This window comes from Nonomuraea sp. IBHARD001 (assembly GCF_056106265.1).
The window spans coordinates 5,089,955-5,146,778 of the sequence record NZ_JBWBBW010000002.1; the positions used below are offsets into that span (position 1 = coordinate 5,089,955).

Here is a 56,824-nt window from a genome sequence, read left to right on the forward strand (position 1 = left end):
ACGCCTGCGGGGTGCCGGTGCTGCACAGGGAGTTCGCCGGGCAGGTGCACGGCTCGCACGCGCTCACCGCCCTGCTGCCCGCCGCCCGCGCCTGGCGCGAGTTGCTGCTGTCCTCGCTCAACGCCCATCTCGGCGTGCGGGCGCGTCGAACACCATGACCTGACGGCCCGCGCGCCAGGCGGGCCAGCCGGGGTCGCCCGCCTTCACGAAACGCACCCAGGCCGCGTGCATGCGCGCGGCCAGGTCGGCGGGCGCGTCCGGCCCGGCGATGGCGTCGGACTCGGGCGTGCGCAGGGTGTCGAAGACGAAGGCCAGGTCGACGGCGTGCGCCGCGCCGAGCCCGGCGACCGGCGAGCGCCAGCCGAACTCGTACAGCCAGGTCCCCGCGCCCGTCCTGGCCTCGGCCAGGGCTCGCATCGGCCGGCGCAGCATCGCCTCCAGCAGCAGTTCGCCGAGCACGTCGCCGTGGCTCATCGAGGGCCGTCGCAGCGCCGCCACCTCACGGCCGCGCATGCCGAGCCGCAGCCTGGCCGCCAGCACGTGCAGCCTCGTCGCGGAGTCGAGCATGCCGCCGGGCGCACTCCACAGCCGATGCTCCTGCGCCGTCCACCCCATCAGCAGCGGCAGGCCGGACCCGGCACCGGCCAGCAGTGCCGTACCCGGATCGACGGGCACCGGCTCGGCCCCCACGACCGGCCCGAAGCCGTGGCCGCGGGCGAGCACGGCGTGCTGGCAGGCGAGCAGGTCGGCGGGCGCGATCGCGGCGAAGGCCGCACGGGTGGGCGGCACGCCGAGCCGGCGGGCCATCAGCCTCGTCACCCGCCCGGCCCTGGCCTTGGCGGCGGGGGCGACGGGACCGCTCTGCACGACGGCCGCCCGGAACAGATCGGCCGCCTCCGGGTGGGCGAGCATCGCGGCCACCGCGCCGCCGCCCGCCGAGTGGCCCGCCACCGTCACCCTGGCGGGGTCGCCGCCGAAGGCCGCGATGTTGGCCCGCACCCAGCGCAGGGCGGCCATCTGGTCGGCCAGGCCGAGGTTGGGCGGGGCGTCGTCGAGCACGGAGAAGCCTTCGGCGCCCAGCCGGTAGTTGATCGAGACGAGCACGACGCCGTCCGCGGCGAAGCCGTGCCCGTCGTAGAGGGCCGGCGCGTTACCTCCCCTGGTGAGGGCGCCGCCCGGCACCCAGACCAGGACGGGGTGCGGGCCGCCTTCCGCCGGGGCCCAGATGTTCAGGTTGAGCACCTCCTCGCCCGCCACGACCACACTCGGCAGGATCGCCGCCAACGCCCCCGGGTACGGCAGTTGCGGCGGCGTCGGCCCCATCGCCGTGGCCTCGCGCACCTCACGCCAGGCCCGCGGCGGCATCGGCGGGGCGAACCTGGCCTCGCCGTACGGCGGGGCGGCGTAGGGGATGCCGAGGAAGACGGCCACGCCGTCGTGCGTGCGCCCGCGCACCGGGCCGTGGGCGGTCTGGACGATCATGCGTGCTCCAGTGCGCCCGTACGACGCCGCTCCAGCTCCCGTGCGGCCTGGGCGGCCACCGGCGCGCTGATCGGATAGGCGAGGAAGATCAGCAGGCCGACCAGCCCGATGCCCGCCGGGATGAGGCTCTGGGCGAGCAGGATGCCCTGCACCGCATCGGGACTCTGCGCCACTCCCCCGCTGCGGTAGCCGGTCAGCGCCAGTGTGTAGGCCAGCAGCCCGCCGCCGATGCCCCCGCCCGCCTTGGCCGCGAACGAGGTCATCGCGGCCAGCGAGGCCTCGGTCCTGAAGCCGTGCCTCCACTCGGTGTAGTCGGTGAGCTCGGCCAGCAGCACCAGCCCCAGCGCCACGGCCCCGCCGAACCCGGCCCCCGTGATCGCGAAACACACCAGCACCGGCACCGGGTCGCCTGGCACCACCATGAGCAGCGCGAGCCCGGACACCGACGCGCCGAGGCTCGCGGCGTACATCGGCTTGGCCCCGGCCCTGCGCGCCAGGACCGGCACCACGATCGCACCCGCGACCATCGGCACGACCATCACCAGCGCCGCCGCCGACAGGTACCCCTGGTCGCCGACGTAGTGCAGGAAGAAGAACGGCATCGCCGCCGTGAGCGCCCCGCTGGCCGCCTGGACCGACACCTTCGACAGCAGCAGGATCGGCACCGCCCTGCCGGAGAAGAACACCCTGCGCACGTCGGCGAGCCGGTAGCGCTCGGGCGAGATCGGCACGACCCGCTCGCGCACCCTGGCCACCATGACCGCCACCAGCACCAGCCCCAGCACCGCCGTACCTGCCACATAGGTCAGCCAGCCCCGCGTCCCGCCGCCGAGCAGGCCGACGATCGGCAGGGTGAGCCCGGTCGCGAGCGCCGCGGCGAACAGGCCGGTGACGCCCACGATGGCGGCGAGCTGGCCCCGGGTGCCGGGATCGTCGCTGATCGCGGGGACCAGCGACGTCATCGGGATCTGGAACAGATCGAGCAGCACCCCCCACACCAGGTACGCGATCCACACGGCCACCAGGGCGTCGGCTGCCAGCGCTGGCGCGAGGAAGAGCGCGACGGCGCATAAGGCACACAGCACGGCCCCGACCAGGACGTAGGGCCTGAATCTGCCCCACCGGGTGGGCGGCAGGTGGTCGACGAGATAGCCCATGATCGGATCTGTGGCCCCGTCGGCGATCCTGGCCACCAGCATCAGCGTCCCGACGGAGGCGGCGCCGAGCCCGACGACGTCGGTGAGATAGAGCAGCAGGAACCCGGTTCCCGCGCCCATCGTCACGCCGCCCGCGACCCCCGAGAAGAAGGCGAGTTTCTCCCCCAAGCCTGGCTTGTCGTGCATTCCGCTCCTCGTGCCTCAGAAACCTACCAACTGATTGGTAGTTGAGGCTAGGCTCGGGGAACGCACACCGTCAATGCACCCGGACGATTGCCGAATCGGCCGCCACTCCTTTTGGGCGGCGATATCGCTCCGTATGACGTCACGGCCGCCCAGCCGCGAGAGCCAGGAGCAGTGCCGTGCTCGAACTCCCCCTCCACCTCGGCCACGCCCTCCACACCGCCGGGGCACTGCGCCAGCAGCAGGGCGCAACGAACCCCTGGCAACCCGCCCACCTGGCCGCGGCCATCTCGATCAGAGTGTGTGCTGTCCGCGGGCGTCGATGATGTGGCCGAGCCCGTCGATGAGCATGCCGAGCCCGAAGCGGAACGCCCCTTCCGGGTCGGTTGCCAAGCCGGTGGTCTCGCCGAGGCTGGCGGCCACTCGTCTCGCGATGGGGTAGGAGGCGCCGGCCATCGCGGCGCCCAGGCTCGGCCCGACGCTCTCCCACCATTGGGTGTCCGTCAGGGAGCTCTCCCGCCTGATGCGTCGCAGCGAGATGGTCTCCCGTGCCGCATTGGAGACCAGGCCGAGGACGGCGGTCAGGGCCTGGTCCATTTCGATGTCGTTCAGGCCCAGTTCGTCGAGGGCGGCGAGTTCGGTCTCGTACTTGCCGGAGATGCCGGGACCGGGGACGGGGCGGCCCGCGGTGATGTCGACGGTCCACGGATGGGCCATGTGGTGGTTCCAGTTGGCCTGGGCGATGTGCTCGATTCTGGTCTGCCAATCGCCGGCTTGCGCCGGTGGCGTGGTGTGGGCGTACACCTGGGCGGCCACGGCGTCGAGCATGAGTTCGAGGAGTTCGGATCGTCCGGCGATGTGGGGATACAGGGCCATGGTGCTGACGCCGAGGTCGCCTGCCACGCGGCGGATGGTGAGGGCGTCGAGCCCTTCGTCGTCGGCCAGCGTGATCGCCGCCTGGGTGATGATTTTCGGCGTGAGCCCTGATCGGCTCACGGCCTCGGTGGGCTGCCAGAGCAGCCCGATCAGCTTGGCCGGATCGCCCGGACGCTCCGCTCTCTTGGCCATCAATGGCTCCTCTCGCGTTTCGTACAATGTATTGTACGACGTAATCTGGATGGCGGAAGCAGGAGGACAAGCTCCGTGACCTCGAAATCGACGCAAGACAGCACGACGGCCCCGATCGTCGCTCGCGGCATCCGCAAACACTTCCCCGGCAACGCGCGCCCGACGCTCGACGGCGTGGACCTCACGGTCGGGGCCGGGCGGGTCTGCGCGCTGCTCGGCGGCAACGGCGCCGGCAAGACCACGATGATCAGGATATTGACGACACTGACCCGCCCGGATGAGGGCAGTGCCCGCGTCGCGGGCCACGATGTCGTACGTGAGGCGACGCGGGTGCGGGCCTCCATCGGGCTGGTGGGCCAGTACGCCGCACTGGACGAACTGCTGAGCGCGCGCGAGAACCTTGAGCTGTTCGGCAGGTTGTCGGGCCTGACCCGGCGCGGCGCTCGTGACCGGGCAGGGGAACTGCTCGAAACGTCGGGGCTGGCCGATGTGGGCAGGCGGCCGGTGGGCGCGTTCTCCGGCGGGATGCGCCGGCGTCTGGATCTGGCGACCTCGCTGATCACCACGCCCGGTGTGCTGTTCATCGACGAGCCGACCACTGGACTCGATCCCGGCGCACGGCACGACCTGTGGGACTCGGTGCGCGCCCTGGTCGACGCCGGGACCACTGTCCTGCTGACCACCCAGTACCTGGAGGAGGCCGACACCCTCGCCGACGACGTGGTGATCCTGCGCGAGGGGGCCGTCATCGCCCAGGGGACGCCGCAGGACCTCAAGAGACTCGTGGGGGAGCCTCAGATGGTGCTGCGCGAACCCACCCTCGAAGACGTCTACTTCCGCCTGCACGCGACCGAGTCAGGAGCGCCCGCCGCATGACCACCTCGACCCTGTCCGGCCAGGTACGTACGCATCTGTGGAGAGACGCGGCGATCATCACCGGGCGCACCGTACGGCACTGGCGGGCCCGGCCCTGGACCTTCGCGGTCCAGTTGCTGTTCCCCGTCCTCATCATCCTCATGATGGGCGGCCTGCTCGGAGGCGCGATAGCCGGGAGCGCGGGAGACTACATCCTGTTCGTCATCCCGGGCGTCTTGGCGTTCACGATGCTGTTCGGCGTGGAGACGACCATGATGGCGGTCACCACCGACGCGTCGAAGACGGTCACCGACCGGTTCCGCTCGCTGCCGATCGCACCCGGGTCGGTGCTCCTCGGCCGCGTGCTGGCCGACATGCTGACCTCGGTCCTGGAGATCATCATGATCACGCTGGCCGGTCTGGCCCTGGGCTGGCGGTGGGAGAACGGACCGGCTGCGGCATTGTCGGCCTACGGTCTGCTGCTGTGGCTGCGGTTCGGGCTGTTGTGGTTCGGTGTCTGGGCGGGCCTGAAGGCAGGCTCGCCCGAGGCCGTGACCGCCGCCCAACTCCTGGCCTGGCCGATCGGATTCCTGTCGACCGTGTTCATCGACCCGGCCACCATGCCGCGCTGGCTCGGCGTGATCGCCGAGTGGAACCCGCTCTCGGCGACGGCGACCGCCATCCGGCAGCTGTTCACCGGCGTCCACTCCGGCGGGCTGACCTGGGCCGCGCAGTACGCGCTCACCACCGCCGTGATCGCGCCGCTCCTGCTCATCCTGGTCTTCGCTCCCCTGGCGATCCGTACCTTCCAAGGACTCAACCGATGACCGATGTGATCCGGATCCGCGGCGCACGAGAGAACTCCCTCAAGAACGTCGATCTCGACATCCCCAAGCGTCAGTTGACCGTCGTGACCGGGGTGTCGGGCTCGGGCAAGTCCTCCCTGGTCTTCGACACGCTCGCGGCGGAGTCGGGGCGGCAGCTCAACGAGACGTTCTCGGCCTTCGCGCAGGGACGCCTGCCCAGCTACGGGCAGCCCGACGTCGATCACCTGGAGAACCTGTCGGCGGTGATCATCGTGGACCAGAAGCGCCTGTCCGGCGGCCCCCGTTCCACTGTGGGCACCACGACGGACATCGGGGCGCGCCTGCGGCTGCTGTTCTCGCGCATCGGCACGCCGTCGGCCGGCTACTCCAACGCCTACAGCTTCAACGACCCGGCCGGGATGTGCCAGGAATGCCAGGGCCTGGGGGTCGCCGCCACGGTCGACGTGGCCGAGCTCCTCGACGAGGACAGGACCTTGGCCGAGGGCGCGATCACCTTCCCCCCTTTCGCGCCGGGTCAGTGGATGTGGAAGGCATACGCGCGGTCGGGGTTCTTCGACGTCGACAAGAAGATCCGCGACTACACCCCCGAAGAGCGTGACATCCTCCTGCGCACACCTGCCGACACCCTCAGACCGCCCGCCGGCATGGACGCGGTCGGCACCGCCTACGAGGGCCTGCTCCCCCGTTTCACCCGTATCTACCTGCAGCGGGAACCGGAGTCGTTCAAGGGCAGGCAGCGTGAGGCGTTCGAGCGGATCGTCGCCCGGCGCCGCTGCCCCGTGTGCGGCGGCTCGCGACTGGCCGCACCCGCGCGCGAAAGCCTCATCGCCGGGAACTCGATCGCCGACTGCAACGCGATGCAGGTGGACGAACTCCTCACCTTCATCCGCAGCCTCGACCGCGCGGAGGTCGCACCACTGCTGTCCGTCCTCCGCCGGCACCTGCGGCGCCTGGTCACCCTCGGCCTGGGCTACCTGAGCCTCCACCGCGCGACCTCCACCCTGTCCGGCGGGGAGTCCCAGCGCATCAAGATGGTACGCCACCTCGGCAGCGCCCTCACCGACATGCTCTACGTCTTCGACGAACCCACAGTCGGCCTGCACCCGCGAGACGTCCACACGCTCGGGCAGATGCTGCTCGCCCTGCGCGACCGCGGCAACACGGTCATCGTGGTCGAACACGACCCCGAGATCATGGCCATCGCCGACCACTGCATCGACATGGGGCCCGGAGCCGGAACGGCCGGCGGGCACGTCATCTTCCAAGGCAGCTACGCCGAACTGCAGCGGGCCGACACCCCGACGGGCACCGGCCTGCGAGCGCGGCGAACCGGGCGCGCGAATCCGAGATCCGCGGGCGGGTGGATGCTGATCGAGCATGCCGGCACCCACAACCTGCACGACGTCACGGTGCGCGTTCCACGCGACGTCATGACGGTGGTGACCGGTGTCGCCGGATCGGGTAAGAGCAGCCTCGTGCTCGGCCATCTGCCGGCCGTCGAGCCCGGGGCCGTCGTGATCGACCAGCGGCCCATCCGCGGCTCAAGAAGGTCCAGCCCCGCGACCTTCACCGGCCTCCTGGACCTCATCCGGCAGATCTTCGCCCGGGCGGCCCGGCAGCCTGCCGGGCTGTTCACCCCCAACTCCTCCGGCGGCTGCCCCACGTGTGAGGGCACCGGCCTCATCTACACCGACCTGGCGTTCATGGAGGGCGTCACCACCCGTTGCGAGTCGTGCAAGGGCAGGCGCTTCACCGCCGAGGCCCAGCGGTACGAAGTCAACGGGCGCACCATCGCCGACGTCTTCGAGATGAGTGTCGACGACGCCCGGCATTTCTTCCCCCAGAAGCCGGTCCTGGCCATCCTCGGACGCCTCTTCGACGTCGGCCTCGGCTACCTCACCCTGGGCCAGTCGCTCGACTCCCTGTCCGGCGGCGAGCGGCAGCGGCTCAAGCTGGCCGCCGAGCTGGCCACGCCCGGCCGGACGATCGTGCTCGACGAGCCCACCACCGGCCTGCACATCGCCGACATCGATCGACTCCTCGGCCTGATCGACCGGCTCGTGGACTCCGGCTCGACCCTCATCGTCATCGAGCACAACCTCGACGTGGTCCTCGCCGCCGACTGGATCATCGACCTCGGGCCCGAGGCCGGACGAGACGGCGGTCGCATCGTCTTCGAAGGCACCCCGCACGACATGATCGCCACCTCCGCCACCCATACCGCCGACCACCTCCGTCACCACCTCGACGGCCGCTCCCGGCGGTAGCCGGCCGCGGGAAGGCCCAGGCCCAGATGAGGGTCCATATCGCTATGGATGGTGCCGTACAGGTTGGCATGCGACCAGAAGGGGGGCGGAGTGCGCGCCGGTCGGCGTCGGGCCGGGTCCTTCAGAAGCGACTGAACCACATCAACACGCTGACGCTCCAGGACCTCCCGGCCGAGCCGGAGTGGGCCGAGCCGGAGTGGGCCGAGCCGGAGTGGGCCGAGCCGGAGTGGGCCGAGCCGCTCAAGCCCGCCGACCGGCGCGGAGTTGCTCACGATCGTGCTGCCGCGCGATACGCGCGGATCCCATGGGCCGTCGCACAGTATCGGCGGCGACGTTCCGGCACGGGCTGCCGCCCGGCTTGCCCGCATCCGGGGCGCCTCGCACGAACCGGCCACCGCGCCGAGGAGCTCGGCTGGCCGGCCCGGGACGATGTGCGCATGCACGGGCCGACCGATGACGACACCCGGCTCAGGCCGGGGCGGGCAGGTCGACCGAGGCGAGTTTGGCCGGGTCGACAACGATATGGATGCCGGTGATCCGACCGTCGGCGACGGCGAAGGCGATGACCGACAGAGGGGTTGCGTCCGAACGCCAGGACATGTGGCCGGGGACCCCCTTGACCAGCACGGCTCGTTGACGAGCGACCTCACCGGAGAACATGCGGGCGCCGGAGGCGACCGCGGTGGCGCCGAGGGTGACGACCATGCCGCCTGGGGTGTCGACCGTCAGCTTCACCTCCGGGTCGAGGACCCTCAGGAGCGCTTCGAAGCCGCCCCCGAGGGCAGCGGCGCGGAAGGCCTGGACGACCTCCTGGTGCTCGCGTCCGGGGCCTGTCTGGCGGTCTGTTGCCTGGACCTTGCGGCGGGCACGGCTGGCGGTCATCTTGGCGGCGTCGGCGGATTTGCCCAGGATCTGGCCGATCTCCTGGAACGGGACCGCGAACATGTCGTGCAAGACGAACGCCAGGCGCTCGCTCGGAGTGAGCGAGTCCAGCACGACGAGCAGGGCGAAGCCGACCGAATCGGCCAGCGCGACCTGCTCGTCCGGCGCCGGTTCGTCGGCGGGCGTCACCACGAGGACGGCGAACCGATGCCCGTGGGCGGACTCGGGGTGGGCTTGGCGGGATCTCAGCAGGTCCAGGCTGATACGGCCGACCACGGTGGTCAGCCATCCCGCCAGGTTGGCGATGGCCGTCTCGTCCTGGCCGGCCAGGCGCATCCAGGCTTCCTGGACCATCCCAGGACGCGCCAACCTCGGCTACGGCTACCTGCACAACGCCGTCGACGACCACTCCCGCCTGGCCTACACCGAAATCCTCACCGACGAGACCAAGGAAAGCGCCACCGCCTTCTGGCACCGCGCCCACGCCTGCTTCACCGCCGCCGGCATCACCGTCCACCGCGTCCTGACCGACAACGGCTCCTGCTACCGCTCCCACCTCTGGCGCCAGACCCTGACCGACAGCGGCATCACCCACAAACGCACCCGCCCCTACCGGCCCCAGACCAACGGCAAAGTCGAACGCCACAACCGCACCCTGCTGGAGGAATGGGCCTACGCCCGCCCCTACCGGTCAGAGACCGAACGCCGTCAGGCACTCGGTCCCTGGCTCCACACCTACAATCACCACCGCGCAATCACCACCGCGGACACACCGCACTCGGTGATCGCCCACCCGCCAGCCGCGTACCCAACCTCTCAGGACAGAACAGCTAGCCGAAGATGCGGTCGACGACGACGGCTTGCTTGGCGGTACCCCGCTCGGAAGTACCGGACCGAGGTGTCGAGGGAGGCGTGCCCGAGGCGGGCTTGGACCTGGGCGACGTCGCGGCACCTTCGGCTTCTCGCGCCGACCCGGCACGCATCGCGCTCACCCGGGCCCGCGCCCCCAGCACCCCATCGCCGATGCCGCGCCCGGCACGCATCCCCGCACACCCCCGCATGACGACGGATCTTCGCCACCCGAGACGCGATCGCAACACCGGCAACGACGGAGCTTCGAGACCACCCTGTCACCGTCACCCACCCCGACAGCCTGCACAAGAAGCATCCTGGCCAGATACCCCTACCTGATCTTGGAGATCAGGAAGCGGGCTCTGAAGCCTGGCGCGGCGCGGCGGCGACCAGCCATGCGGCGAACGCGATGGGCGCGAGCGTCTGGTATGCCACCCACACCTCGCCCCCGCCGCTGCCACCCATCCACGCCACCAGCAGCCCGGCCAGCCCGGCCAGCCCCCAACCGGCGTCATAGGTGACCATGAGCCACATATAGGCCCGCATCGTACGACGGCGCACGTACCTCACCTCGATCCCACCACCGATCAGCAGGGCCACGCCAGAGGCCATCATCAGCCATGAGGGCACGCCGAGCATCTGACCCAGCAGGGCAGTGCCGCCGAAGAAGGCAGCACCGAGCAGCATCTTGAAGATGCCGTCGGCGATGATCCCCGCCACCATCCCCTGACCTGCCCGAGATCCTTGTTTCATAATTTCATTACTACCATAATATGATTATGAGAATGTCGAGAGCCGAGACCAAGGAACGTAACCGTCGCGCCCTGCTGGACGCCGCGTTCCAGGTCGTATCCAAAGACGGGTACCGCGCGAAGCTCGAGGAGATCGCTGAGCGGGCCGAGCTGACCACCGGCGCCATCTACTCGTTGTTCGGCAGCAAGAACGGCCTGGTGGTCGCGCTGGTAGCCGACTACCAGCGCGACCACTACGAAGAGATCGAGAAGGCGATTGCCCCCGAGCTGAACCTGCTCGAAGCCGCCGAAGCCTTCGCCCGGCACTACTGGCACACCAGCACGGCCCCCGACGCGCGCTCTGGCCTGTCCCTGCAGATCACTCTGCTGGACATGGCCCTACACGACGCCGAGCTGGCGGCCCAACTCGGCGCATCCGTCCGAACGCAGGAAAGCCACCTGACCGCGCTGTTCACCGGACGCTCACACCCTGGCGGCGTCGTAACACCGCACCAGGCACAACGCCTGGCCCTCGCCCTCAGAGCCCTGTTCGTCGGCCTCAGTCAGGGCGTCGTTCTCGGCCTCACCCACGACACCGACGAGGACTACTTCGCCGACACCGCCCGCGCCCTGGCGACCCTCCTCTCACAACCCGCTCCCTCCTCGTGAGCCGACGATGGCGCACCTGAGCACGGCCCTGGCCATCCACGGATCTCAAGGGATCGAAGACAGGCTCTCGGGGCGGACCGGTCCGGGCGACCAGAGGGGTTGCCCCCGCCGCACAGGCACCACACTCGGCTGGGCCTCCCCGAGGCGATCCAGGCTGAATTGCGCTGGCTTCTGACCATGGAGCAGGCCGCCAGCAGATGGGCGTGCTGTTCGTCGAACATGCGGCCGAACAGTGCGAATATCTGGTCGACCAGCGCGATGGCAGTGCCGCGCTGGTCCGGGGTGAAAGTGATGGCGCGCAGCTGCCGGTCGATGTCGTCCGCGCCTATGGCGTGGCCGGTCTCCAGGGCGGCGTGTTCGGCGCCGAAGTAGCACAGGGTGCGGCCGGTGGCCTCGGTGTAGGCGGTGGCTGCGGGCAGGAACGCCCGCCAGGCGCCGAAGCCGATCGCCTCGATGAGCGCGATCCGGATACCGCGGCTCTGGTCGGTCAGCGCCTGCAGCCTCGCGGTAACGGATCGGGAAGCATCGTGGTTCGGCAGCGGGTACCACCGCGCGGCATGCGGCAGACATCGGCGCCGCACCATACCTGGGCCGATCGGAGCGTGACCGCATCACGTGGAGCCCGCGCGCCATTGCCCGGCGGGTGCGTGCCGCCGGGGCTTGGTCTGCCGTCGGGCGGCAGGAGCACACGTGCCTGCCCAGGCGCTGTTCAGGCGACTATGGCGAATCTAGCGCAAGGGCACACCCCAGGCGGTGGCCGTGACAGCGGCGTGGTCGGCCTGCCCTCGACGCGGGCGCTTCGAGCGATATCTTCCCTGTGTGACCCAGCTGCCTTCTTCTCCCCGCAGCCCGCGCGCGATCGCGAAGGTGACGTTGAGCGCTGTTGTCGCAGTTGAGGGCTCCATTGGGCGGCCGGAATGAGGTCGGGGTGGCTAGGGTCGGGGTGGCTAGGGTCGGCGTGTGGCTGCGGACTTCGACCTCATCTGGCAGGCCTTGCGGGCGACGCGGCGGGAGCCGCCAGCAGCGGATAAGGCGCGCCGCCCGACGTATGTGGCGGCGTTGGAGCAGGCCGAGCAGTTGCTACGCGCGGCCGGGAACGCGGGGCCCGCATCGAGCCCGCTCCGGCTGTTCTACGGATTGAGGCAGGCAGGGCGAGCAAGTGCGGCCGCAGCAAAGGACCTGAAGGGCCTGGACCGGCAGTTGGACGGACACGGGATCACCATGACGCCGGGTATTCCAACCTGAAGCCCCTCGCCGGAGTTGTTTCGATACATGGACCGTTACGAGGGGTTCCACGAGTTCGTACGCACGCGTCAGCAGTCGCTCATGCGGACGGCGTACCTGCTCACGGGGAACCCCCATCTCGCCGAGGACCTCTTGCAGACGGTCCTCACCCGTGTCGCCTCCCACTGGACGAAACTCGCCAAGGTCGGCAACCCCGAGGCCTACGCCCGTAAAGCCCTGGTGAATCAGACCATCTCGTGGCGCAGGCGCAAGCAGGTCGAACTACCGGGGGCGGAGCTGCCGGAGACAGCCGAACCGGGGCAACCACACGACGAGGCAACCGTGCGCCGTCTCACCCTGCGCCACGCGCTGGCGAAGCTCACGCCCAAGCAGCGGGCCGTGATCGTACTGCGCTTCTACGAAGACCGCTCAGAGCACGAGACCGCGCAGCTCATGGGGATCTCGGTCGGCACCGTCAAGAGCCAGACCAACTACGCGCTGTCCAAGCTGCGCGCGCTCGCTCCGAAAGAGGTGTACCGATGAATCACACGTTGCGCGAGGACCTGCACGCGCTGGCCGAGCAGGCGCCCACCGTCGATCTGGCGGCGCAGGCGGTGCGGGGCGCGCGCAGGAGGCGCGCCACCCGGCTGGCTGTGGTGGCCGCCGCTGTGACCTGCCTGATCGTGCTCGGCGGCGGAGCCATGCTGCTGCAGATCCGTCCCGCACCCCCGATCGTGCTCACCCCGCCGGAGACCAAAGCACTTCCGTTGCCCGCGAAGGGAGTCGGACCGGTGGAGCAGGCCTTCCGGCCGGGCTGCTCCGGCAGCTCGTGCACCGGCAGTCCGTGGCAGATCGTGACACGCCAGGGCGAGACCTACCGACTGGGCAAGGAAGCAACCGGGCCGCTGGAGGTCACGGCCGACGGCCGCAGGATCGCCTTCTACGACTCGAAGCATCGCCGCATCGTCGTACGCGATCTGGCGAGCGGCAAGACGTGGCAGGCGCCGCTGGAGCAGCCCGCGGAAGACTTCGCGACTGAGTACGCGCTGCGGCTGTCGCCTGATGGGCTGCGTTTCGTTGTGTCCGGGTGGGGCGGCCGGAGGGAGCCGAACAAGCTGGTGGACGTGGAACGCGAGACGGTGACCGACCTCAAGCGGGGATGGTGGCCGGTGAGCGTGTCGGACGGTTCGGGACCTGTCGTGCTGGCCAAGCCGTACGACATGACCAGCCAGGTGTGGATGCTCGGCCATGATCCGATCACCATCCGGGACTTCACGTACGGCTACAGCGGCCTCGCACCTGACGGGCAGACGCTCGCCCGGCTGGGACAGACCGTCGACCGGAACCGGCGACCGATGGTGCAGCAGGACGGATCCATCGTGACCTTCAGTGCGACGCAGGCCGGTCGGGAGAGCCGTACCTCGATCTCCGGGCTGCCGGAAGGGCTCCATCCTTCGCGGCTCGGGAGCTGGTTGAACGCCACCGAGGTAACCGTGCTGGCCGTCCCCGAGTCTCCGAGTGGGACTGCGTCGGTGGTCTACGCCGTGGATGTGCGGACGGGCAACAGCAGGGAACTGTTCGCGGTGCGCGAGGACGGCCTGAACGTGGTGCCGGGGCTGGTGCGCTGAGCGCGACGATTTCGGGAAGGCAGGTTTGCGCTGGGCTGGGTGGTCCGAGACCACGCCCGTGTCCACCACGAGTACGGACGGTGACCAGGGGCTGGAGCCATCGGGCCGCGTCCGCCCAGCTCGGCGTCCGCCGCAGTGGCACCTTCTACGGGATCGGCTCGATCATCATGGCCGAGGACATGCATGCGGCCACCGCCGTGGGCGCGCTCAAGGCGATCGACTCAGGTGTCACGACGATCATGGATTGCTGCGACTGCGTCAACACCCCCGAGCACGCCGTGGCCGCTGTCGAGGCGCTGCGGGCCAGCGGGATCAGGCATGTGTACTCCTACGGCTTTCAGTCCTTCGCGTTCGAACCGCCCGGCTTCGCCTCGCACGCCGACCGGCTCGCCGACGCCGAGCGGTTGCGCTCCTACGGCTGGGGCGGGTTGTCGAGCATGGGCGTACTGCTCAGCGACTTCGGCACGCTGCCGTTCAGGCTGGCGGCCGAGCTGGAGGTGCTGACCGCCTCGCACACGGCCGCCGCGACGGCGTCGATCCTGCTCAAGGGCCTTCGCGAGTTCCACGACCACGGGCTGCTGCGGCCTGGTCATGTGCACATCCACGCCCCCGCCCTGGTGGATGAGGAGTGGCGGCTGGTGGCCGATACCGGCGGCCGGGTCACGATCGCGCCCGAGACCGAGATGCAGACGGGCATGGGCGTGCCGCCGTTCCGCCCCGCGCTCCAGCACGGTGCTGATCGGCGGTGTGGTGCGCAAACGCCACGGGCAGCTGGTCGGCCACGACCTGAACGCCGTCGCGGCCGAAGGTCAGCGGGCGCCGGCCCGCATCCGCCGGGCGGCGGCCGTGCTGCCGTCGCTTGGGCCCGAAGCGGTCGCCGACTGGTTCGCCCACGCCGAACGGGTGGCCGCCCAGGTGTTCGGCAGCGCCTACACCGCCGAAGGCAGGCCGGCCGAACTGTAGGCGAGCACCTGCACCGCCCACCGGGACTGCCGCTGTTCGGGACCGTGGCCACCGTCGCCCTGCCGGTCGCGACGGTCGCCGGGACCGCGCCGGGCGCCGCCACCGGTGCGGTCGCCGACAAGGACGGTGATGGGATCAGCACCAAGTACGTCCAGTACGGCAAGGCCCCGGCCCGTGACCTGACCCCTGGCAGCGCGGCGGCCCTGTTCGTCCTCGTCGACGACGCCGACCACAGCGGCGTGTTCGAGTCCGCCGAACTCGTCGATGTCCTGACGTGCGTGACCGAAACCCCGTACGCGCCCCTGGCCCGTGAACGGCGGGCCGGGCGGCGCAGGGGGTTCGCAGCAGGGGCACACACTCATCGCGCATGCTCAGCACGGGCTGCGCCTGCACCGCCCGCCGTACAGAGCCTCCATGACGGCGACGCCTGCCCGCGCTCCGCCACCTTGGCGGCACGCCACGATCTGGCGACGGACCGGTAGGGAGATGCAGCGGGAGGCGTGGACCGGGACGGTCTCGACCGCGCCTCCGGGTAGTGGCGCTCCCGAACCGGAATCGCCAATACCCGATGGGCGCCAGGGAACCCAACCGGTTCGACAATTCGCCGGAAGCCATTCTCTGATCGGCGTGGTGATCCGCTCCCCGAGCGTCTACGTTCCTGGACTCCGCGCCGACCAGATACAACACAACCTCGGACGGGGCCGGCGCCTTCGTGGTCGCGGCCGGTGCAACCAGGACACCAGTGGGTTCCAAGTCGAAGTGATCACCATAGGCGCACGAGCAGAGGGATATTCCTCCCGCCGCAGCTCGGAACCCAGGGGTTGTTTCTCAGTCGGAAGGCGATATTCCTTGGCTCTCGTCGTTCCGGACAGTGAATTCACGCCGCAAGCGCTCGGGCGGCTTCTGGTCGGTCTCACAGCGATATGGTCCGCGGTCATCTTCTACGTGGTGGATTCCCAATTGCCGAGCAATACCATCGAGTTGCCGGGGCAGCGCGAACTCCGCCAGAACATCCGCATCGTCACACCGCAGGGCTGGGCGTTCTTCACCTTGTCGCCGAGAAGGTCTCGCCTGGGCGCATGGCATCCACAGGCCGACGGGCGGTGGGGCGGCGCCCTGGTCGGCGCCAACTCCGAGCCGAAGCACCTGCTCGGATTCAAGCGGAGCGCACGCGCCGAGTCGGTCGAGCTTGGCCTGATCCTTCAGAGGGTCACGAGCCGGCAATGGCTGCCGTGTGAGAGCGGTGACATCCCGGCGTGCCTGGCACGGTCGTCCGCGGTAGTCCCGGTGGAGAACTCCTTGCCGGACCCACGCCACTGCGGCGCGATCGGCGTGTCCAAGCAGGACCCGGCCCCATGGGCCTGGGCGGCCGGCAAGGTGCGGATTCCCGCCACCGTCGTGCGGTTGGAGGTCCGGTGCACAGACTCGACTCACTAGCTCGCACCATTGTTGCGGCCTCTCCTTGGACAAACGTCTACGGGTTGGCCAGAACCATTCTCGCGCTGGGCCTCCTGGGCACTCTCGCCGCGAATTCCAGCGCTACGCTGTTTTCTCCGGCAGCAGGAGTGGTCACGGCTCCGCATTGCGAGGACCTGGCCAGGTTCGGGGCCTTCTGCCTGCTTGAGACCAGGCACCTGGAATGGGCGCGCCTGCTGGCCGTGGTGCTCCTGGCCGTCGCGGCCAGCGGTTGGCGGCCGCGGCTCACCGCTGTTCCGCAGTGGTGGATCACTGTGAGTTTCCAGGCGTCCACCACCCTGCCAGATGGCGGAGATCAGGTCAGCGCCATCCTGTGCCTCTTGCTGGCCCCCGTCGCCCTGACCGATTCGCGGACCTGGCATTGGCAGCGCGCGGCACCCACCCACGAGAGAGGGGCCGCCGCCCTGATCTGCTGGTCATCCCTGTTCGTCATCCGGCTCCAGGTCGCCGGAATCTACTTCCAGTCCTCCGTCGCCAAACTCAGTCACGAGGAATGGGCCAACGGGACCTCGCTCTACTACTGGCTGACCGACCCCGTCTATGGGATGCCGCTCTGGATGCTGGACATCCTCCTACCGGTGCTGATCCATCCCGTCGGCGTCATCTTGTTCACGTGGACGCCTCTGATCATCGAATTCGCACTCGTGATGGGACTGGTCGCACGCAGACCGGTGCGGCCCTATCTGCTGGCCGCCGGCCTCGCTCTTCATGGATTCATCGCGGTGTTCATGGGGCTCGGGAGTTTCGCCACCGCCATGTGCGCTGCGCTCATCCTCTATCTGCGGCCATCGGATCAGGAATTCATCTTCTCGCTGCGGCGCCGCATGCGATTCTTCGGCCGTGCTTCGCCGTCAGAACCAACGCCCTCTCGGGAGTACGCGATCCAGGACAGGCAGGAGGAAGGCGCCACGCGGTCATAGCGCACGAATTCATCGTGTCAGGTTTCGAAACAAGGAGAAAAGTGAAAAGAATCCGCTTGATCGGTTTAGCAGGGATGACAGCGTTCGCCATGTTCGTGGGCGCAGAGATTCCCGCACACTCCACGACGGCGACCCTGCCTCTGGGCTCGTCCGTGACAGCCGGCGCCTCCCAGGTATCCCGATACGATGGGGAGACCATCTTCCACGGCATCTTCTTCGGCCAGGGGCCGATCGTCGAGATCCTTCCTGAGCTGCGCCGCAAGACACCCGGTGTGTCGGCAAGACAGATCACAGAGACGATGCGGCTCGTCGTGGGCGACATCAGGGCCAAGAACCCCACGTTCTTCGACGACTTCGGCGCAGACATCACCAGCGGGGACCACCTCCGCATCGACACGGCCCTTCAATCAGCCGAGAAGGTCCTCGTCGAGGTCATCCAGCAACGCTACGGGACCGACCCGGCCATGATGCCCCCGCCTGTGGTCATCGTGCTGGTCGCCGTCGCGGTCGTGGCGGCCGCGGTCGCGGTCGTGTTCGTGATGTACTTCGCGCCCTCCGGCGAAGACGGTCTCGACAGGGAACGACTGGTAGCCAGAATCGCGGAGAGGCTGGCCTAGATCGCTGACGTGAAATGCGGTGATCGGCTCCGGATGTGACGAAGGGCGTCCATGGTTGATGTGAAGACAGACCTGGACGCCTTTTGACAGCACACCCCTGAGAGCCCGTCTGGCGCCGACCGCCAAGGCAGGCGCCAGACCGGGGGCCAACGCCCCGACCCGCAGATTCGGAATGCGGCGAGCTCGATGATGCCGCAGCCGAACTCGCCTCACCGGCCTCCCAGGCGGCACTCGTCGTTCCTGAAGCAGGTCGAGGCCGAGCTCGCGCAGCGCCGGGGAGGCGGGCGGTGTTCAGCACCAGTCGTCGGGCCTGGCTCAGGTGAGGACGCCCTCCTGCGCAGGGCCCGGGCAGGGCGGCGCCGACGTGCTCGACGCCGGAGGTGAAACTCCACGTGCCCGACAGGTGGTACCCGCCCGGCTCGGTGACAGCCCGGCCGACGGGGGCGTAGGCGGAGGGGACCGGCGTGTCCGGCTCATCACCCCGCACCTCCTGCTGCGCCTGGGCGGGGAAGGCGGCGACGTGCCAGGCGTGGGCGCCGAGCACGGAGGCCACTGCTGCGCGTGCTGGCCGACCGGCCGGGCCCCCAGCAGCCCGTAATGCGTCGCGATCCTGGTCGCGGCAGGCACCTACGTCAACGCCCCGTTCGAGGGCCGCCGCTCCGAGTCCCCGCTGCACTAGGCGGCCGGCAGCGGCGACAGCACCGACGCGTACGCGTTCGGCCAAGGGCGAGCCGCCCGCCACCTCGCCGAACACGGCGCGACGACCACGCTGTGGGAATCTTCGGCGCTCAGGTTGATAGAGCGATCACCCAGCACCTCGCCGCGACGCCGACGTCGGCCCAGGAGATCACCCACGCCCTGTGGACGGCTGGCGCGAGAGCGGCCGTTCTTCCTGCGTCGCGGCGGGACGTCAACTGGATCGGCCACGACAACCTCACGCCCCTGGACGCCGCCCTGCGCACCGGCGGCGGCGACCTCGACGGGTGGCTGTGCTCCCAGGGAGCACAGCCACCCGGCTGACGAGCTCGCTTGAAGGCATCCACCGCCTGACACCTCCCGAAGAGGCCCCCCCGACCACGATCGGGCCCTGAGCGCAACCGGGGAGCGTAACGGATCGGCGACGGCCCGGGACAGCCCGGGCGGCTGGTCGCACAGTGGGGGCATGACGCTTCCCGGCGAGCACACCTCTGTCCCGCCCGCCCGCGCACAGGTGGTGAACGCCTCCAGTGAGCGGTCGGTAGCGGTGGGAGGGGACAACACCGGAGCGATCAGCACCGGCCCCGGCGGGATCGCGCTCAAGGTGGACCTACACCTGCGGGCTGCAGCCCCGCAGGCCTTGGCCGGGCTGCCCGCCCCTCCCACCGGTTTCACCGGCCGTGCGGACGCGATGGACACGCTGGTGGCCTTCCTCGACCCGGCTCGCGACGACGGTGGTGAGGTGGCGGGTTCGGGGGTGGTGGTGTCGGCGGTGGCGGGAATGGGCGGAATCGGCAAGACCGCCTTGGCCCTGAAAGCCGCCCACCACGCCATGACCGAAGGCTGGTTCGGCGGCGGAGTGTTCTTCATCGACCTGCGCGGCTACACCTCAGACGCGAGCGGGCAGGTGAGCGCAGGGGCCGCAGCCGGTCAGTTGCTGCGGGCGATGGGCGTGCACGGCGAAGATGTGCCCGCAGAGGCGGGCGAGGTGCTCGTGTTGTACCGGTCGGTCATGGCCGGCTTGGCGGGCGAGGGCAAAGGGATTTTGGTGGTGGCCGACAACGCCGCCGCTGTCACCCAGGTGCAGGACCTGTTGCCCGCGCACCCGTGTCACCGGCTGCTGGTGACCTCCCGGCACACGCTGGCCTCGCTACCCGCCCGCCACCTCGATCTGGCCGTCATGGAGCGGGCGGAGTCGGTGGAGTTGCTGCACACCGCGCTGGCCCTGCGCGACCCCGCCGACCTGCGGGCGGTCGAGCAGGAGGCCGACGCCCATCGGGTGGCCGCCTTGTGCGGAGACCTGCCGCTGGCGCTGCAGATCGCCGCAGCTCTGCTCGCGGCCGAACCTGGCCGACCGCTGATAGAGCTGGCTGCTGAGCTGGCCGAGACCGGGGAGCGGCTGAACGTGCTGTCCCCGCCCGACGGTGGGAGCCTCGATGGGAGTGGGCCGGTCGCCGTGCGTGCGGTGCTGGAGCTGTCCTACCGGCACCTGCTGCGCACCCGGCCGTATCTGGGTCGGCTGCTGCGTCTGCTGACCTCGGTCCCCGGTCCCGATATCGGCCTGCACGCCACAGCCGCCCTGGCCGGACAGAAGGAGGGGCGAACCCGGAGGGAGCTACGGGAACTGAGCGTGGCCCACCTGATCACCGTTCCGGCCCCCGGCCGGTGGGGCATGCACGACCTGGTCCGCGAACACACCGCCGAGCACGCCCGCGCGCATGCCGGAGACGACGGGCAGTCGCAGGCCACAGACCAGCTGCTGGAGCACTACCTGGGCACCGCCGAAGCCGCCGACGACCACCTGCGCGCCCTGCCCGGCCAACCCGTTCCCGCGCTGTTCGGCGGGCGGCAGCAGGCTCTGGCCTGGTTCGACACCGAACGCGCCAACCTCATCGCCGCCGTCCTCCAGGCCGCCGACACCGGCCGCCACCAGGTGACCGCACGCCTGACCGCCTGCCTCGCCCCCTACTTGGACTGGCGCCGACACCTGAACGACTGGCTGACCGTCAGCGCCCTCGCCGTCGATGCCACCCGCGAGCTCCGCCACCGCCACGGCGAAGGCTGGGCGTTGGGCAACCTCGGCATCGTCCTGCAGCAGGTGCGGCACTTCGACGAAGCCATCACGACCTGCCGGCAAGCAGCCGACATTTACCGCGAGGTCGGCGACCGCCATGGCGAAGGGCAGGCGCTCAACAACCTCAGCGCCGCCCTGGCCACAGTGCGGCGCTTCGACGAAGCCATCACCACCTGCCGGCAAGCAGCCGGCATCTGCCGCGAACTCGGCGACCGCCACGGCGAAGGCCACGCGCTCAACAACCTCGGCCTCGCCCTGGCCGAGGTGCGACGCTTCGACGAAGCCATCACCGCCCACCAGCACGCAGCCGACATCCTCAGCGAGGTCGGCGACCGCCACAGCAAAGGCACGGCACTCAACAACCTCGGCAACACACTGCGGCAGGTGCGGCGCTTCGACGAAGCCATCGCCACTCACCAGGACGCGATCGACATCTGCCATGAGGTCGGCGACCGCCATGGCGAAGGGCAGGCGCTCAACAACCTCGGCAACGCCCTGCAGGAGGTGCGGCGCCTCGACGAGGCCATCACCGCCTACCGGCAGGCGGAGGTCATCTTCGCCTCCTTCGACGACGACCACAACCTGGGCCTCGTCCGAAACAACCTCGCCAGAGTCCACGCCCTGCGAGATGAACCGGAGGCTTGATCGGCTGCTCTGGAACGAACGCCACCTACGCCACGCTCTCGGCGAGTACGAGAAGTTCTACGACGAGCACCGCGCTCACCAAGCCCTCAACCGAGCGGCTCCACCTCGCGTCCCGCGGAGCCAACCGAGCCGTCTCCCGTTGTGCTCGCCCCCCTGCGCCTGCCGAAACTGCGTCTGTGCAGTTCAACGCGATCGCCTCATCGAGTTCGCGGAGCTTCGCGGCGACTTGGTCGATCAGGGGCTGGATCTGCTCGACGGCGCGAGCCAGCGTCGATCTTGTCCAGCAGGAGACGGCTCGGTCCGCCGCGGTCATGTGAACCGCCAAGGCGGGGTGGACGTCTGCTTGACCACCCATCGTTTCGGTTGTGAGACGACCCCTGTGTCTGCCAGCCCTGCTTGCACCCCGGGTGTGAATGGTCTGATCGGCTCACGCCTTACCACCCGGACAGGGGGGCTGGAAGGGGACGTCGACCACGTGCTTGCGCCACTCCGCCTCGGTGATCGCGTCCCCGGATTCACGGCAAATCCGTGCAGCGATCCGCGCCGGGTCCACCTCCCACAACCGCGCATCGTTTCCGGAACTGGCGAGCATGCTCCCGTCCGCGCTGAACGCGAGCTCCAGGTAATTCTCGCCCGGGCTGTTGATGGCGATCCGGCTATGCGGCTGCGCGGGGTCGGTGATGTCCCAGAGCCACAGCTGGCCCGCCCCGGTTCCTATCGCCAGCGTCCGGTCGTCGGGGGCGAAGGTGATGGCGAAGATCCGGCCGTCCGGCCCGGTCAAAGGCACGCCCACCAGAGTGGGGCGAGTGGGGTCGGCTACCCTCCACATCCGTATCGTCCCTGAGCTGTTGCCTGCCGCGAGCAGGGTTCCGGCACGGTTGAAGGTCACCGACCGTACGTCGTCACCCGCCGCGGTCACGATCTTCGCGATGAGCACGGGAGCGGCCGACAGGTCCCACAGTGCCACTACTCCGTTCTGCGCCGCGGCGGCCAGGGTGCGCCCGTTGGGGCTGAAGGCCAGGGCGAAGATCTGCCCGGAGCCCGGGTTGAGGGCGCCGCGGGGCTGCCAGGTGGCCGCATCCCACAGGTGCACCGAGCCGTCGTCGCTGGCCGCGGCCAGAAACTTGCCGTCTGGGCTGAAGGCCACGTTCTGGATGAGCGCGGTTAGACCGGTCAGTGGGGCATCACGGCGCACTGGTTGTGCCGGATCGGTGATGTCCCACAGCAGTACGGCATTGCCGAGGCGGGTGCCGCCCGCCAGGGTGCGCCCATCCGGGCTGATAGCCACGGTGCCTGCCATCCTGTCGTACTCCGCCGGCGCGGCCAGAGGAGGGCTCACCGGTGTGGGTCGGCGACCGGCCACGTCCCAGAGCCTGATATCGCTGGAAGCGGTGGCGAGCAGGGGGGATCCGGGCCGGAAAGCGACGTTGTCGATGGCATACTCCGACCGCTTCATCAGCGGCCCCGGCCAATCCCACAGCCGGGCCACTCCGTCGGTGCCGTTGGTGATGACAAGGCGGTCGCCCTGGCTGAACCGCACGGCTGTGACCGGCGCTGGATGGGGCAGGGCGGCGACCACTTGTCCGCTGGCCACGTCCCAGATGCGAGCTGTGGTGGAGTTGCCCGTACCGAGCAGCCGGCCGTCGGAGCTGAAGGATACGACGTTGATCCACACGCCGGCCTCGCCGACGAGGGGCTTGCCGTAGGCCTTGGGCCGGTCGGGGCGGGTGGTGTCCCACAACCGTACCGAGCCGTCGTTGCTGCCCACGGCGACCAGGTTGTCGTGGTAGGCGATGGTGTTGGCCCGGGTGGGCAGCGACACGGCAGGGCCGGCGGGACGGACGGCGGTGGGATCGCTGGTGTCCCACAGCTGCAGCGAACCGGCCATGGCCGTGCCGTTGGCCGCGGCCAGTACCCGGCCATCGGGCCGGAACGCCAGTGCGCGAACCGCGCCCTCCGCAGGGGTGAGCGGGGCGTTCAGCGTGGAGGTCCGCATGTCCCAGAGCCGGATCGTCCCATCACCGCTACCGATGGCCAGCGCGTGTCCGTCGGGGCTGAAGGCCAGCGCGTACACGCTGTCGGCCGGGCCGCTCAACGGTCCCCCCAGGGGCAACGGCCGTTGCGGGTCGGCGACGTTCCACAGCCGCTCCTACACCTCCCGGCCTGTGATCTCCGGTTCGTTCCCCAAGTTCACCAACATTCCGGATCCGCTGGGCGGTGAATGGTGGTCGGACCAGTTCGGGGACTGCGACGGCGGCACCGGGCAGAACGGCAATCCCTGGGGGCTGGACATCCCCCTTCCTGGTGATCTGAATCCGAACAGCGTGCATTTCTGCACCTATCCCGGCACAGGTCCTGATCCGGAATACGACTGAGTCGAGATGACCTGGAGCAGCGGCACCGCGGTGCCGCTGCTCCCTCAGTTGTCGGCGCTCCTCCCATTGAGCAGGGCAACGATCAAGGAATTGAGCCCGCCTGAGGATGACGACCGGCCAGGAGCAGATGCCTGACACCTACCGCCGTGAAGGTATTTCTGATGGCGGGGTTCGCCCCCGCACTGCCCGGCCACGGCATCGGCCTGCGGATCCCGGCGGCGCTCTGGACGCCGCGGTGTCGGCCTTCAACAGCAGGCGGACGACCGGCCTCACCCTGAAGCAGGGCAATCCGGAACGCACCATGATCGTGTACGACTGGTGGTACGCGCTGAGCTGGGAGCAGCCTCCGGCCGAGGCATCGCGGATCGCGCCGACCGCAGGTGAGGGCAGAAAGCCGACGAAGGGCACGGTCCTGGGGATCGGCCGGCCGGCATGGCTGGTGGACGGCCCGCCCGACGGGCACGGCGCCTGCGCCATGGGCGCCTTCTGGGACAGGGGCTCGCCCTACCGCGACCTGCTGGGCGGCGCGGCCCTGCACGACGGCCTGTCGACCGGCCTGCCCCACAGGCCGTGGTGGTCACCTCCGAGCACGAGCAGGACAAGGTCCACTTCCACCTGTCCTGACCCGGCGGCCCCGCCGGGCCCGCCTTGACGCGGGCGGGTGCGGCGGCTGTAATGATCTGTGTGTCGCTCGGCGGCACCGTTCTAAGGGGATGATGTCGTGATTAATCACTTCACAGGCAGCGCCTAGTCTTCAGCGTTTCCGCGCGTCTCCCCCGCGCCCCTGCTGTGTCGAGCACCGCTCCCCAGCGTGATGTCGCCATGCTCCGCACCAGGGCCGGACCGACGCCCGCACGTCCCGCGTCATGCACCACTCGTCACGCACGTCGCGACGGGTGCCGTGGCATGCCTTTTTCTTCCACCGCGCACTTCGCCTTTCATGGAGACCACTTTTCGTATGTCCAACGACTTCAACCAGCAGATCATCGACGAGTTCCGCGCCAACGGCGGCCGGGTGGGCGGCTACTTCGAGGGCGCCAGGCTGCTCCTGCTCACCACCGTGGGCGCCCGTAGCGGCAGAGCGACCACCACGCCGCTCGGGTACCTGCCCGACGGGCAGCGCATCCTGATCATCGCCTCGGCGGGCGGCTCCCCCACGCATCCCGACTGGTACCACAACCTGCTGGCCCATCCCCGGGCCACGGTCGAGAACGGCGTGTTCACCTACGAGGCCGAGGCGGTCGTCCTCGAAGGCGAGGAGCGCGACCGGCTGTTCGCCAGGGCGGTCGAGGCCGACCCGGGGTGGGGCGAGTATCAGGTCAAGGCGGGCCGGGTGCTGCCGGTGATCGCTCTCAACGCGATCGACGCGGGACCGCCGTCCGGCCCGCCAGGCGACGCGCTCGTCACCATCCACGGGTACTTCCGCAAGGAGCTCGCCCTCATCCGGGCCGAGGTCGCCACCGCCGGGGCCGGGCTCGGCGCCCAGCTGCGGATCAACTGCCTGACGCTGTGCGAGACCCTGCACGGCCACCACACCCACGAGGACAACGGCCTGTTCCCCTACCTGGAGGGCAACCATCCCGAACTGGCCGAGACCATGGCCAGGCTGCGCGCCGAGCACGGCCGGGTCCAGGAGCTGCTGTCCCAGCTGCAGGCCGTCCTGTCCGACGACACGACCGGACCGGCCGAGCTGCTGAGCGAGGTGGAGCGGCTCTCCGCCGAGGTGGAGGCCCATCTGGACTACGAGGAGGAGCAGCTGGTGCCCCTGCTGAACACCATGAGCCGCTAGCCGGACCCCAGGGCCCCGCGTCGCCGTACGGCGGTGCGGGGCTTTGTGGTTGCGGGAGGCGGGTGGCTGTGTACTATCTCGCTAGTACATTGACACACGATCTCGTGGAGTGATGCCGTGTTCGCCTTCCAGCTGGACCATGCCTCGGGCGTGCCCACCTATCTGCAGCTCGTCGACCAGGTGCGCAGGAGCCTGCTGCTCGGCTACCTGCGGGACGGCGACCAGCTGCCCACCGTGCGCGAGGTGGCCGCCGCCGTGGTGATCAACCCCAACACGGTGGCCAAGGCCTACCGCGAGCTGGAGCGCATGGGGCTGGTCACGCCCAGGGCCGGGCAGGGCACCTTCGTCACCGGGCAGGTCGGTCAGGTGCCCGCCGCCACGTTCGCCAGGCTGTCGCACGGCCTGCGCGACTGGCTGGGCCAGGCACGCCGGGCCGGTCTCGACCCCGAGCAGATCCACGCCCTCGTCGTCACCACCCTCGACGACGAGGCCGGCCGGGCGGGCGTCGCATGAGCGCCCTGCGCATCGACAACCTCGGCAAGAGGTACGGCAGACGCACGTGGGCGCTGCGCGGCTGCACGCTGGACCTGCCGCAGGGCGGCGTGATCGCCCTGGTCGGCGCCAACGGCGCGGGCAAGACCACCCTGCTGCACCTGGCCATCGGCCTGCTGGCCCCCACCGAGGGCGCGGTGTCGATGTTCGGCGAGCCGCTGCGCATGGACCGGCCGCGCGGGCTGGCCGAGATCGGCTTCGTCGCGCAGGACCATCCGCTGTACCGGAGCTTCACCGTGGAGGACATGGTGCGGTTCGGCCGGGCCGCCAATGCGCGCTTCGACGTCCGCGGCGCGCTTCGCCGCCTGGCCGAGCTCGGCATCCCGCCGGGGCGCAGGTGCGGCGGGCTGTCGGGCGGTCAGCAGGCCCAGGTCGCCCTCACCCTGGCCCTGGCCAAGCAGCCCCGCCTGCTCGTGCTCGACGAGCCGGTCGCCAGCCTCGACCCGCTGGCCAGGCGCGAGTTCATGAGCTCGCTCGTCGCCGCCGTCGCCGACACCGGGCTGACCGTGCTGCTGTCCTCGCACGTGGTGACCGAGCTCGAACGCGTCTGCGACCACCTGGTCCTGCTGCACGAGGGCCGCCTGCGCCTGGCCGCTCCCATCGAGGACCTGCTGGCCGGGCACCGCCTGCTCACCGGGCCGGGCCCGGCCGACACCGGGCTCGCCGACGGGGTGATCTCGGCCGTGCACGGCGACAGGCACAGCACCCTGCTGGTACGCAGGCCCGAAGGACTGCCCTCCCATCCGGCCTGGCAGGAGCGGCACGTCACGCTGGAGGAGCTCGTCCTCGCCTATCTGGCCCGCTCAGGCGACTCCCCCGGCGAAGGACGGCTCAGCGCATGATCTGGATCACCTGGCGCCAGCACCGGGGCGAACTGCTGGTCGCCCTCCTGCTGCTGGCCGCCGTCGCCGTCCCCTTGATCGTCACCGGCCTGGCCGTGCACGAGGAGTACACCGCCGACGGCGTGGCCGCCTGCGCCTCCCCGCCTGGGAGCGGCCCGGCCTGCGCGCACCTGGTCGAAGGCTTCCTTGACCGGCATGCCGAGTGGGGCAACAGGTTCGCCTGGGTGTGCCTGCTCCCGGCGCTGGCCGGGGTGTTCGTCGGCGCGCCGATGGCGGCCAGGGAGTTCGAGCAGGGCACCTGGCGGCTCGCCTTCACCCAGAGCGTCACCAGGACTCGGTGGCTGAGCGTCAAACTGGCCCTGGTGGGCGGCGCCACGGCGGTGCTCGCCTTCGCCTTCTCCTCGCTGTTCACCTGGTGGCGTGCTCCGCTGGACGAGATCGGCGGCAGGATGCGCACCTCCGCCTTCGTCGTCGCCGCACCGAGCCTGGTGGCCGCGACCCTGTTCGCCCTGGCACTCGGCGTGCTGGCCGGGGCGTTGCTGCGCCGTACGATCGCGGCCATGGCGGTGACGCTCACGCTCTTCCTGCTCGTGCGCATCACGACCGAGGAGTACGGCAGGCCCCGCTACCGCACGCCGCTGGCCAGGCTCGACGATCCCGGCGTGCGGCCGGGCCTCTCCTCGGGCGACTGGGCGGTGGACAGCGGCTGGGTGGACGCCGCCGGTCGCCGGGTCGCCGAAGGGGAGCGTGCGGCGATCGTCAGGCGGCTGAGCGGCGGGGTCCGGCCGCAGGGCGGGGGCGGTGAGCAGGTCGAGCGGTATCTGGCCGAGCACGGGATGCGGCACTACACCGGTTACCACCCGGGCGGCGGCTTCTGGGCCTTCCAGCTCGTCGAAGCCGCCTGGTTCACCGGCCTGGCCGTCGTCCTGCTGGCGGTGGCCGTCTGGGTGATACGCCGCCGCACAAGGTGAGACCGTCGCCTACGGCGGGACCAGGCCCAGCTCGTAGGCCATGATCACGAGCTGGACCCGGTCCCGCGCCCCGAGCTTGGTGAACAGGCGCGAGACGTGGGACTTGGCGGTGGCCACCGAGATGTGCAGCTCCTGGGCGATCTCGGTGTTGGAGCGGCCACGCCCGACGAGCGTCAGCACCTCGCACTCGCGCTCGGTGATGCCGTCGACCGGACGCGGCACGCGCTCGCCGCCCGCGGGCCCCCGCCCGGCGAACTCGGCGATCAGGCGGCGGGTCACGGCCGGAGCCAGTAGCGCGTCGCCCGCCGCGACCACGCGGATCGCGGCCAGGATGTCGTCGAGCGCCATGTCCTTGACCAGGAAGCCGCTGGCCCCCGCCCGGAGGGCGCCGTGGACGTGCTCGTCCTCGTCGAACGTGGTCAGCATCAGCACCCTGGTCGCAGCCCTGGCCCCGACGATGCGGCGGGTGGCCTCGATGCCGTCCATGTCCGGCATCCGGATGTCCATCACCACGACGTCGGGGGCGTGCTCGGCCGCCAGCCTGACGGCCTGCGAGCCGGTCGCGGCCTCGCCCACGACGACCAGGTCCGGGTGGTCGGCCATGAGCACGCGCAGGCCGGATCGCACCAGGGGCTGGTCGTCGGCGAGCACGACCCTGATCGTCATCGGCCCTCCGCCTCGCCGGGCTCGGGCAGCGGGAGTCGTACCTCGACCAGGAAGCCGCCTTCGGGGCGCGGGCCCGCGCTGAAGTGGCCGTCGAGCAGGGCGGCCCGTTCGCGGATGCCGACCAGGCCGAAGCCGACCGCGGGAGCGGCCCCCGTGCCGCCGGTCCCGTCGTCGGCGATCCGCAGGGTGAGCTCACGCGGCCCGTAGCCGACCTCCACCGTGCAGCGGCCGGTCCCGGCGTGCCGTACGACATTGGTCAGCGCCTCCTGCACGATCCGGTAGGCCGAAAGGTCGATCTCGGCGGGCAGGGCGCGCCGCTCCCCCGAACGGCTCACCTCGGCCCGCACGCCCGCGTCCGCCGTGATCGCGACCAGCACGCCGATGTCGTCGAGGCCGGGCGAGGGCCCGAACCGCGCCTGCTCGGCCGAGCCTGCCTCGTCGCCGGGCCCGCGCAGCGCGCCCAGGGTGCGCCGCAGGCCGGACAGGGTCTGCCTGCTGGTGGCCTCGATGTTGCGCAACGCGGCCCCGGCCTCGGCCGGTTGGGTCTCGATCACCCTGCTGCCGACGCCCGCCTGGATGGCGATGCTGCCGATGTCGTGTGCGACCATGTCGTGCAACTCCCTGGCGATCCGCAGCCGTTCGGCGGTCACCGCCTCGGCCACCTCCTGCGCGCGCAGCGCCACCGCGTGCGCGCGGCGCTCACGGCTCACCAGGGCGGCCGAGCAGGCGGCGGCCATCGCCAGCACGACGATCACCGCATTGGTCACCAGGTCGCCGTGGTCGGTGAAGCCGCCGACGACCACGAGTTGCACGACGGCCGAGACGGCGACCGCAGCCGCCGACACCCGGCTCCCCCGGGTGGCGACGACGACCGCGAGCACCAGGTCGGCGGCGAGGAAGGCGAGGAACTCCCCCTGCAGCGCGGTCCCGGCCCCGGCGAGGCCCGGGTCGGCGGGCCCGGCCACCAGGACGGTGGCACCGGCCAACGTCAGCGCGAGCGCGAGGAGCGGCGCGCGCCGCGTGACACCGGCGAGCAGGCCGAGGGCCAGCAGCGAGCCCAGGGCGTGGATCAGCCCCGCCTCCTGCGGGCCCGCCGTCACCAGCAGGCCGAGCGCGAGGAGGTAGGCGGCACTCCACAGGACGGACGTGACCCGGGTGCGGGCCGTGGGCGAGGGGCGCGGGCGAGGACGCTCCGCGACGGTCTGGGTGGCGTTCATGCCGCGACCCTAACCAGCGGCGTCGTGCCCGGTCATCGGCCCGTGGTCGTACATCCCCGGGACCGGGCCCGCCCATGATCGCCCGCACATCTTGACGTTTTCCTGACGCGGTCACCACACGGAAATCACCTTTGGCGTCAGTAGGGTCCCTCTCGTCTTTATGCGTAGTTGACGTGGGGGGTGGCCCGGGGTGGCCAACGGACGACAGGCGGCCGCCGAACCGGCCGGCACGGTGCGGACCTGGCTGTTGAAGGGCCTGCAGCGCGCCGACCCGGGCGCGCAGCACGAGCAGCCGCCCGACCACCAGCACCGGTGGTGGCAGGTCATGTGCCTGACCGGCGTGGACTACTTCTCCACACTCGGCTACCAGCCGGGCATCGCGGCGCTCGCCGCCGGCTCCCTCAGTCCGATCGCGACCGTGCTGCTCGTGCTGCTCACCCTGTTCGGCGCGCTGCCTGTCTACCGTGCGGTGGCCAAGGAGAGCCCGCACGGTCTGGGCTCGCTGTCGATGCTGGAGCGGCTGCTGCCCGGCTGGCGTGGCAAGCTGCTGGTGCTGTTCCTGCTGGGCTTCGTCGCGACCGCCTTCATCGTGACCATCACGCTGTCGGCCGCCGACGCGACCGCGCACATCCTGCACAACCCGTTCGTGCCCGAGGTGTTCGGCACCTGGCAGGTCCCGGTCACACTGGCTCTGGTCGCGGCGCTCGGCGCGGTGTTCCTGGCCGGGTTCAGCGAGGCCATCTCGATCGCGGTCGTGCTGGTCGCGGTCTATCTGACGCTGAACGTCGTCGTGGTCGGGGTCGCGCTGCAACGGGTGATCGCCGGTCCCGAGCTGGTCACCGACTGGTGGAGCGCGCTGACGACCGCACACTCCAGCCCGATCGCGATGATCGCACTGGCGCTGTTCGTCATGCCGAAGCTGGCGCTGGGGCTGTCCGGGTTCGAGACGGGCGTCGCGGTGATGCCGCTGGTCAAGGGCGATCTGGCCCAGCGGGTCAAGGGCGCGCGCAAGCTGCTGACGACGGCCGCGATCATCATGAGCGGCTTCCTGGTCACCTCCAGCTTCGCCACCACCGTGCTCATCCCGCCCGCCGAGTTCGCCGAGGGCGGCGCCGCCAACGGCCGCGCGCTCGCCTATCTGGCCCACCTCTACCTGGGCGACTGGTTCGGCACCGCCTACGACCTGTCCACCATCGCCATCCTGTGGTTCGCCGGAGCCTCCGCCCTGGCCGGACTGCTGAACATCGTGCCGCGCTACCTGCCCAGGTACGGCATGGCGCCCGACTGGTCGCGTGCGGCACGGCCGATGGTGCTGGTGTTCACCGTGATCTCGTTCGGCATCACCGTGTTCTTCGGCGCCGACGTGGAGTCGCAGGGCGGGGCCTACGCGACCGGCGTGCTGGCGCTCATCCTGTCGGCCGCCGTCGCGGTCACGCTGTCGGCCTGGACCAACGGCAGGCGCCGGGCCGCGGTGCCGTTCGGGGTCGTCTCGCTGATCTTCGGCTATGCGACGGTGGCCAATATCATCGAGCGGCCCGACGGGCTGGTGATCGCCCTGCTGTTCGTGGTGGCGATCGTCATCACCTCGCTGGTCTCGCGTGCCACCCGGTCGACCGAGCTGCGTGTCACGCAGGTCACGATGGACGACCTGGCCAGGCAGTACATCAACCACTGCGGCGAGATCCACCTGATCGCCAACGAGCCGCACGCGCGTGACCAGCGCGAGTACGTCGACAAGGCGCGTGAGGCGTGGGAGCTGCACCGGCTGCGCACCGGCGAGGGGCTGCTCTTCCTTGAGGTCACGGTGCCCGACGCGTCGGAGTTCGCGGGCGAGTTGCGGGTCGTCGGGGAGGAGCGGCACGGCTTCCGGGTGCTGCGCATGGAGAGCTCCACGGTGGCCAACGCGATCGCCGCGCTGCTGCTCTACCTGCGCGACCAGACGGGCAAGATGCCGCACGTCTACTTCCACTGGGCGGCGGAGGGCAATCCGATCGGGGCCCTGCTGCGCTACCTGGTCTTCGGCGGCGGCGACGTGCCTCCGCTCACGCGGGAGGTGCTCAGGCAGGCCGAACCCGACACCGGGCGCCGCCCGATCGTGCACGTGGGCTGAGCGGCCTCGCCACCACGTGCCGTACGTGGTCCGCCCGGCCGGGCGGGTGGGGAGGATGGGCACAGGCGTCAGGCACAAGAGGAGGCGGCGCATGGAGCGGATCCGTGTCACCCATATCGGCGGTCCCACCGTTCTGATCGAGGCGGGGCCGTGGCGGCTGCTGACCGATCCGACGTTCGACCCGCCGGGCCGTGCCTACTCCTTCGGCTGGGGCACCGGCTCGCGCAAGACGGCGGGCCCGGCCGTACCCGTGTCCGGTCTGCCGCCGATCGACGCGGTGCTGCTGAGCCACGACCAGCACGCCGACAACCTGGACGAGGCGGGCCGTGCGCTGCTGCCTTCGGCGGGGGTGGTGCTGACGACTCCCGCCGGCGCCGGGCGGCTGGGCGGCGGCGCGGTGGGGCTGGCGCCCTGGCGGAGCACGACGCTGCGCGCGGAGGGCAGGCCGCCGATCGAGGTGACGGCCACGCCCGCGCGGCACGGCCCGCCGCTCAGCACGCCGATCACCGGGCACACGACCGGCTTCGCCCTGAGCTGGGCCGGCCAGCGTCACGGCGTGGTGTGGATCTCCGGCGACACGGTCGTGCACGCGGGCGTGCGGGAGGTGGCCAGGCGGCTGAAGGTGGGCACGGCGCTGCTGCACCTGGGCGGGGTGCGCTTCCCGATCACCGGGCCGGTGCGCTACTCGATGACGGCGGCACAGGCGATCACGGCGGTCGAGCTGCTTCGGCCGCGTACGGTGCTGCCGGTGCACTACGAGGGGTGGCGGCACTTCCGGCAGGGGCGCGACGCCGTCGAACGCGAGCTCGCGCGGACGGCGGCGGAGGATGTCCGCCGCCGTTTCCACTGGCTCGCGATGGGCCTGCCGTTCGAGCTCACCCCCTGACGGCTGCCGCCTCGCGCCTGGCCGCGAACGGCCGGGGCGACAGGCGGGTGGCCCAGAGGGCGACGCCGATGTAGAGCACCTGCTCGGGCACCCGCCGCAGCAGCGGGGTCACCTCGCCCCCGTTGAAGGGCACCTGCGCGACGGCCGCGTAGACGTTGGCGGGCAGCAGGGCGACGAACAGCAGCGCGAGCGCGACCCCCGCCGCCCAGCGTGTCCTGGCCAGGACCAGCCCGGCCGCGCCGAGGAGTTCGAGCACGCCGGTCAGATAGACCATGACGTCGGGCGCGGGCACGATCGGCGGCACCATGCGGACGAGGTCGCCATGGTTGGGCATGACCGTGACGCTCTCCGGTACGAAGTGCGCGCTGGCCGTCATGACCAGCATGACGGCCAGGCCGTGCGCGGCGGCGGCGGGCCAGGTGGCGAAGCGGGCGACGCCGAACGCGCCGAGCGCACGGAAGCCCAGCAGGGCGATCAGCAGAACGACCACGGTCATGGTCTTCCCCCTTTGGATAGTGCCACTATCTAGCACTGGATAGCGCCACTATCCACCCGAGCGCCTCTCTTGTCAAGAGGCTGGGACACCAAGGGCGCGCAAGCCGTCGCGCCCCGGAAAACGGGCACATAGAGTCACAGACGAAGATCCGTCGCCACCCTGCCCAGGCCCCCGGGAGCACAACGGTGAGCACAGACCTGATCGGCGATCAGCGCGCCCTGATCCGCGCACTCGTGGCCGAGTTCGCCCCGCAGGAACTACCCGACTTCGACCTCATGACCCAGGTGCGTTTCGCCGCGCCGGGCGCCGTCCGCAGGGCCGGGCGGGCACGCGAGGAGCCGGGCGCCGCCGCCGTCGACCTGGGCGATCCCACCCTCACCAACCTGCTGTGGGGAGTCGTCGGCGGACTGGCGACGGAGATGCTGCTCGTCGGCACCAGGAACGGGCGCACCAGGCTCAGGCGATGGCTGCACGCGCGCAGGCGGCACCGGCCGGACGACCCGTTGCCCGAGGCGCACGACCCGGCCGAGCTCGAACGCCGCCTGCGGGAGGACCTGGAGCGTGCCGGACGACAGGACGCCGCCGCCATCGCCGCGAGCGGCGCCAGTCGCTGGGCCCGCCGCGAGTGGACCCCGCCCGAGTGACGGCGTGGGGGCACGCGCCGATCGGCCGCCCCGGCAATCCGTTCCTGCTGCCCGCCGCCACCACCTCGCGCTTCGTCCTGCTCATCACCTTCGTCGTCTCCAGCACGGGATCGACGTTCGACCAGGTCGCGGGCGGCACGCACGGCTGGCGTGCGGCCTACGCGCGCTGCGACGCCGCCGCCGACGCGGGCGCGCAGGGCCCGGACCCGATCGGCGAGGTGGCGGACCGCTACCTGTCGTGCCTGCACACGGTGGCGCTCGGCCGGGCGCTGGCGGCGCTCGGCGCGGTGACGGCGCTCGCCCTGGCGATCGCCGTGCTGTACCTGCTACGACCGGCGCTGACCATCCGATGGCAGCACCTGGTGCCCGCCGACCCGGTGACCCACGCGGGCCCGCTCGCGACCGTGCGGGACCTGGCCGCACGCGAAGGGCTGAGCCGCACACCCGTGCTCCTGCTCGACGTCAACAGGGCGGCGCCGGGCGGCAGGGCGTTCGGCGCCCTCGGCCGCCACTACCTCAGGCTCAACATCGGCACCCTGCATCGGGCCAGGCGCTCGGGCGACGGGCGTGAGCTCGAAGGCGTGATCCTGCACGAGCTGGCCCATCTGCGTAACCGCGACGTCGGCGTGAGCGGCCTCACCCTGGCCGCCCTGTGGGTCTACGCCGTCCTGGTCTGCCTCCCGCTGCTGGCGCACGCCGCCCTGGCCGATCCGGCGAGGCTGCCGGGCGAGGCGCTGCGCGTGGGGCTGTCGCTGCCGCCGGTCGTGCTGCTCGCGGCGGCCGTGCTGCGCTCGCGTGAGCACTACGCCGACGTGCGCGCGGCGATCGGCGGCGCGCTTCCCCTCCTGACGGGCGCACGGACGCCTCGGCGCTTCGCCCTGCTGCCCCTGCACCCGGCCGACGCGAGCCGGACCACCGTCGTGCGCGCCCCCGTCAGGCTGCTGCGCTGGCCCGCGTTCGAGGCGCTCGGCGCGGGGCTGGCGACCGGGCTCGGCCAGCCGCGCCTGCGGGAGATCGTCGGGCTGCTGCTGGGCACGGCCGAGCGCCAGGCGGACCAGATCGCCACGCTCGTCTACGCCGTCCCGGTGGCGGCCGTCATGCTCGCGGGCGCCTACCGGGCGACGGTGGCCGCGATGATGACCGGCAGGCGGGCGCCCACCGCGCTCGCGCAGGGCGTCGCGCTGGCCGCGGGGCTGCTGCTGGGCCTGGCCGGGTCCGGCACGACACGGACGCCGTGGGTCGTGGCGATGGCGGGCGCGCCGCTCACCGCACTGGCCATGGCGGCGGCGCTGGCCGCGATGTGCGTGCTGTTCGCCCGGTGGCTGGTGGTCTGCGCGACCGTCTGGGTGCCGCTGGCCCGTGGGCGCACCCTCCTGCCGGTGTACGCGGGCGCGCTCGTGCCCGCCGCGCTCGTCTTCGGCCTGGTGCTGCCCGGGTGGCTGGACGCGGCCTTCGTCGCCATGGGGCTCGACCGGATCGACTACGGGGCGTTCATGCTGTTCGCGACGCTGTTCGACGGCGCGGTGACGACCGTGTTGCTCGCCGCCCTGGCCTACGTGATGGCCTCGTGGTTCAGGTACCGGCCCGACGGGCTGGGCAGGCGGCTCTACCTCGACACGCCTCATCCGTACGCGCTCCCCGTCACCAGGGTCAGGCCGCTTGCCGTGCTCGCGGCCTGTCTGCCGCCCGTGGTGGCGTGCGTGGTCGCCGAGGTCGTCACGCCGCAGCCGCTGCTGCTCGTCCTGCTGAACGAGGTGGGCGCGACGGCGGACGGCTACGCCTACGACGTGCTGCTGGCCCAGCTCACCGTCGCCGTGATCGTCATCGCGCTGCTGCAGCTGGTCGCCGCCGTCGTGGTCGCGGCGGTCACGGGCGGCAGGCCCGGCGGGCTCGGACCGGTGCACGCCGCCTGCGCCTCGGTCGTGAGCACGCTCGGGTGCCTGGCCGTCGTGCTGTGGATCCCGCTCGGCCTGACGTGCGCGCCCGATCGGGGAGGCTGCGACCTGTCGGAGACGGGCATCCAGCTCGCCACCGTCGTGCTGGCGTCGCTGGCCTTCGGCCTGACCGTCGGTGTGGCCGGGGCCGGGCTGATCGCCGCGATCCGGGTGCCGGCCGACCTGGCGCGGGGCGCGGGGCCGGGCTGGGCCTACCCGGTCGCGCGCCGCCCGGCCGCCTGGTGCCGCCGTGCTCTGGCCGGCCTCGCCGTACTGGCCGCGCTCGGGTGGGTGGCCGGGGTGACGCCCGCGTGGCTGGGCCATCAGGGTTTCGTCCAGCGGCCGGGCCTCGCCTCCGACAGCGCCGCCGCGCGGGTGCCGCCGCCGGGCCCGCCAGGCACGGTGGCCGCCGTGACGGCGTGCCGTATCCGGCAGGTGCTGACCTTCGGGCCCGAGAACTATGTCGCCTGGGCGGAGAACTTCGCCAGGCTCGCCGCCACCGACCGGCCGTTCCTGGTGGCGGTCGGCAGGGCGGGCTACCCGCTGGCCCGCGACGCCAGGGCCGATGACAGGGTGTTCGGCACCGCCGCCCGGCTGTACTGCCAGCGCGTCACCTGACGCTTCCGCCCGGTGCCCGCGTGACCTGTGCGGCGGCGTGGCAGGCGCCCCTGCCGTGGGCGCGCAGCACCACCCGGCCGCCCTCGATCCTGGCCGCGGCCTCGCCGTCAGGCCCGGCGCAGGCCAGGCCCGCCGCCTCGGCCACGGCCGCGCCCCGCTCGTCGCAGACCACGCGGATCGGCGGCCACGCCGGAGGCGGCAGGGACGAGCGCCGCAGGCAGCCGCGCAGATGGGCCAGGACCAGCCGGGTCAGGGCGACGAGTTCGGCGTGCTCGCCCGTCCCCGCGACGAGCGTGACGACGCCGCCGGGCGCGGCCCTGACCGCCTCCTCGACGGCCTCCAGACGCAGCGCCCCGAGCACCGCGACCACGCCGTCGCCGTCGGGCCTCAGCCTCTCGCCGCTCACCAGGTCGTGCACGTGCGGCGGCTCCCACGCGTCGTCGCACGACTCGGCGCGCGGCGTCCAGGGTGCGACCAGCCAGTCGTCGTCGAGGTCGAGCCCGGCCAGCCGTTCGCAGGCCGAGGCGATGGTGAACGGCTCGAGGAAGCCGGGCGCCGACGAGGCGAGCTGGCCCGCGCCGTACAGGGTGGTCAGGACGGTCTGGGCCAGGCGGACGAGCCGGCCGCGTGGCAGGTCGGCGGCGGGCAGCCGTTCGAGGGCGAGGCCGAGCAGGACGGCCTGGAGCTGGACGAGCTGGGCGAAAGGCCCCCTGAGCCGTTCCTCGGCCATGATCTCGGGCAGCAGGTCCATGCCGACGCGGGCCTGGCTCGGCCGCTCGTCGGTGGCCAGCGGCAGCGTGGCGAGCCAGGCGCGGGCGAAGGCCCCGAGCGTGCGCGCGCCGAGCGCGGGCGCGCCGGCGGCGGGTACGGCGAGCGCCTCACGGTCGGGGCGCTCGGCGAGGTCGGCCAGGACGGCGAAGTAGAGGGCGCGCTTGCCGGGGAAGTTGGAGTACACCGCGCCCCGGGTGAATCCGGCGCGCTCGGCGATGTCGTCGATCCTGGCCTCGCGGAATCCGCGCTCGGCGAACTCGGCTCTGGCCGCGCTCAGCACGGTGGCTCGATTGCGCTCCTGGAGCTCCGCTCGGGTGAGCCGGGCCATCTTCCTCCTCGCCGCGGGACGTTTGCCGCACGTCCGCATCCAAGATACCGTGACCATCTGGATGATGGGATCATCTGAAATGAGGGGACGTTTCGAGTGGCACGCATCGGTGGCGGCGACCTGCTGAAGTGCACGTTCTGCGGCAAGAGCCAGAAGCAGGTCAAGAAGCTCATCGCGGGCCCCGGGCGGATCTGCATCTGCGACGAATGCGTCGTGCTGTGCAACGAGCTCATCGAGGAGGAGTTCAGCGAGGCCGCCGACGCCGCACCCGGCAGGCGGCTGCCGAAGCCGAAGGAGATCTACGACTTCCTCCAGGACTATGTCATCGGCCAGGATAACGCCAAGAAGACGCTGGCCGTGGCCGTCTACAACCACTACAAGCGCATCACCAGCGCTCATCCCGCCGTCGCGGGCGAGGAGCCGGTCGAGCTCGGCAAGTCCAACATCCTGATGATCGGCCCGACCGGGTGCGGCAAGACCTACCTGGCCCAGACGCTGGCCAGGATGCTCGACGTGCCGTTCGCCATCGTCGACGCCACTGCGCTGACCGAGGCCGGATATGTCGGCGAGGACGTCGAGAACATCCTGCTCAAGCTCATCCAGGCCGCCGACTTCGACGTCAAGAAGGCCGAGACCGGCATCATCTACATCGACGAGGTCGACAAGATCGCCCGCAAGAGCGAGAACCCGTCGATCACCCGCGACGTCTCGGGCGAGGGCGTGCAGCAGGCGCTGCTGAAGATCCTGGAGGGCACGGTCGCCGGTGTGCCGCCGCAGGGTGGTCGCAAGCACCCGCAGCAGGACCTGCTGCAGATCGACACCGGCAATGTGCTGTTCATCGTCGGCGGCGCCTTCGCCGGGCTCGATCAGATCATCGAGCAGCGCGTCGGCCGGAAGGGCGCCGGGTTCGGCGCGGCCCTGCGCACCCAGGAGGAGCGCGAGGCGCGTGACGCCTTCGCCGACGTGATGCCCGAAGACCTGGTCAAGTACGGCATGATCCCCGAGCTCATCGGCAGGCTGCCCGTCGTGTCCACCTTCCAGGCCATGGACCGCACGGCGCTGGCCCGCATCCTCACCGAGCCGCGCAACGCCCTGATCAAGCAGTACCAGAAGCTGTTCGAGATGGACGGCGTGGAGCTGGAGTTCGAGCCGGACGCCGTGCACGCCATCGCCGACCAGGCGCTGCTGCGCCGCACCGGGGCCAGGGCCACCCGGGCGATCCTGGAGGAGGTCCTGCTCAACGTGATGTACGACGTGCCGAGCCGCGAGGACGTCGCCCGCGTGGTGGTCAGCCGCGACACCGTGCTCGACAATGTCAACCCGACGCTGATCCCGCGCGAGCTCGGCGGGCACGACAGGCGCGCGGGCGAGCGCTCGGCCTGAGCGCTCAGACCACCCAGCGGCCCCGCGTCATGAGGTCGCGGCCCTTCAGCTCGTTCACCTCGCGCCAGGCCTGCACGCGCACCGGCGTGACGCGGAAGTAGAGGTAGGAGCCCTCGGCGTACTCCCGGGGATCGAAGCCGGTCTTGGCCGCGAACGCCTCGCCGGTCGCCTCGGACAGCTCCCTGGCCGGCAACGCGGTCACCTCGCCCTCCACCAGCACGACGTCGCGGGTCAGGCCGATCCCGAGCCGCACCGTGCGCCCGGCCACCAGGTTGCGTCCCGTCGGGCTAGCCGCGGGCGTCGACAGCAGCAGCGTGCCCACTCCCCCGGCCTCCTCCTCCCACAGGAACGACAGCGGCACCAGGTACGGGCCGTCGTCGCCCGCCGTGGCCACCCACAGGTCCACGTCGTGGCGGAGGCGGTGCAGAACGTCGAGTTTGCGCTGGGCCTGGCTGCGGGCCTGCTGGGTCATGGCGGTCGATCCTCCCGTGTGCGGACCCGCGCCATTATGGGCCCTGACCGGACGGCGCCCGCGTCACGGGGGGCGGTCGGCTGTCAGACTGGGGCCATGCTGGAGACCTCCGTACGGCTGTTGCGGCTGCTGGCGCTGCTGCAGGCCAGGCCCGGCTGGGCGGGGGCCGAGCTGGCCGAGCGGCTCGGCGTCACGACCAGGACCGTGCGCAGCGACATCGAACGGCTGCGCGTCCTGGGCTACGAGATCCGCTCGACGACCGGGCTCGGCGGTGGGTACCGGCTGGGCGCGGGGTCGGCGCTGCCGCCGTTGCTGCTCGACGACGAGGAGGCGGTCGCGGTCGTGGTGAGCCTGCACGCGGCGGCGGGCGGCTCGGTGACCGGCATCGAGGAGACGTCGCTGCGCGCGCTGGCGAAGCTGCAGCAGATGCTGCCCTCGCGGCTGCGCAGGCGCACCGAGGCGTTGCGCGAGGCGACCGTTTCGGTGGCGGGGCGCGGGCCGACGGTCTCGGCCGAGACGTTGTCGGCGGTCGCGGCGACGATCCGCGACCGCGAGCAGCTGCGTTTCGACTACCGCGACCACGACGGCTCGCAGAGCGCACGCGCGGTCGAGCCGCACCGCCTGGTCTACGCGGGCCGCCGCTGGTACCTGCTGGCGTGGGACCCCTCGCGCTCCGACTGGCGTACCTTCCGGGCCGACCGCATCACCCCGCGCACCCCCAACGGCCCGCGTTTCGCCCCGCGCACGCCGCCGAGCGACGACGCGGCCACCCATGTGCTGCGCGGTGTGTCCTCGCGGGCGTGGCGGCACCCGGCGAGGATCCGGCTGCACGCGCCCGCCGAGACGATCGCCGAGCGGCTGCCCGCCATGGCCGGGGTGCTGACCTCGCTGGATGAGAACACCAGCGAGCTGGAGACGGGCGGCGAGACCCTGCGCGACATCGCGGCCTTCATCGGCTCGCTCGACATCGCCTTCACCGTCGTGGACCCGCCCGAGCTGCGCGACCTGCTCCTGGCCCTGGCCGCACGCTACACGGCAGCGGCCTCACCCGTCGTCGATCCCTGAGGCGGGCACTGGCCATCGCCGGGGGTGGTCGGGTAACGTGGGTATCTTGTGTGCCATTTGGCAGGCCAACACAGACCTCTCGTTAAGGATGGTACCCCAAAGATGCGATCCCGTCAAGGCGAGCGTGAGGCGATCAAGGAGGAGCAGGCCGCCGTCACCCGCCTGTACGGCAGGCTCGACGCGACCAGGCGCGAGGCCACCGCGGCGTTGCGCGCCGTACACGCCCAGGCGGGACCGGGCGGCACCCTGCAGGCCAGGCACGAGCGCCAGGTGAGCGAGGCCGAGCGCCGCAGGCGGCTGGCCGCCCTTGAGGCAGTGGAACGCGGCCTGGCCTTCGGCCGCATCGACGAGCGCGGCGGCGAGCGGCTCTACATCGGCAGGATCGGCCTGCGCGACGCCGATCACGAGTCGGTGCTGGTCGACTGGCGGGCGCCCGCCGCCCGGCCCTTCTACCTGGCCTCCCCCGCCGAGCCCGGCGACCTCCTGCGGCGCAGGCACCTGCATCTGCACGGCAGGCGCGTGGTCGGCCTCGACGACGAGGTGTTCGACCTGGAGGGCATGCCGGAGAGCGAGCGGCGCACGCTGACCGGTGAGGCCGCGCTGCTGGCGTCGCTGCGCAAGGGCCGCACCGGCGTCATGAGTGATGTGGTGGCCACCATCCAGGGCGAACAGGACAGGGTGATCCGCTCGGCGCTCGGCGGCGTCCTGGTCGTCGAGGGCGGTCCCGGCACCGGCAAGACGGTCGCCGCACTGCATCGGGCCGCCTACCTGCTCTATGCCCATCGCGCGACGCTGGAGCGCAGAGGTGTGCTGGTCGTGGGGCCCAACGCGGCCTTCCTGCGTTACATCGGCAGGGTGCTGCCCTCGCTCGGCGAGAGCCAGGTGGTGCTGAGCACGGTGGGCGAACTGCTGCCCGGCGTGCAGGCGAGCGAGCACGACGCAGGCGCCACCGCGACGGCCAAGGGCGACTCCCGTATGGCCGCCCTGCTGGCCTCGGCCCTTCGCGAGCGCTGCCGGGTGCCCGAAGGCGACCTGGTCGTCACCGCCGACGGCCTGCGCCTGACCGTCGCGCACGAGGTGTGCGCCCGTGCCCGCGAGCAGGCCCTGGCCGTACGGCTGCCGCACAACATGGCGCGCAAGCTCTATGTGACCCGGATGCTGCGCGCCCTGGCCCTGGCGGAGGCCGCGCTGCTGGAGCGGCCCCTTGAGCCGGGCGATCTGGAGTGGTCGGCCGGCGCGCTCTGGGCGCAGCCCGAGGTCGTGGCCGCGCTCGACGCGCTCTGGCCGGAGCTGACGCCGCAGGACCTGCTGACCTGGTTGCTGGCCGCACCCGACGCCCTGCGGCGCGCCGCGCCCGAGGGGTTCGACTGGCGGCCCCTCGTGCGGCCGCTCCCCCGTACCTGGACGGTGGAGGACGTGCCGCTGCTCGACGAGGCCGCCGAACTGCTCGGCCTCGACGACTCGGCCGAACGCGCCGGGCGGCGGGCGGCCGAGCGCGAGGCCGAGCGGGAGCGGCGATACGCCCAGGGCGTGCTGGAGTTCACCGGCCTGGCCGATGACGAGATGATGGCCGCCGACACGCTGGCCGCCAGGCACGACGACGGCGGCGACGACCTGGGCACGGCCGAGCGCGCCGCCCGCGACCGCACCTGGGCCTACGGGCACGTCATCGTGGACGAGGCGCAGGAGCTGTCGGCGATGGCCTGGCGCGCGGTCATGCGCCGGGTGCCCGCCAGGTCGCTCACGGTGGTCGGCGACCTGGCGCAGACCGGCTCGCCGGCCGGGGCGTCCTCGTGGGCGCAGGTGCTCGACCCGTATGTGGCGGGCCGCTGGCGGCTCGAGTCGCTGCGGGTCGGCTACCGCACGCCCGCAGAGATCATGCGCGTGGCCGCAGGCGTGCTGGCCGCCGTCGCGCCCGAGCTGCGGGCGCCCGAGCCGGTGCGCGAGAGCGGCGTCGCGCCGACGGCCGTCCGGGTCGCGCGCGAGCGGGCCGTGCCCGAGCTGGCGGCGCTGGCCGCCGCCGAGGTCGCCGCGCTCGGCGGCGACGGCCTGGTCGGCGTGCTGGTGCCCGACGCCCTGCTGCGGGAGGCCGAGGCCGGTGTGTCCTCGCCTGCCCGGGTGCTGACGGTGACGCAGGCCAAGGGGCTGGAGTTCGACAGCGTGCTGCTGGCCGACCCCGCGTCCGTCCTGGCCCAGTCGGTCAGGGGCGGCCACGACCTGTACGTGGCGGTGACGAGGGCGACCCGCCGCCTGACCGTCGTGCACTGGTCCGGCCTGCCGCCGATGCTGGAGCGCACCCTCGGTTGACAACGACGTACGCATTTGTTTAGGACAGCCTTATGTAAAAGTCAGTCCCTGTGCCGCGATGTCGCCGCACAGCAGTCAGCAAGCCATGCGTACGCCGTGCGCCTGGGAGCTGCCATGTCCCCCGATCCTGGCTCCGCCCTGTTCGAGGTCGTGCTGCGCACGCGGCTGGCCGAGCACCTCGGGCGGCTGCCGCTCGGCGAGGTGCAACGGCTGGGCGCGGGCACGGTCAAGAAGATCGTCCAGGACGACGTGCGCGCCCTGCACGTCGCGGTGGCCGACTCGGTGCCGCTGGCCGGGTTCGGCGTCGCACAGCCGCTGGCCGCCCTGCTCCTGGCCCCGATCGTGATGATCGGCATGCGGCTGGCGATGCGCGACCACGCCGAGACGCGCACGTTCCACGACGGGGCCTCCTCCTTCCGGCGGTTCGCGGCGCGCGTGCACGACTTCACCGCCGCCACTGCGACGAGGTGACGGCCTCGCTCGACGCCGGTACCGGGCAGGCGGTGCTCGACCTGCTGGCCGGACTGTGCGCGGAGCGCGACCTGGCGATCCTGATGATCACGCACAGCCCGGCCGTCGTGCGCTTCCTCGCCGACGACGTCATACGGCTGGGCCGGCCCGGCGGACGACAGGTGTGAGCCCCCGTCACAGCTCATCGAGCGCCGCCCGTGTCGCCCGCGTGTACACGTTGTCGGCGCCTAGCGCGCGGCGGCGGCCCTCCAGGGCGATGCCCAGGTACTCGCGTGCCGCCTGCGTGCGCCCCTGGGCGGCCAGGGCGCGGCCGATGGCATGGGTGGCGCTGAAGACGTGCGGGTGTTCGGGGCCGAGCAGCCGCTTGCGGATGGCCTCGATCTCGCGCAGGTCGGCCTCCGCCTCCTGGGCGCGGCCGAGTGCGAGCAGGGTCAGGCCGATCTCCAGGCGGGTCACCAGCGTGTCGGGGTCCTCGGGGCCGAAGACGCGACTCTTGTGGTCGTGGATGCGGCGGAAGGCCTCCTCGGCCGCGTCGAGGTCGCCCTGCGAGCGGGTGACGCGGGCCCACTCGTGCTGGGTGACGAGCGTGTCGCGGTCGTCGGGGCCGAGCACGCGGAGCTTGGCGGCGTAGGTGGCCCGGAACATCCGCTCCGCCTCGTCGAAGCGGCCCTGGTCGGCGATGACGCGGGCGAGGTTGTGGCGGATCGTGAGGGTCTTGGGGTGCTCGGGCCCGAGCACCCGTTCACGCGCCGCCGCCACCCGGCGGAACGCCTGCTCGGCCTCCTCGGCCTTCCCGAGGAACATCTCCGTGCTCGCCTGCCTGTGCAGCAGGTCCAGCACCGTGAGGTCGTCGCCGGGCAGGCGGCCGTCCAGTGCGTCGAGGGCGGCGCGGGTCAGGTCGGCCGCCGTCTCGTACGCGCCGCTCCAGGTGAGCGCGTAGGCGCACCGCGCGCTCAGCCCGGCCAGCCGTACGGCGCTGTCGTCGTCCAGGCGTTCGGGTGTCGCCCTGGCCCAGACGGCTCGGGCGTGGGCGGTGATCTCGCTCCAGCGCGACCAGGACGCGCTGGTCTCGGGGTCGAGCGTCTCGGCGGCGGCCAGCAGCAGGCCGACGGCGATGGAGCCGGTGAGCCCGCCGTCGGCGGTCAGGCGTGGCCGCGTCACCTCGGCGACCAGCGGGTGCAGGGTGATCTCGAAGGCCGCGCCGCCCGCCCCCGTGTTCTCGATCAGCCCGACCGAGTGCAGTGCGCCGAGCCCGGCCACGACCTGGTTGACGCCGCCGCCCCCGGTCGCCCGCGCGAGGACGTCGAAGTCGAGCAGGTACGCCGGGATCACCGCGCCCGCCGGGAACCACGCCAGCACGCCCAGCAACGTCCTGGTGTACGGCATGCCCTGGCCGGCCAGCAGGTCGAGGGACAGGTCCCAGGTGGCCACGATGTTCGAACGCGGATCGCTGGTCTGGTCCATCAGGTGAAAGCCTCCCCGCTCCAACGCCGTCTGATAGCTCCCGAACTCCCGCTCGACCGCGAAGACCGCCGTGATGTGCCTGCCCACATGGCGCAGCGCCAGCGGCAGCCCGCCGAGCCTGACCGACAGGCGCTCGGCCTGCTGGGCGCTGCCGCCGCCCGGCGCCAGGTCGAGCAGGACCCGCGCGCCGTCCGCCGGGCCGAGCGGTCGCAGCGCGTGCGTCGTGGCGTACTGTCCCCAGACCTTCGGGTCGCCGAGCCTGCTGGTCACGACGACCAGGCCCGACGTGGTCGGCCGCAGCCAGCCGTTGCCCGCCGCGATCCCGCGCTCGCCCAACTCCAGCGCGCCGGTGTCGTCGGCGTTGTCGACGACGAGCAGCCAGCCCCGGCGTGGGTGCAGGTGCCGCCACAGCAGGTCCGACGGGTCGTAGCGCCCGTTGATCGCCTCCTCGACCTCGCCGGGAGCCGCCCCGAGCTCCCTGGCCAGCTCCATCATGCGGGTCAGGACCACGTCGGCCGACGAAGCGGGCACCCACCAGCACGCCATGCCCCTGCGCCCGGCCTCGGCCGCCAGCCACAGCGCGAGCGTCGTCTTGCCGACGCCGCCCAGTCCGGCCAGGACGTGTGTCGAGCCGTCCGGCCGCTCCAGCAGCGCGCCGAGTCCGGCGAGCAGGGCGTCGCGGCCCCTCACGTGCTCGGGCAGCAGGCCGAGAGGGGGCGGCAGGATCTGCCCGCCGCCGGGAGCGGCCGGGACGAGGGCGGGCTGCTCCCGTGGCGTCCTGACGAGCTGGAGCCAGGCGATCACGGCCGCGACGACGGCGACGAGGATGCCCAGGCCTGACAGAACGATCTCCACGCTCCCGACTGTAGAGAAAGCCCCTCCCCGCCGACACCGCCCGGCCGCATTCAGGGGGCACGGAACTCGGGAGATCGTCAACCATCGGTCCGGCAGCACCTGGCAAAGGCTCGCCGCCGGGGCCGGGCGCCTCGCCAGGATGAGCCGCGCGAGACTCACCGACACCTCGCATAGGAGACAAAGATGAACGGACATCAGATTCCGGCGCCGTGCCAGTGGCAGGTGACCGCCTTACTGGCCCCCTCCGCCGGAGCCGGTGCGAACGCCGAGATCGAACAGCTGCGTGAGCTCCGGGCGCGCATCCTGTTCGACAGGGGCAGACGCCCGGCGTTCGAGCGCCCGGAAGGCGGCTTCGCCGACGACCAGGAGCTGGACTTCGGCGCCTGGCACTTCCTGGCCCGCGCCGAACGCGACGGCCCACCGCTCGGCTACGTACGGCTGAGCACCCCGGCGTCCGCGCCGCTGTACCAGACGCGCGCCTTCCTCGGCGACGAGGCCTACGAGGAGATGCTGCGCGCGCACGGCCTGGACGAGGACGGGGTGTTCGAGCACAGCAGGCTCGTGGTCGAGCACCGGGCGCGCAAGCTCGGCCTCGGCATCCACCTCAACGCGCTGGCCGTCGCCGCAGCCCACCACCTGGGCGCGACGGCGATGATCGGCACCTCCGGCACCAAGGACGGCCAGGACCGCTTCCACGAGAGATTCGGCTTCACCCGCGTGCCGGGCACCCGGCGCTATGTGGAGCACTACACGGAGGACGTCGTCATCATGATGCATCGCACGGCGGAGGGCGCGGGGCACTACACCGAGCTCGTCCACCAGTTGCGCGAGCAGTTCCCCCACATCACCGAACGGCCCGCCGCACGCCCCGCCCCGGCGTCGCGGCCGGGACGCGCCGCGCCCGCGTCCCTGACCGGCACCGCCCAGCGCGAACGCGAGCGCGAGCAGGTGTGGCGGCCGGTGCTGTACGAGCCGGTGCGCGACGCGGAGGCGCTGAGCGCACTGCTGGCCTGCGGCGAGGTGGCCGAGGTGCACGACACGCTCGACGAGCAGCTCCGCGAGCTGGTCACCAGCCGTGACCCCTCGTGCGCCGACCCGGCCGAGATCGGCAGACGGGTCGGCGAGCAGCTCGGCGCGCTCGCGTCGTGGGAGTACGGCACGTGGGTGTGGTACCCGTGGTCGCGGCGGCTCGTGCACGTGCTGCCGCGCGAGGAGTTCCGCCTGGTCCGCACCGACCGCAACCGGGGCCGGATCGAAAGGCCGGAGCAGCGCGCCCTGCTCGGCCGCAGGATCGGCGTGATCGGCCTGTCGGTCGGCAACAGCGCGGCCGTCACCTTCGCCCTTGAGGGCATCGGCGGCGCGTTCAAGCTGGCCGACTTCGACGACTTCGGCCTGTCCAACCTCAACCGGCTGCGTGCGGGCGTGCACGACCTGGGCGTGAACAAGGCGGTGATCTGCGCCAGGCAGATGCTGGAGATCGACCCCTACCTCGACATCGAGATCTACCGCGAGGGCCTGACGGCCGAGACCGTCGAGGAGTTCTTCACCGGCGGCAACGGCCCGATCGACCTGCTGGTCGAGGAGTGCGACACCCCCTGGGTGAAGATCGCGGCCAGGGAGCGCGCACGGGAGCTCGGCATCCCCGTCGTCATGGACTGCAACGACAGGGGCATGCTCGACGTCGAGAGGTTCGACCACGAGCCCGACCGGCCGCTGCTGCACGGCAGGCTCGGCGACGTGAAGTCGGTCGACATGCTCGACCTGACCCGCCAGGAGCGCGTCGACCTCATCCTGGCCATGGTCGACCCGGACCGGATCAGCCCGCAGCTGGCCGCCTCCGTCGACCGGCTCGGCCGCAGTCTGAGCAGCTGGCCGCAGCTGGCCTCGGGAGTCGCGCTCGGTGGCGCGCTGACCGCGGAGGCGGCCAGGAGGATCCTGCTCGGGCTGCCCTGCGCGTCCGGCCGCTTCTACACCGACCTGGAGCAGCGGCTCAGCCCTCGGCACAACACGGTGGGAGTGCTGACGTGAGCGGCGCCTGCCTGCCGTTGCCCGTCTCGATCGCGGGCACCGGCGTGTACGTCCCCGAGCGGGTCGTGCGCAACGAGGAGTTGGCCGCGACGCTCGACACCAGCGACGCGTGGATCACCGGGCGCACCGGCATCCGGGAACGCCGGTGGCTCGAACCGGGGCGTGCGACCTCCGACATGGCGGTGCTGGCCGCGCGCCCGGCGCTGGAGTCGGCCGGGGTGGCGTCCGAGGACGTCGATGTGATCATCGTGGCGACGTACACGGGCGACCAGCCGCTGCCCTCGACCGCGCTCGTCGTCAAGGACGCGCTCGGGGCGCACCGGGCGCTCGCCCTGGACGTCACCCAGGCGGCCTGCGCGAACGGGGTGCAGGCGCTGCTGCTGGCCGCGCACCTGCTGCAGTCGCCCGCCGCGCGCACGGTCCTGGTCGTCGCGGCCGACAGCGCCTCCAGGGTGACCGATCCGGGCGACCGTACGACCAGGGTGTTCTTCGGTGACGCCGCCGGTGCGGCCGTGCTGACCAGGTCGTCGTGCCCGGACGCCGGGCTGATCGGCTGGGACTTCGGCTCGGAGCTGTCCTACGCGGTGCACATCGCGGCGGGCGGATCGCGGCTCCCCACGAGCCCCGGGACCGTCGCGGCCGGGCAGCACCACCTGAGGATGGACGGCAGGGCCGTGTGGGACACCGCGACCCGGCGCCTGCCCGACAGCATCCTCGCCGCCGTCGGGCATGCCGGGCTCTCACTGGAGCAGGTCGGGCACTTCTTCCTGCACCAGGCCAATCTCACCCTGATCACCGCCGTGCTCGACAAGCTCGGCATCCCCGCCGCCCGCACGCCGATCACCGTCGACAGGCTCGGCAACACCGGGTCCGCCGGGGTGTTCACCGCGTTGCACGGCGCCTTCGGCGACGGGCTCGTCCGGACGGGCGAGGTCTATCTGCTGTCGGCGATCGGGGCCGGGTTCCAATGGGGGACGGTGTGTTTCAGGCACGGCCGACCGGCGAGGTGACGCCGGGCCGCCGAGCGGCAGCCGTACCCTGAACGTAGTGCCGGGCTCTTCGCCCGAAGGGAGCACCCCCACGCTCCCGTGATGCGCCCGCACGACGGCGGCGACGATCGCCAGTCCCAGACCGGCGCCGCCCCCTCCCGCCCGCCGCCCCGGCTCCAGTGGCCTTCTCTCGCCCCGGTGGAATCGTTCGAACACCAGCGAGACCTCCTCCACTGCCAGCCCCGGGCCCGCGTCGGAGACGTCGAGCACCGCGAACGCGCCCTGCGTTCCCACCCGTACGACCGCGGCCGTCCCCACCGGCGTGTGATCGAGGACATTGGCCGGCAGGTTGCCGATCGCCTGCCTGAGCCGTGCCGCGTCCCCCCTGACCTCGACCGGTCCTTCGTGTTCGACCGACAGCGGACGGTCGGGCTCGATGGCGAGGGTGTCGGCGACGGCGTCGGCGACGAGCTCGGTCAGCTCGACCGGGTCGTCGGCCAGCGGACGCCCCTCGTCCAGCCTGGCCAGCAGCAGCAGTTCGTCCACCAGTGCGCCCATGCGGGCCGCCTCGGCCTCCACCCGGCTCATCGCCTTGGCCAGTTCGGCCGGGCTCGCCACGGCGCCGTACCTGAACAGCTCGGCGTAGCCGCGTACGGTGGCGATCGGCGTGCGCAGTTCGTGCGAGGCGTCGGCGATGAACCTGCGCAGGCGCTCCTCCGACGCCCGGCGCTGGCCGAAGGCCTGTTCGAGCTGGGCGAGCATGGCGTTGAGCGCCTCGCCGATGCGGCCGACCTCGGTGCCGGGAGGCGCGCCGACGACCCTGCGGGCCAGGTCGCCCGCGCCGATCGCGGCGGCCGTGTCGGCGATCCGGTCCAGGGGTCGCAGCCCACGCCCGATGAGCAGGACGGCCAGCAGGGTGAGCCCGGCCAGGGCGGCGGCCGAGGTTCCGGCCAGGACGAAGCCCACCCGCTCGGGCAGGACGGGCAGGCTGGTCACGTCGGCGGCGCTCATCCTCTTCCTGTCGTTCGCCGCGCTGGCCATGACGCCCGAACTGGACGTCAAGGTGTTCGCCAGCGGGCTGGCGCCCGGCATCCTGCTGGACGCGACGCTGATCAGGGGCGTGCTGGTGCCCGCGGTGGTGGCGATGATGGGCAGGTGGAACTGGTGGCTGCCGGTGCCCGCCGCGCGGCTGCTGCGGTGCGAGCCGTCCCTGGCGCCCGCCAGATCCGATCTGGCGCCTCAGGGGTGACAGTCGCACCACCACACCTTTGGAGAGCACACCATGACGATCCTCGTGACCGGAGCCACCGGAAACGTCGGCCGACACCTCGTCGCCGCGCTGGTCGAGCGCGGCGAGCACGTCCGCGCGCTGACCCGTGACGTGGCCAGGGCCAAGTCCGTGCTGCCCGGCGCGGCCGAGGTGGCGCACGGCGACCTGACCGACCCCGGCTCGCTCGGCCCCGCGCTGGAAGGCGTGCGGGCGCTGCATCTGATCACCTTCGGCGGGCCGGACATGGCTCCGCTGACGACCGGTCCCGACCTGGTCGAACTGGCCGTCAAGGCGGGGGTGCGCCGGGTCAGCGTGCTCAGCAGCTGGGACCCCAGCTCGGTCGAGGAGGCGCTCGGCGCGAGCGAGCTCGGCTGGACGCAGATCCAGTGCGTGGAGTTCATGGGCAACGCGCTGGAGTGGGCGCCCTCGATCCGCGAGGAGGGCGTCGTGCGCGTGTACGGCGACACGCCGGGCGCGGTGGTGCACGAGGCCGACATCGCCGACGTCGCCGCCGCCGCGCTGACCGACGACAGGCACGCGGGCGCCTGCTACCTGCTGACCGGGCCCGAGGCGCTGACGCCCGCCGAGCGGGTGCGGCTGATCGGGCGGGCGATCGGCAGGGAGCTGGCCTACGAGGCGCTCACGGCCGAGGAACTGCGGGCGAGCATGCTGGCATGGGGCGCCGACGCCGACTACATCGCGTTCGCGCTGGAGCTCGGCGCGAACCCGCCCGCCGTCGGCTCCATCGTCCGCCCGACCGTGGAGGTCGTGACCGGCAGGCCCGGCCGTACGTTCGCCCAGTGGGCACGCGAGAACGCCGCCGCCTTCACGGCCTGAGCGCCTGGGCCGGTTGGGCTAGTGCAGCGACCAGCCGATCTCCTGTCCGTTGATCGGCTGGTAGCTGCAGGTGAGGCCGGTCGACACGGTCGTGCGCAGGTGGGCGGCCAGCTCGGGGTGGAGGGTGTCGAGCCTGCGCAGGGTGTCCTTGATGCGGTTGGTGACGGCCTTGCGGGCCCGTTCGCGTCCGTCGCCGAGCCTGCGGGGTCTGCCGCCGAGCCCGGTGGCGGCCCTCAGCTCGTCGAGGAGCGCCTGCCGTTCCCGCTCGGCGGCGGCGGCGCGCTCGTCGTCGCCCTTCAGGGCCGCCCGGTCGATCTCCTCCTCCAGCAGGTCGAGCCTGCGCCGGTAGGCCGCCCTCGCTGTGTCGTCCAGCACCTCGTCGCCGCCCAGACCCTTGATCTCGCCCGACGGGTCCAGCAGGCGCAGGGCGGGCACGTCCTGGCCCGGCAGGCCCAGCAGGACGTGCAGGTCGCCCAGGCCCTTGGAGTCTGGCGCGTGCACCGTGCGCCCGGCGAAGGCCAGCCGCCACACGCCGCTCTCGCGGGCGAACACCGCACGGCCGGGCGCGGGCGGTGCGATGCGCATGCCGAGCTCGCCCGCCTCCTGACGTACCTGGTCCAGCAGGGCGGAGGCGTCCTCGCCGCGGGCCCGCGCCACCTCGGCCAGCCCGAGGCCCGCCTCGATCGACCAGGGGCGTGCGCCGAGCCGGTCGGCGGACAGGCGGGCGGCGGTGAAGCGGCGTTCGGCGTCGTCCCAGCGTTCCTGCGCGGCGTCGAGCACACCGATCCAGTGGTCGATCGGGCCGTCGGCGACGACGGCCGCGGTCAGCGCCCACTGGCCCGAGTACGGCAGGAGCGCCGCTCTTGCGGTGTCGCAGAGCACCGGGTCGCGGCAGAGGGCGGCGGCCTCGGCCTGGAACCTCAGCCACATCGGCGCCATCCACCGCCTGACCTGCCTGTCCTGCGTGCCGATGAGCGCCGCCAGGTGCCGCATCGCGGCCGTGGCGTCACGCCGTCGCACCGAGGCCATGGCGTCGAGCATGGCCAGGTTCGCACTGGCCGCGAGCCGGGCCTCGCCCAGCACCTCGGCGGCCAGCTCGGTGTCGCCGCTCAGCGTGGCCACCGACCACAGCTGCAGCCTGCGCAGCTCGTGCCTGTCCACGTCGGGCTGCTCACCGGCGGCGAACCCCTCGTCGGCGTGCTGCCTGGCCTGGGCGAACCTGCCGGTGAGCGTGGCCGTCAGCGTCCGCAGCACGGCGGCCTCGTGCCCGAACCACGCCAGGCCCGAGCGCCGCGCCTTGGCCGCGTAGTCGCGCTCGACGTCGTGCAGGCGGGGGTCGCCGAGCTCCAGCAGGGCGCCGACCCGCCAGGACAGGGCGTCGAGCTCGACCGCCTCGTCGCCGAGCCGTACGGCCGCGGCGAGCAGTTCCGCGGTGATCTGTTCGCGTTCGGCGGCGCTGCCCAGGCCCCAGACGGCGCCGAGCCTGGTCCGCAGGCCCGCGACGAGCTCGCGGTCGTCGCCCTCCGCCCTGGCCCTGCGCACGGCCAGGTCGCTGAGGTCCCTGCCCGCGGCGTCGAGCGGTCCTTCGCCGCCCGCCACGCCGTGTACCGTGCCCGGGGCGCCGACGAGGGTGCGATGGGCGTCCTGGACGAAGGCGATCCATCTGGCCTGGCCGAGGTCGTGCAGCCGCAGTGCCGTTCTGGCCAGGACGGCGGGGTCGTCGAGCTCGCGCACGGCGGCCAGGGCCGTGCGCAGGGTGTCGTCGGCGCTCGCGGTGTCGCCCGCACGGTGCTGGGCCACGCCCAGGCCGACGCCGATCTCGCCGCGCCGCCGCAGGTCGCCCGCGGGCACGAGTTCCAGGGCGCGCCGGTGGTGCACGACGGCCTCGTCGGCGCAGAAGCGCAGCTCGGCGTCACGGGCCGCCGCCAGCAGGTGGTCGGGCGCGTCCGGGGTCGAGCCCAGGTAGGCGTGCCCGGCCCGCTCGGCGGGAAGCGAGGCCACCACCCCGGCCGCCATGGCGTCGAGCACGGCCGCGTGTGCGCTCCTCCTGGCCTTCTCGCCGAGATCGGCGTAGAGGATCTCGCGTACCAGCCCGTGCGCGAACGCCCACCGCCGCTCCCCCGCCGCCAGCACCAGCCTGGCCGCGACCGCCTGCCCGATCAGCCTCGCCACCTCGCCCTCGCCCGGGTACGGCGGGCACGCGGCCAGGAGGCGGTCGTCGAACTCGCGGCCCGCGACGGCCGCCGTCGACAGCAGCGCGACGGCCTCGGGGCCCAGCCTGGACAGGCGGCGTCTGAGCGTGGCGCCGACGCCGGGCGCGATGGTGTCGAGCGGGCTACCGCCCTGCCACAGCCTGGCGGTCTGCTCGACGAAGAACGGATTGCCTCCGGTGCGCAGGTGGATCTCGGCGGCCAGTCCCGCCTCCGCCCGCACGCCGGTGACCCTGGCGACCAGGCCGGCGACGTCGGCGGCGTCGAGCCCCGTCAGCGTGAGCGTCGTCGCCTTGGCCAGCAGCGACGTGATGAGCGACTCCAGCGGATGCGCCCCCGCGTCCACCTCGGCGTCCCGGTAGGCGCCGATCACCAGCAGGCGTTCGAACCACACCTGCCGCGCCACGAACCCCAGCAGCCTGACCGAGGCCGGGTCGGCCCAGTGCAGATCGTCGAGCACCACGACGACCGGCCGCCGCCTCGACGCCTCGACCAGGGCCGTGCTCACCTTGTCACTCAGGTCGAACTCACCGTCGTGCCGCTCGGCCAGCAGGTCCGCGGCACCGGCGGCTCCGGCTCCGTGCAGGTCGCGCAGCACCTGGACCCATGGCCACAGCCCGGGGGCGCCCTCGCCCTCCCAGCAGGTCCCCGACAGGACCGTCGCGCCCGACTCGGCCGCCCGGGACGCCGCTTCGGCGATCAGGCTGCTCTTGCCGATCCCGGCCTCGCCGGTGACGAACACCAGGCCGCCTCTGCCGCCCGTCGCGCGTTCGACGGCCGCGTGCAGGACGCCCGCCTGGTGCCGTCTGCCGATGAGGGCTCCGTGTCCGTTCGTCACCGGGCCGGGTCCCTGCCTTCGGCCGCCAGTGCCCCGTTGAGCAGGATGTCGACGAGGTCGTGCGAGGCCGCCTCCCCCTCATCGGCGTGCAGGCGGGTGAACAGCATGCCGAGGAAGACCGAGGCGACCCGGCGGGGCTCCACCCGCAGTGCAGCGCTGTCGGGCTCGATCAGCTCGGTCAGCGCCTCCCGCATCGCCTCCGTCGAGGCCTGCCTGGCCCCCTGCTGTCCGGAGGGGCGTCCGGCCGGACGCCCGTATCCGGAGGCGTGCAGGGCGCCGAGCACGGTGCCCATGCGCTTGAGGTGGGCGTTCATGGCCTCGGCGGCCTCGGTCAGCCGTACGGGCAGGGGGTCGTCGAGGGAGATGGAGGCCAGTTCGCGCAGGGCGTGGCCGGGGTCGGCGGCCTCGGCGACGCAGGCGGCGAGCACCTCGTCCTTGTCGGCGAACACCCTGAAGATCGTGCCTTCGCCGATGCCGGCCGCTCTGGCGATCTGTCCTGTGGTGACGGCGGCGCCGCGCTCGGCGACCAGCGGCAGCGCCGCTGCCACGATCATCGCCCTGCGCTGCTCCGCGCTCATGCCCGGCGCCCTGCGCCGGTTGGGGGTTTCCGTCATGGTTCGACCATACGGAGTGAGCACTCACTCCGTCAAGTGCCTTTACCAAGGGTAAGCATGTGCTCACTCGACAGTGAAAGGAGTGCACCCGAGTGGCGATAGTCGACCCGGCGCACTCCCATGAGCATGGATCCCCGTCAGACCCGTACGACCGGAAGGATCCCCATGGCCAGCGAGTTCCAGCGGCGCAAGATCTCAGGGGTGTTCGGCGCGATGGACGCCGACGGCGACGGCATGCTCACCGAGGCCGACTTCGTCGCCCTGACGGCACGGTGGACCGGCGTCAGGGGCCGCAGCGCGACGGACCCGGGCCACACCAGACTGCGCGCGATCATGATGGGCTGGTGGAGCACCCTGCTGACCGCCTCCGACCTCGACCGCGACGAGAAGGTCACCCTCGACGAGGTCCTGCTCGTCGTCGACCGGCTGCCGGGCATGATCCATGTCGTCGAGGCCACGGCCGAGGCCATGTTCGAGGCCGTGGACGCCGACGGCGACGGGCGCATCTCGGCGGCCGAGTACGACCAGCTCATCGAGACCTGGAGCGGTCGCGCCACCGACACGCAGGAAATCTTCCCGCTGCTCGACGGCGACGGCGACGGACATCTGTCGCGCGCGGAGTTCACCGGGCTGTGGCGGGAGTTCTGGGCGGGCGACGATCCGGCCGAGCCGGGCGCCCTGGTGTTCGGGCCGATCGGCCGGGCCGCCTGAGCGCGGACGCGCGCGCCCGCGACAGGCGAAGATCGCCTCTTGTGGGCGCGCGCGGGAGCGTGCCACACTGGCGCCGCCCACTAACTGCAAAGAAACTTTCCAGTTAGTTCCCGAGCCTAGGCAGCTCGGCGCCTCGTGCTGCACTCCTCCGAACGGTGATCAAGATGCCTGCCGTCACGGCGATCCCCCTGTCACTCGGCCAGGAACGTCTGTGGTTCCTGCACGAGCTGAACCCCGACGACGCCTCCTACAACATCTGCGTGACCGAGCGCCTCCTCGGCCCCCTCGACGCCGACGCGCTGGAGCGCGCCATCGACGGCGTCGTCCGCAGGCACGAGATCCTGCGCACCCGCTACCCGTCGATCGACGGCCGTCCCGTCCAGGTCGTCGAGGACGTCTCGGTCGGCCTCGAACGACTCACCGGTTTCGAGGTGGGCGAGCTCACCAACCGGCCCTTCGACCTGGCCAACGGGCCCGTCATCCGGGCCCACCTCATCGCGCGTGGCCCGCGCGAGCACATCCTGGTCATCGTCCTGCACCACATCGCCGGTGACGGCTGGTCGCTCGGCCTGCTGTTCGACGAGATCGCCACCCTGTACGCGGGCGGCGAGCCGCAGGCGCTCCCCCTGCAGTACGGCGACTACGCGCTGCGCCAGCGCGAGCGCACCTACGACACCGCCTACTGGCGCGAACGGCTCGCGGGCGCGCCCACGCTCGACCTGCCCGCCGACCGCCCGAGGCCGCGCGTGCGCACCTCCAACGGCGGATGCGTGGCCCGCCGCCTGCCCGGCCCGCTCGTCGCCGAGGTGCGGGCACTGGCCAAGGAGCAGCGCGTCACGCTGTTCATGCTGCTGCTGGCCGCCTTCCAGACCCAGCTCGGCCGCTACGCGGGCGCCGAGGACCTGTGTGTCGGCACGCCGGTCGCCGCCCGCCAGGACGAGGACACCGAGCGGCTCGTCGGCTTCTTCCTCAATACCGTCGTCATGCGCGCCGACCTGTCGGGCGACCCGGCCTTCCAGGAGTTGCTGCGCCGTACCCGCAGGGCCACGGTCGACGCGCTCGTGCATGCCGACACGCCGTTCGACCGGCTGGTCACCGAGCTCGGCGTGCCGCGCGACCTCAGCCGGACGCCGGTGTTCCAGGCGCAGTTCAACCTGCGCAGCGAGAGCGACGGCGCCGGGCTGCGGCTGGACGGGCTGGTCAGCCAGCGCTACGACACCGGCTTCCACCAGGCCAAGTTCGACCTCTCGCTGGAGATCCGCCCGACCGGCGACGAGCTCGACGCGTTCTTCGTCTACAGCGCCGACCTGTTCGACGCGGCCACGGTCGAGCGGTTCGCGGCCAACTTCGAGACGTTGCTGCGCTCGATCGTCGCCGCGCCCGCGACCCCGCTCTCACGCCTGGAGCTGGTCAGCGCCCAGGAGGGCGAGCTGCTCGACGCCTGGGCCGTGCCCGACTCCACGCCCGAGCCGCCCGGCGCGACGCTGACCGAGCTGGTGACCGGCAGCGTGCGGCGCTTCCCCGGCGAGGTGGCCGTCACGTGCGGCGGCGCCGAACTCACCTACGCCGAGCTCGGCGCCAGGTCGGCCGCGCTGGCCGCACGGTTAGGCGAGCTCGGCGTCGGGCCGGACACGCGGGTGGCGATCTGCCTGGAGCAGTCGCTCGACCTGGCGGTCGCCATCGTGGCCGTCATGCGGGCCGGGGGCGCCTACGTGCCGCTCGACCCCGAGCAGCCGGCCGAGCGCCTGGCGTACATGCTGGCCGACTCCGGCGCGGCGGTGCTGATCGGCGAGGCCCCGCAGGTGGTGGAGCTGTTCGACGGGCCCGTCGTGCGGGCCGACGGGCACCCCGCGCCCGAGCGGGAGCCGCAGTGCGCGGCCGGGCCCGGCGACCTG

General features: G+C 71.9%; 50 protein-coding genes and 2 pseudogenes (2 of these 52 cut by a window edge). 37 read left to right on the plus strand and 15 right to left on the minus strand.

Going from position 1 to position 56,824, the window contains the following annotated elements; translation table 11 throughout:
* Positions 1-158: the final stretch of an alpha/beta hydrolase gene (locus ACTWNK_RS25255; protein ID WP_474306992.1), read on the plus strand. The gene continues 778 nt to the left of window position 1, outside the view; the window shows 158 of its 936 coding nt (coding positions 779-936); its start codon lies beyond the left edge, outside the window; the stop codon is at positions 156-158.
* Here ACTWNK_RS25255 and ACTWNK_RS25260 read toward each other — a convergent pair.
* The 3 genes from ACTWNK_RS25260 to ACTWNK_RS25270 form a co-directional block, all read right to left on the minus strand.
* Complete coding sequence (locus ACTWNK_RS25260; protein ID WP_474306993.1) at positions 118-1,482, minus strand: carboxylesterase/lipase family protein; 1,365 nt, start codon at positions 1,480-1,482, stop codon at positions 118-120. The genes ACTWNK_RS25255 and ACTWNK_RS25260 overlap by 41 nt on opposite strands.
* A complete protein-coding gene (locus tag ACTWNK_RS25265) occupies positions 1,479-2,825 on the minus strand; it encodes an MFS transporter (RefSeq protein ID WP_474306994.1) in 1,347 nt (448 codons plus the stop codon). The genes ACTWNK_RS25260 and ACTWNK_RS25265 overlap by 4 nt, the downstream gene beginning before the upstream one ends.
* 291 nt (positions 2,826-3,116) lie before the next feature.
* The gene (locus tag ACTWNK_RS25270; protein ID WP_474306995.1) at positions 3,117-3,890 is read right to left on the minus strand and encodes a TetR/AcrR family transcriptional regulator C-terminal domain-containing protein; all 774 of its coding nucleotides are present in this window, start codon (positions 3,888-3,890) and stop codon (positions 3,117-3,119) included.
* Between the two features lie 75 nt (positions 3,891-3,965).
* Here ACTWNK_RS25270 and ACTWNK_RS25275 point away from each other — a divergent pair, with 75 nt between their 5' ends.
* The 3 genes from ACTWNK_RS25275 to ACTWNK_RS25285 are packed head-to-tail and all read left to right on the plus strand — an operon-like array spanning position 3,966 to position 7,839.
* On the plus strand, positions 3,966-4,766 hold the full coding sequence (locus tag ACTWNK_RS25275; protein WP_474306996.1) for an ABC transporter ATP-binding protein: 801 nt from the start codon (positions 3,966-3,968) through the stop codon (positions 4,764-4,766).
* A complete protein-coding gene (locus tag ACTWNK_RS25280; protein ID WP_474306997.1) occupies positions 4,763-5,572 on the plus strand; it encodes an ABC transporter permease in 810 nt (269 codons plus the stop codon). The genes ACTWNK_RS25275 and ACTWNK_RS25280 overlap by 4 nt, the downstream gene beginning before the upstream one ends.
* Positions 5,569-7,839, plus strand: a complete 2,271-nt coding sequence (locus tag ACTWNK_RS25285) for an ATP-binding cassette domain-containing protein (RefSeq protein WP_474306999.1) — start codon at positions 5,569-5,571, stop codon at positions 7,837-7,839. Before ACTWNK_RS25280 ends, ACTWNK_RS25285 begins: the two co-directional genes overlap by 4 nt.
* Positions 7,840-8,307: 468 nt before the next feature.
* On the opposite strand, the gene ACTWNK_RS25290 is transcribed toward ACTWNK_RS25285, so the two are convergent.
* Positions 8,308-9,057 carry a sigma factor-like helix-turn-helix DNA-binding protein gene (locus ACTWNK_RS25290; RefSeq protein WP_474307000.1) on the minus strand — a complete coding sequence of 250 codons (750 nt, stop codon included), beginning with the start codon at positions 9,055-9,057 and terminating at the stop codon, positions 8,308-8,310.
* Positions 9,058-9,094: 37 nt separating this feature from the next.
* Here ACTWNK_RS25290 and ACTWNK_RS25295 point away from each other — a divergent pair.
* Positions 9,095-9,555: pseudogene (locus ACTWNK_RS25295) on the plus strand (DDE-type integrase/transposase/recombinase); the annotation flags it as partial.
* Between the two features lie 366 nt (positions 9,556-9,921).
* Here ACTWNK_RS25295 and ACTWNK_RS25300 read toward each other — a convergent pair.
* Positions 9,922-10,296 (minus strand): hypothetical protein, encoded by a 375-nt coding sequence (locus ACTWNK_RS25300; protein WP_474307001.1) that lies wholly within the window; start codon positions 10,294-10,296, stop codon positions 9,922-9,924.
* 62 nt (positions 10,297-10,358) lie between these two features.
* On the opposite strand from ACTWNK_RS25300, the gene ACTWNK_RS25305 reads away from it, so the two are divergent.
* The 11 genes from ACTWNK_RS25305 (at position 10,359) to ACTWNK_RS25355 (ending at position 21,216) form a co-directional block, all read left to right on the plus strand.
* The gene (locus ACTWNK_RS25305; protein ID WP_474307003.1) at positions 10,359-10,973 is read left to right on the plus strand and encodes a TetR/AcrR family transcriptional regulator; all 615 of its coding nucleotides are present in this window, start codon (positions 10,359-10,361) and stop codon (positions 10,971-10,973) included.
* A gap of 197 nt (positions 10,974-11,170) precedes the next feature.
* Positions 11,171-11,869: a hypothetical protein gene (locus tag ACTWNK_RS25310; protein WP_474307004.1), complete on the plus strand. Its 699-nt coding sequence runs from the start codon at positions 11,171-11,173 to the stop codon at positions 11,867-11,869.
* Between the two features lie 64 nt (positions 11,870-11,933).
* Positions 11,934-12,218: a YaaC family protein gene (locus ACTWNK_RS25315; protein WP_474307005.1), complete on the plus strand. Its 285-nt coding sequence runs from the start codon at positions 11,934-11,936 to the stop codon at positions 12,216-12,218.
* Positions 12,219-12,245: 27 nt separating this feature from the next.
* Positions 12,246-12,740: a SigE family RNA polymerase sigma factor gene (locus ACTWNK_RS25320; protein WP_474307006.1), complete on the plus strand. Its 495-nt coding sequence runs from the start codon at positions 12,246-12,248 to the stop codon at positions 12,738-12,740.
* An 8-nt stretch (positions 12,741-12,748) separates the two neighbouring features.
* Positions 12,749-13,825, plus strand: a complete 1,077-nt coding sequence (locus tag ACTWNK_RS25325) for a hypothetical protein (RefSeq protein ID WP_474307007.1) — start codon at positions 12,749-12,751, stop codon at positions 13,823-13,825.
* A gap of 80 nt (positions 13,826-13,905) precedes the next feature.
* Positions 13,906-15,270: a hypothetical protein gene (locus ACTWNK_RS25330; RefSeq protein WP_474307008.1), complete on the plus strand. Its 1,365-nt coding sequence runs from the start codon at positions 13,906-13,908 to the stop codon at positions 15,268-15,270.
* Positions 15,271-15,637: 367 nt separating this feature from the next.
* Positions 15,638-16,225, plus strand: a complete 588-nt coding sequence (locus tag ACTWNK_RS25335) for an SdpA family antimicrobial peptide system protein (protein ID WP_474307009.1) — start codon at positions 15,638-15,640, stop codon at positions 16,223-16,225.
* The gene (locus tag ACTWNK_RS25340; protein WP_474307010.1) at positions 16,144-17,184 is read left to right on the plus strand and encodes a sporulation-delaying protein SdpB family protein; all 1,041 of its coding nucleotides are present in this window, start codon (positions 16,144-16,146) and stop codon (positions 17,182-17,184) included. Before ACTWNK_RS25335 ends, ACTWNK_RS25340 begins: the two co-directional genes overlap by 82 nt.
* Before the next feature lie 74 nt (positions 17,185-17,258).
* Positions 17,259-17,801 carry a sporulation delaying protein family toxin gene (locus tag ACTWNK_RS25345; RefSeq protein ID WP_474307011.1) on the plus strand — a complete coding sequence of 181 codons (543 nt, stop codon included), beginning with the start codon at positions 17,259-17,261 and terminating at the stop codon, positions 17,799-17,801.
* Between the two features lie 771 nt (positions 17,802-18,572).
* Positions 18,573-18,821, plus strand: coding sequence for a hypothetical protein (locus ACTWNK_RS25350; protein ID WP_474307012.1), 249 nt, complete (start codon positions 18,573-18,575; stop codon positions 18,819-18,821).
* A gap of 379 nt (positions 18,822-19,200) precedes the next feature.
* Positions 19,201-21,216, plus strand: a complete 2,016-nt coding sequence (locus tag ACTWNK_RS25355) for a tetratricopeptide repeat protein (protein WP_474307013.1) — start codon at positions 19,201-19,203, stop codon at positions 21,214-21,216.
* 427 nt (positions 21,217-21,643) lie between these two features.
* Here the strand turns inward: ACTWNK_RS25355 and ACTWNK_RS25360 are convergent, their stop codons facing one another.
* Positions 21,644-23,311, minus strand: a complete 1,668-nt coding sequence (locus ACTWNK_RS25360; RefSeq protein ID WP_474307015.1) for a WD40 repeat domain-containing protein — start codon at positions 23,309-23,311, stop codon at positions 21,644-21,646.
* A 70-nt stretch (positions 23,312-23,381) separates the two neighbouring features.
* Here ACTWNK_RS25360 and ACTWNK_RS25365 point away from each other — a divergent pair, with 70 nt between their 5' ends.
* The 6 genes from ACTWNK_RS25365 (at position 23,382) to ACTWNK_RS25390 (ending at position 27,745) form a co-directional block, all read left to right on the plus strand.
* Positions 23,382-23,591 (plus strand): hypothetical protein, encoded by a 210-nt coding sequence (locus ACTWNK_RS25365; protein ID WP_474307016.1) that lies wholly within the window; start codon positions 23,382-23,384, stop codon positions 23,589-23,591.
* 235 nt (positions 23,592-23,826) lie between these two features.
* Positions 23,827-24,243, plus strand: a complete 417-nt coding sequence (locus tag ACTWNK_RS25370) for a hypothetical protein (RefSeq protein WP_474307017.1) — start codon at positions 23,827-23,829, stop codon at positions 24,241-24,243.
* Between the two features lie 306 nt (positions 24,244-24,549).
* The gene (locus ACTWNK_RS25375) at positions 24,550-25,380 is read left to right on the plus strand and encodes a nitroreductase/quinone reductase family protein (RefSeq protein ID WP_474307018.1); all 831 of its coding nucleotides are present in this window, start codon (positions 24,550-24,552) and stop codon (positions 25,378-25,380) included.
* Positions 25,381-25,497: 117 nt separating this feature from the next.
* Positions 25,498-25,893: a GntR family transcriptional regulator gene (locus ACTWNK_RS25380; protein WP_474307019.1), complete on the plus strand. Its 396-nt coding sequence runs from the start codon at positions 25,498-25,500 to the stop codon at positions 25,891-25,893.
* Positions 25,890-26,774, plus strand: coding sequence for an ABC transporter ATP-binding protein (locus ACTWNK_RS25385; protein WP_474307020.1), 885 nt, complete (start codon positions 25,890-25,892; stop codon positions 26,772-26,774). The genes ACTWNK_RS25380 and ACTWNK_RS25385 overlap by 4 nt, the downstream gene beginning before the upstream one ends.
* Entirely contained in the window at positions 26,771-27,745 is a 975-nt protein-coding gene (locus tag ACTWNK_RS25390) for an ABC transporter permease (protein WP_474307022.1), read from the plus strand. The genes ACTWNK_RS25385 and ACTWNK_RS25390 overlap by 4 nt, the downstream gene beginning before the upstream one ends.
* A gap of 9 nt (positions 27,746-27,754) precedes the next feature.
* Here ACTWNK_RS25390 and ACTWNK_RS25395 read toward each other — a convergent pair whose 3' ends face one another.
* Complete coding sequence (locus ACTWNK_RS25395; RefSeq protein ID WP_474307023.1) at positions 27,755-28,411, minus strand: response regulator; 657 nt, start codon at positions 28,409-28,411, stop codon at positions 27,755-27,757.
* Positions 28,408-29,628 carry a sensor histidine kinase gene (locus tag ACTWNK_RS25400; protein WP_474307024.1) on the minus strand — a complete coding sequence of 407 codons (1,221 nt, stop codon included), beginning with the start codon at positions 29,626-29,628 and terminating at the stop codon, positions 28,408-28,410. Before ACTWNK_RS25400 ends, ACTWNK_RS25395 begins: the two co-directional genes overlap by 4 nt.
* Before the next feature lie 190 nt (positions 29,629-29,818).
* On the opposite strand from ACTWNK_RS25400, the gene ACTWNK_RS25405 reads away from it, so the two are divergent.
* Together ACTWNK_RS25405 and ACTWNK_RS25410 are read left to right on the plus strand one after the other, a co-directional pair.
* Positions 29,819-31,738, plus strand: a complete 1,920-nt coding sequence (locus tag ACTWNK_RS25405) for an APC family permease (RefSeq protein ID WP_474307025.1) — start codon at positions 29,819-29,821, stop codon at positions 31,736-31,738.
* 91 nt (positions 31,739-31,829) lie between these two features.
* The gene (locus ACTWNK_RS25410) at positions 31,830-32,624 is read left to right on the plus strand and encodes an MBL fold metallo-hydrolase (protein ID WP_474307026.1); all 795 of its coding nucleotides are present in this window, start codon (positions 31,830-31,832) and stop codon (positions 32,622-32,624) included.
* Here the strand turns inward: ACTWNK_RS25410 and ACTWNK_RS25415 are convergent.
* Positions 32,614-33,120 (minus strand): DoxX family protein, encoded by a 507-nt coding sequence (locus ACTWNK_RS25415; protein WP_474307027.1) that lies wholly within the window; start codon positions 33,118-33,120, stop codon positions 32,614-32,616. The two genes, ACTWNK_RS25410 and ACTWNK_RS25415, sit on opposite strands and share 11 nt — an antisense overlap.
* Positions 33,121-33,305: 185 nt before the next feature.
* On the opposite strand from ACTWNK_RS25415, the gene ACTWNK_RS25420 reads away from it, so the two are divergent.
* Together ACTWNK_RS25420 and ACTWNK_RS25425 are read left to right on the plus strand one after the other, a co-directional pair.
* Entirely contained in the window at positions 33,306-33,764 is a 459-nt protein-coding gene (locus ACTWNK_RS25420; protein WP_474307028.1) for a hypothetical protein, read from the plus strand.
* On the plus strand, positions 33,761-36,316 hold the full coding sequence (locus tag ACTWNK_RS25425) for a M48 family metalloprotease (RefSeq protein WP_474307029.1): 2,556 nt from the start codon (positions 33,761-33,763) through the stop codon (positions 36,314-36,316). The genes ACTWNK_RS25420 and ACTWNK_RS25425 overlap by 4 nt, the downstream gene beginning before the upstream one ends.
* On the opposite strand, the gene ACTWNK_RS25430 is transcribed toward ACTWNK_RS25425, so the two are convergent.
* Positions 36,309-37,415: a TetR/AcrR family transcriptional regulator gene (locus tag ACTWNK_RS25430; RefSeq protein WP_474307030.1), complete on the minus strand. Its 1,107-nt coding sequence runs from the start codon at positions 37,413-37,415 to the stop codon at positions 36,309-36,311. The two genes, ACTWNK_RS25425 and ACTWNK_RS25430, sit on opposite strands and share 8 nt — an antisense overlap.
* A 96-nt stretch (positions 37,416-37,511) precedes the next feature.
* Here ACTWNK_RS25430 and clpX point away from each other — a divergent pair, with 96 nt between their 5' ends.
* The gene (gene clpX / locus ACTWNK_RS25435) at positions 37,512-38,798 is read left to right on the plus strand and encodes an ATP-dependent Clp protease ATP-binding subunit ClpX (RefSeq protein WP_474307031.1); all 1,287 of its coding nucleotides are present in this window, start codon (positions 37,512-37,514) and stop codon (positions 38,796-38,798) included.
* Positions 38,799-38,802: 4 nt separating this feature from the next.
* On the opposite strand, the gene ACTWNK_RS25440 is transcribed toward clpX, so the two are convergent.
* Complete coding sequence (locus ACTWNK_RS25440; RefSeq protein ID WP_474307032.1) at positions 38,803-39,270, minus strand: pyridoxamine 5'-phosphate oxidase family protein; 468 nt, start codon at positions 39,268-39,270, stop codon at positions 38,803-38,805.
* 96 nt (positions 39,271-39,366) lie between these two features.
* Between ACTWNK_RS25440 and ACTWNK_RS25445 the strand changes: the two genes are divergently transcribed.
* The 4 genes from ACTWNK_RS25445 to ACTWNK_RS25460 all read left to right on the plus strand — a co-directional run bounded on the left by ACTWNK_RS25445 (position 39,367) and on the right by ACTWNK_RS25460 (position 43,280).
* Positions 39,367-40,335 (plus strand): helix-turn-helix transcriptional regulator, encoded by a 969-nt coding sequence (locus ACTWNK_RS25445; RefSeq protein ID WP_474307033.1) that lies wholly within the window; start codon positions 39,367-39,369, stop codon positions 40,333-40,335.
* A 102-nt stretch (positions 40,336-40,437) separates the two neighbouring features.
* Complete coding sequence (locus ACTWNK_RS25450; RefSeq protein WP_474307034.1) at positions 40,438-42,642, plus strand: HelD family protein; 2,205 nt, start codon at positions 40,438-40,440, stop codon at positions 42,640-42,642.
* 114 nt (positions 42,643-42,756) lie between these two features.
* Positions 42,757-43,113 carry a hypothetical protein gene (locus tag ACTWNK_RS25455; RefSeq protein ID WP_474307035.1) on the plus strand — a complete coding sequence of 119 codons (357 nt, stop codon included), beginning with the start codon at positions 42,757-42,759 and terminating at the stop codon, positions 43,111-43,113.
* Positions 43,110-43,280 carry a hypothetical protein gene (locus tag ACTWNK_RS25460; protein ID WP_474307036.1) on the plus strand — a complete coding sequence of 57 codons (171 nt, stop codon included), beginning with the start codon at positions 43,110-43,112 and terminating at the stop codon, positions 43,278-43,280. The genes ACTWNK_RS25455 and ACTWNK_RS25460 overlap by 4 nt, the downstream gene beginning before the upstream one ends.
* Positions 43,281-43,287: 7 nt before the next feature.
* Here ACTWNK_RS25460 and ACTWNK_RS25465 read toward each other — a convergent pair whose 3' ends face one another.
* A complete protein-coding gene (locus ACTWNK_RS25465; protein WP_474307037.1) occupies positions 43,288-45,432 on the minus strand; it encodes a tetratricopeptide repeat protein in 2,145 nt (714 codons plus the stop codon).
* A gap of 183 nt (positions 45,433-45,615) precedes the next feature.
* On the opposite strand from ACTWNK_RS25465, the gene ACTWNK_RS25470 reads away from it, so the two are divergent.
* Positions 45,616-47,460 (plus strand): ThiF family adenylyltransferase, encoded by a 1,845-nt coding sequence (locus tag ACTWNK_RS25470; RefSeq protein WP_474307038.1) that lies wholly within the window; start codon positions 45,616-45,618, stop codon positions 47,458-47,460.
* On the plus strand, positions 47,457-48,470 hold the full coding sequence (locus tag ACTWNK_RS25475; protein WP_474307039.1) for a 3-oxoacyl-ACP synthase III family protein: 1,014 nt from the start codon (positions 47,457-47,459) through the stop codon (positions 48,468-48,470). The genes ACTWNK_RS25470 and ACTWNK_RS25475 overlap by 4 nt, the downstream gene beginning before the upstream one ends.
* Positions 48,471-48,494: 24 nt before the next feature.
* Here ACTWNK_RS25475 and ACTWNK_RS25480 read toward each other — a convergent pair.
* Positions 48,495-49,460: pseudogene (locus ACTWNK_RS25480) on the minus strand (sensor histidine kinase); the annotation flags it as partial.
* On the opposite strand from ACTWNK_RS25480, the gene ACTWNK_RS25485 reads away from it, so the two are divergent.
* Both ACTWNK_RS25485 and ACTWNK_RS25490 read left to right on the plus strand, forming a co-directional pair.
* The gene (locus tag ACTWNK_RS25485) at positions 49,345-49,698 is read left to right on the plus strand and encodes an MMPL family transporter (RefSeq protein ID WP_474307040.1); all 354 of its coding nucleotides are present in this window, start codon (positions 49,345-49,347) and stop codon (positions 49,696-49,698) included. The pseudogene ACTWNK_RS25480 and the gene ACTWNK_RS25485 sit on opposite strands and share 116 nt — an antisense overlap.
* A 33-nt stretch (positions 49,699-49,731) precedes the next feature.
* On the plus strand, positions 49,732-50,556 hold the full coding sequence (locus ACTWNK_RS25490; RefSeq protein ID WP_474307041.1) for an NmrA family NAD(P)-binding protein: 825 nt from the start codon (positions 49,732-49,734) through the stop codon (positions 50,554-50,556).
* An 18-nt stretch (positions 50,557-50,574) separates the two neighbouring features.
* Here ACTWNK_RS25490 and ACTWNK_RS25495 read toward each other — a convergent pair whose 3' ends face one another.
* Positions 50,575-53,604, minus strand: a complete 3,030-nt coding sequence (locus tag ACTWNK_RS25495) for an ATP-binding protein (RefSeq protein WP_474307043.1) — start codon at positions 53,602-53,604, stop codon at positions 50,575-50,577.
* On the minus strand, positions 53,601-54,218 hold the full coding sequence (locus ACTWNK_RS25500; protein ID WP_474307044.1) for a TetR/AcrR family transcriptional regulator: 618 nt from the start codon (positions 54,216-54,218) through the stop codon (positions 53,601-53,603). The genes ACTWNK_RS25495 and ACTWNK_RS25500 overlap by 4 nt, the downstream gene beginning before the upstream one ends.
* Positions 54,219-54,383: 165 nt before the next feature.
* On the opposite strand from ACTWNK_RS25500, the gene ACTWNK_RS25505 reads away from it, so the two are divergent.
* Both ACTWNK_RS25505 and ACTWNK_RS25510 read left to right on the plus strand, forming a co-directional pair.
* Positions 54,384-54,929, plus strand: coding sequence for an EF-hand domain-containing protein (locus ACTWNK_RS25505; RefSeq protein WP_474307045.1), 546 nt, complete (start codon positions 54,384-54,386; stop codon positions 54,927-54,929).
* Between the two features lie 164 nt (positions 54,930-55,093).
* A protein-coding gene (locus ACTWNK_RS25510) for an amino acid adenylation domain-containing protein (protein WP_474307047.1) crosses the window boundary here: on the plus strand, positions 55,094-56,824 show its 5' end (the start). 3,441 nt of this gene lie beyond the right edge of the window; the window shows 1,731 of its 5,172 coding nt (coding positions 1-1,731); the start codon lies at positions 55,094-55,096; its stop codon lies beyond the right edge, outside the window.

Bases quoted from the DNA above. Each gene is read 5' to 3' on its own strand.
- ACTWNK_RS25300 (WP_474307001.1), bottom strand. From the start codon at position 10,296: ATGGTGGCGGGGATCATCGCCGACGGCATCTTCAAGATGCTGCTCGGT.
- ACTWNK_RS25345 (WP_474307011.1), top strand. From the start codon at position 17,259: ATGACAGCGTTCGCCATGTTCGTGGGCGCAGAGATTCCCGCACACTCC.
- ACTWNK_RS25385 (WP_474307020.1), top strand. From the start codon at position 25,890: ATGAGCGCCCTGCGCATCGACAACCTCGGCAAGAGGTACGGCAGACGC.
- ACTWNK_RS25305 (WP_474307003.1), top strand. From the start codon at position 10,359: ATGTCGAGAGCCGAGACCAAGGAACGTAACCGTCGCGCCCTGCTGGAC.
- ACTWNK_RS25440 (WP_474307032.1), bottom strand. From the start codon at position 39,270: ATGACCCAGCAGGCCCGCAGCCAGGCCCAGCGCAAACTCGACGTTCTG.
- ACTWNK_RS25260 (WP_474306993.1), bottom strand. From the start codon at position 1,482: ATGATCGTCCAGACCGCCCACGGCCCGGTGCGCGGGCGCACGCACGAC.
- ACTWNK_RS25485 (WP_474307040.1), top strand. From the start codon at position 49,345: ATGAGCAGGACGGCCAGCAGGGTGAGCCCGGCCAGGGCGGCGGCCGAG.
- ACTWNK_RS25430 (WP_474307030.1), bottom strand. From the start codon at position 37,415: ATGGCCCGGCTCACCCGAGCGGAGCTCCAGGAGCGCAATCGAGCCACC.
- ACTWNK_RS25390 (WP_474307022.1), top strand. From the start codon at position 26,771: ATGATCTGGATCACCTGGCGCCAGCACCGGGGCGAACTGCTGGTCGCC.
- ACTWNK_RS25450 (WP_474307034.1), top strand. From the start codon at position 40,438: ATGCGATCCCGTCAAGGCGAGCGTGAGGCGATCAAGGAGGAGCAGGCC.
- ACTWNK_RS25415 (WP_474307027.1), bottom strand. From the start codon at position 33,120: ATGACCGTGGTCGTTCTGCTGATCGCCCTGCTGGGCTTCCGTGCGCTC.
- ACTWNK_RS25455 (WP_474307035.1), top strand. From the start codon at position 42,757: ATGTCCCCCGATCCTGGCTCCGCCCTGTTCGAGGTCGTGCTGCGCACG.
- ACTWNK_RS25410 (WP_474307026.1), top strand. From the start codon at position 31,830: ATGGAGCGGATCCGTGTCACCCATATCGGCGGTCCCACCGTTCTGATC.
- ACTWNK_RS25340 (WP_474307010.1), top strand. From the start codon at position 16,144: ATGGGCCTGGGCGGCCGGCAAGGTGCGGATTCCCGCCACCGTCGTGCG.
- ACTWNK_RS25395 (WP_474307023.1), bottom strand. From the start codon at position 28,411: ATGACGATCAGGGTCGTGCTCGCCGACGACCAGCCCCTGGTGCGATCC.
- ACTWNK_RS25285 (WP_474306999.1), top strand. From the start codon at position 5,569: ATGACCGATGTGATCCGGATCCGCGGCGCACGAGAGAACTCCCTCAAG.
- ACTWNK_RS25445 (WP_474307033.1), top strand. From the start codon at position 39,367: ATGCTGGAGACCTCCGTACGGCTGTTGCGGCTGCTGGCGCTGCTGCAG.
- ACTWNK_RS25280 (WP_474306997.1), top strand. From the start codon at position 4,763: ATGACCACCTCGACCCTGTCCGGCCAGGTACGTACGCATCTGTGGAGA.
- ACTWNK_RS25490 (WP_474307041.1), top strand. From the start codon at position 49,732: ATGACGATCCTCGTGACCGGAGCCACCGGAAACGTCGGCCGACACCTC.
- ACTWNK_RS25505 (WP_474307045.1), top strand. From the start codon at position 54,384: ATGGCCAGCGAGTTCCAGCGGCGCAAGATCTCAGGGGTGTTCGGCGCG.
- ACTWNK_RS25320 (WP_474307006.1), top strand. From the start codon at position 12,246: ATGGACCGTTACGAGGGGTTCCACGAGTTCGTACGCACGCGTCAGCAG.
- ACTWNK_RS25470 (WP_474307038.1), top strand. From the start codon at position 45,616: ATGAACGGACATCAGATTCCGGCGCCGTGCCAGTGGCAGGTGACCGCC.
- ACTWNK_RS25265 (WP_474306994.1), bottom strand. From the start codon at position 2,825: ATGCACGACAAGCCAGGCTTGGGGGAGAAACTCGCCTTCTTCTCGGGG.
- ACTWNK_RS25500 (WP_474307044.1), bottom strand. From the start codon at position 54,218: ATGACGGAAACCCCCAACCGGCGCAGGGCGCCGGGCATGAGCGCGGAG.
- ACTWNK_RS25290 (WP_474307000.1), bottom strand. From the start codon at position 9,057: ATGCGCCTGGCCGGCCAGGACGAGACGGCCATCGCCAACCTGGCGGGA.
- ACTWNK_RS25270 (WP_474306995.1), bottom strand. From the start codon at position 3,890: ATGGCCAAGAGAGCGGAGCGTCCGGGCGATCCGGCCAAGCTGATCGGG.
- ACTWNK_RS25375 (WP_474307018.1), top strand. From the start codon at position 24,550: ATGTCCAACGACTTCAACCAGCAGATCATCGACGAGTTCCGCGCCAAC.
- ACTWNK_RS25400 (WP_474307024.1), bottom strand. From the start codon at position 29,628: ATGAACGCCACCCAGACCGTCGCGGAGCGTCCTCGCCCGCGCCCCTCG.
- ACTWNK_RS25310 (WP_474307004.1), top strand. From the start codon at position 11,171: ATGGGCGTGCTGTTCGTCGAACATGCGGCCGAACAGTGCGAATATCTG.